Origin of the sequence: Acetobacter senegalensis (assembly GCF_001580995.1) — a bacterium.
Lineage (GTDB): Bacteria > Pseudomonadota > Alphaproteobacteria > Acetobacterales > Acetobacteraceae > Acetobacter > Acetobacter senegalensis.
Window position 1 is genome coordinate 1 of record NZ_LHZU01000131.1, and the last position, 57,671, is coordinate 57,671.

General features: G+C 59.1%; 45 protein-coding genes, 2 tRNA genes and 1 riboswitch (1 of these 48 running past the window's edge). Of the genes, 13 read left to right on the top strand and 34 right to left on the bottom strand.

What is annotated here, in order from left to right; translation table 11 throughout:
• From AD948_RS18525 to AD948_RS09140, 7 genes are all read right to left on the bottom strand, one after another.
• Positions 1-218, bottom strand: a 218-nt coding sequence (locus AD948_RS18525) for a hypothetical protein (RefSeq protein WP_211264466.1), incomplete at its 3' end; no start/stop codon positions are given.
• The gene (gene gcvP / locus AD948_RS09115; protein ID WP_082782384.1) at positions 178-3,096 is read right to left on the bottom strand and encodes an aminomethyl-transferring glycine dehydrogenase; all 2,919 of its coding nucleotides are present in this window, start codon (positions 3,094-3,096) and stop codon (positions 178-180) included. The genes gcvP and AD948_RS18525, both read right to left, overlap by 41 nt.
• 153 nt (positions 3,097-3,249) lie before the next feature.
• Complete coding sequence (gcvH, locus tag AD948_RS09120) at positions 3,250-3,615, bottom strand: glycine cleavage system protein GcvH (RefSeq protein WP_006557690.1); 366 nt, start codon at positions 3,613-3,615, stop codon at positions 3,250-3,252.
• A 50-nt stretch (positions 3,616-3,665) separates the two neighbouring features.
• A complete protein-coding gene (gene gcvT, locus AD948_RS09125) occupies positions 3,666-4,799 on the bottom strand; it encodes a glycine cleavage system aminomethyltransferase GcvT (protein ID WP_061471631.1) in 1,134 nt (377 codons plus the stop codon).
• 172 nt (positions 4,800-4,971) lie between these two features.
• A riboswitch (glycine riboswitch) is annotated at positions 4,972-5,061 on the bottom strand.
• 69 nt (positions 5,062-5,130) lie between these two features.
• Positions 5,131-6,003, bottom strand: coding sequence for a polyamine aminopropyltransferase (gene speE / locus AD948_RS09130; protein ID WP_061471583.1), 873 nt, complete (start codon positions 6,001-6,003; stop codon positions 5,131-5,133).
• Between the two features lie 97 nt (positions 6,004-6,100).
• On the bottom strand, positions 6,101-6,565 hold the full coding sequence (gene speD, locus AD948_RS09135) for an adenosylmethionine decarboxylase (protein ID WP_006557687.1): 465 nt from the start codon (positions 6,563-6,565) through the stop codon (positions 6,101-6,103).
• Between the two features lie 154 nt (positions 6,566-6,719).
• Complete coding sequence (locus AD948_RS09140) at positions 6,720-9,395, bottom strand: hypothetical protein (protein ID WP_169797405.1); 2,676 nt, start codon at positions 9,393-9,395, stop codon at positions 6,720-6,722.
• Positions 9,396-9,620: 225 nt separating this feature from the next.
• Between AD948_RS09140 and AD948_RS18185 the strand changes: the two genes are divergently transcribed.
• Both AD948_RS18185 and AD948_RS09150 read left to right on the top strand, forming a co-directional pair.
• Positions 9,621-9,791: a hypothetical protein gene (locus AD948_RS18185; protein ID WP_156479000.1), complete on the top strand. Its 171-nt coding sequence runs from the start codon at positions 9,621-9,623 to the stop codon at positions 9,789-9,791.
• A 141-nt stretch (positions 9,792-9,932) separates the two neighbouring features.
• Positions 9,933-10,853: a LysR family transcriptional regulator gene (locus tag AD948_RS09150; RefSeq protein ID WP_061471633.1), complete on the top strand. Its 921-nt coding sequence runs from the start codon at positions 9,933-9,935 to the stop codon at positions 10,851-10,853.
• Between the two features lie 284 nt (positions 10,854-11,137).
• Here AD948_RS09150 and AD948_RS09155 read toward each other — a convergent pair.
• The 4 genes from AD948_RS09155 to gyrA form a co-directional block, all read right to left on the bottom strand.
• Positions 11,138-11,213: transfer RNA gene (locus AD948_RS09155), tRNA-Lys, on the bottom strand.
• Between the two features lie 252 nt (positions 11,214-11,465).
• Positions 11,466-11,960 carry a peptidylprolyl isomerase gene (locus tag AD948_RS09160; protein WP_006557681.1) on the bottom strand — a complete coding sequence of 165 codons (495 nt, stop codon included), beginning with the start codon at positions 11,958-11,960 and terminating at the stop codon, positions 11,466-11,468.
• 47 nt (positions 11,961-12,007) lie between these two features.
• Complete coding sequence (coaD, locus tag AD948_RS09165; protein ID WP_006557680.1) at positions 12,008-12,538, bottom strand: pantetheine-phosphate adenylyltransferase; 531 nt, start codon at positions 12,536-12,538, stop codon at positions 12,008-12,010.
• A complete protein-coding gene (gyrA, locus tag AD948_RS09170; RefSeq protein ID WP_006557679.1) occupies positions 12,535-15,315 on the bottom strand; it encodes a DNA gyrase subunit A in 2,781 nt (926 codons plus the stop codon). Before gyrA ends, coaD begins: the two co-directional genes overlap by 4 nt.
• 269 nt (positions 15,316-15,584) lie before the next feature.
• On the opposite strand from gyrA, the gene AD948_RS09175 reads away from it, so the two are divergent.
• Positions 15,585-15,770: a YqaE/Pmp3 family membrane protein gene (locus AD948_RS09175; RefSeq protein ID WP_035381345.1), complete on the top strand. Its 186-nt coding sequence runs from the start codon at positions 15,585-15,587 to the stop codon at positions 15,768-15,770.
• Positions 15,771-16,004: 234 nt separating this feature from the next.
• Here the strand turns inward: AD948_RS09175 and AD948_RS09180 are convergent, their stop codons facing one another.
• The 4 genes from AD948_RS09180 to truB form a co-directional block, all read right to left on the bottom strand.
• The gene (locus AD948_RS09180; RefSeq protein ID WP_006557677.1) at positions 16,005-17,423 is read right to left on the bottom strand and encodes an NAD(P)H-dependent flavin oxidoreductase; all 1,419 of its coding nucleotides are present in this window, start codon (positions 17,421-17,423) and stop codon (positions 16,005-16,007) included.
• A gap of 59 nt (positions 17,424-17,482) precedes the next feature.
• The gene (gene pnp / locus AD948_RS09185; protein ID WP_035381302.1) at positions 17,483-19,642 is read right to left on the bottom strand and encodes a polyribonucleotide nucleotidyltransferase; all 2,160 of its coding nucleotides are present in this window, start codon (positions 19,640-19,642) and stop codon (positions 17,483-17,485) included.
• A 294-nt stretch (positions 19,643-19,936) separates the two neighbouring features.
• Positions 19,937-20,206 (bottom strand): 30S ribosomal protein S15, encoded by a 270-nt coding sequence (rpsO, locus tag AD948_RS09190; protein ID WP_006557675.1) that lies wholly within the window; start codon positions 20,204-20,206, stop codon positions 19,937-19,939.
• A gap of 27 nt (positions 20,207-20,233) precedes the next feature.
• Positions 20,234-21,148, bottom strand: a complete 915-nt coding sequence (truB, locus tag AD948_RS09195) for a tRNA pseudouridine(55) synthase TruB (RefSeq protein ID WP_035381347.1) — start codon at positions 21,146-21,148, stop codon at positions 20,234-20,236.
• Between the two features lie 294 nt (positions 21,149-21,442).
• On the opposite strand from truB, the gene AD948_RS09200 reads away from it, so the two are divergent.
• Genes AD948_RS09200 through AD948_RS09215 form a run of 4 tightly spaced genes read left to right on the top strand, consistent with a single transcriptional unit; the run spans position 21,443 to position 24,946 of the window.
• Entirely contained in the window at positions 21,443-22,612 is a 1,170-nt protein-coding gene (locus tag AD948_RS09200) for an ABC transporter permease (protein ID WP_035381349.1), read from the top strand.
• Position 22,613: 1 nt separating this feature from the next.
• Positions 22,614-23,396, top strand: a complete 783-nt coding sequence (locus tag AD948_RS09205) for an ABC transporter ATP-binding protein (RefSeq protein ID WP_006557672.1) — start codon at positions 22,614-22,616, stop codon at positions 23,394-23,396.
• A gap of 6 nt (positions 23,397-23,402) precedes the next feature.
• A complete protein-coding gene (locus tag AD948_RS09210; RefSeq protein ID WP_006557671.1) occupies positions 23,403-24,359 on the top strand; it encodes an MlaD family protein in 957 nt (318 codons plus the stop codon).
• The gene (locus AD948_RS09215; protein WP_039903505.1) at positions 24,356-24,946 is read left to right on the top strand and encodes a PqiC family protein; all 591 of its coding nucleotides are present in this window, start codon (positions 24,356-24,358) and stop codon (positions 24,944-24,946) included. Before AD948_RS09210 ends, AD948_RS09215 begins: the two co-directional genes overlap by 4 nt.
• 183 nt (positions 24,947-25,129) lie before the next feature.
• Here AD948_RS09215 and AD948_RS09220 read toward each other — a convergent pair whose 3' ends face one another.
• The 7 genes from AD948_RS09220 to AD948_RS09250 form a co-directional block, all read right to left on the bottom strand.
• A complete protein-coding gene (locus AD948_RS09220; RefSeq protein WP_061471591.1) occupies positions 25,130-26,626 on the bottom strand; it encodes a glycosyltransferase in 1,497 nt (498 codons plus the stop codon).
• Between the two features lie 75 nt (positions 26,627-26,701).
• Positions 26,702-28,024 carry a hypothetical protein gene (locus AD948_RS09225; protein WP_061471593.1) on the bottom strand — a complete coding sequence of 441 codons (1,323 nt, stop codon included), beginning with the start codon at positions 28,022-28,024 and terminating at the stop codon, positions 26,702-26,704.
• 100 nt (positions 28,025-28,124) lie between these two features.
• Positions 28,125-31,199, bottom strand: a complete 3,075-nt coding sequence (locus AD948_RS09230) for a glycosyltransferase (RefSeq protein ID WP_061471595.1) — start codon at positions 31,197-31,199, stop codon at positions 28,125-28,127.
• 47 nt (positions 31,200-31,246) lie between these two features.
• Positions 31,247-33,046 carry a tetratricopeptide repeat protein gene (locus AD948_RS09235; RefSeq protein ID WP_061471597.1) on the bottom strand — a complete coding sequence of 600 codons (1,800 nt, stop codon included), beginning with the start codon at positions 33,044-33,046 and terminating at the stop codon, positions 31,247-31,249.
• A gap of 45 nt (positions 33,047-33,091) precedes the next feature.
• A complete protein-coding gene (locus AD948_RS09240; protein ID WP_061471599.1) occupies positions 33,092-34,543 on the bottom strand; it encodes an HlyD family type I secretion periplasmic adaptor subunit in 1,452 nt (483 codons plus the stop codon).
• Positions 34,544-34,546: 3 nt separating this feature from the next.
• Complete coding sequence (locus AD948_RS09245) at positions 34,547-36,808, bottom strand: peptidase domain-containing ABC transporter (protein ID WP_082782385.1); 2,262 nt, start codon at positions 36,806-36,808, stop codon at positions 34,547-34,549.
• A gap of 139 nt (positions 36,809-36,947) precedes the next feature.
• Complete coding sequence (locus tag AD948_RS09250; protein WP_156479001.1) at positions 36,948-37,451, bottom strand: hypothetical protein; 504 nt, start codon at positions 37,449-37,451, stop codon at positions 36,948-36,950.
• 7 nt (positions 37,452-37,458) lie between these two features.
• On the opposite strand from AD948_RS09250, the gene metH reads away from it, so the two are divergent.
• From metH to purF, 5 genes are all read left to right on the top strand, one after another.
• Positions 37,459-40,965: a methionine synthase gene (metH, locus tag AD948_RS09255; RefSeq protein WP_061471637.1), complete on the top strand. Its 3,507-nt coding sequence runs from the start codon at positions 37,459-37,461 to the stop codon at positions 40,963-40,965.
• 72 nt (positions 40,966-41,037) lie between these two features.
• Complete coding sequence (locus tag AD948_RS09260) at positions 41,038-42,795, top strand: Na/Pi cotransporter family protein (protein ID WP_061471603.1); 1,758 nt, start codon at positions 41,038-41,040, stop codon at positions 42,793-42,795.
• On the top strand, positions 42,792-43,220 hold the full coding sequence (locus AD948_RS09265; protein WP_061471605.1) for a hypothetical protein: 429 nt from the start codon (positions 42,792-42,794) through the stop codon (positions 43,218-43,220). The genes AD948_RS09260 and AD948_RS09265 overlap by 4 nt, the downstream gene beginning before the upstream one ends.
• 46 nt (positions 43,221-43,266) lie before the next feature.
• On the top strand, positions 43,267-43,791 hold the full coding sequence (locus AD948_RS09270) for a CvpA family protein (protein ID WP_061471607.1): 525 nt from the start codon (positions 43,267-43,269) through the stop codon (positions 43,789-43,791).
• A gap of 48 nt (positions 43,792-43,839) precedes the next feature.
• Positions 43,840-45,321, top strand: a complete 1,482-nt coding sequence (gene purF, locus AD948_RS09275) for an amidophosphoribosyltransferase (protein ID WP_006557658.1) — start codon at positions 43,840-43,842, stop codon at positions 45,319-45,321.
• 164 nt (positions 45,322-45,485) lie between these two features.
• Here purF and AD948_RS09280 read toward each other — a convergent pair whose 3' ends face one another.
• The 3 genes from AD948_RS09280 to AD948_RS09290 are packed head-to-tail and all read right to left on the bottom strand — an operon-like array spanning position 45,486 to position 49,388.
• Positions 45,486-46,193 carry a PqiC family protein gene (locus AD948_RS09280; protein WP_061471609.1) on the bottom strand — a complete coding sequence of 236 codons (708 nt, stop codon included), beginning with the start codon at positions 46,191-46,193 and terminating at the stop codon, positions 45,486-45,488.
• A 4-nt stretch (positions 46,194-46,197) separates the two neighbouring features.
• The gene (locus AD948_RS09285) at positions 46,198-47,853 is read right to left on the bottom strand and encodes a PqiB family protein (protein ID WP_050942266.1); all 1,656 of its coding nucleotides are present in this window, start codon (positions 47,851-47,853) and stop codon (positions 46,198-46,200) included.
• 44 nt (positions 47,854-47,897) lie between these two features.
• Positions 47,898-49,388: a paraquat-inducible protein A gene (locus tag AD948_RS09290; protein ID WP_061471611.1), complete on the bottom strand. Its 1,491-nt coding sequence runs from the start codon at positions 49,386-49,388 to the stop codon at positions 47,898-47,900.
• A 172-nt stretch (positions 49,389-49,560) separates the two neighbouring features.
• Here AD948_RS09290 and AD948_RS09295 point away from each other — a divergent pair.
• Positions 49,561-49,636 (top strand) — tRNA-Thr (locus tag AD948_RS09295).
• A 1,509-nt stretch (positions 49,637-51,145) separates the two neighbouring features.
• Here the strand turns inward: AD948_RS09295 and AD948_RS09305 are convergent.
• The 9 genes from AD948_RS09305 to mtaB form a co-directional block, all read right to left on the bottom strand.
• Positions 51,146-52,837 (bottom strand): ArnT family glycosyltransferase, encoded by a 1,692-nt coding sequence (locus AD948_RS09305; RefSeq protein ID WP_061471615.1) that lies wholly within the window; start codon positions 52,835-52,837, stop codon positions 51,146-51,148.
• Positions 52,831-53,586 (bottom strand): glycosyltransferase family 2 protein, encoded by a 756-nt coding sequence (locus AD948_RS09310; RefSeq protein ID WP_006559158.1) that lies wholly within the window; start codon positions 53,584-53,586, stop codon positions 52,831-52,833. Before AD948_RS09310 ends, AD948_RS09305 begins: the two co-directional genes overlap by 7 nt.
• 27 nt (positions 53,587-53,613) lie before the next feature.
• Positions 53,614-54,108 (bottom strand): F0F1 ATP synthase subunit B, encoded by a 495-nt coding sequence (atpF, locus tag AD948_RS09315; protein WP_035377347.1) that lies wholly within the window; start codon positions 54,106-54,108, stop codon positions 53,614-53,616.
• Positions 54,109-54,141: 33 nt separating this feature from the next.
• Positions 54,142-54,732 (bottom strand): F0F1 ATP synthase subunit B family protein, encoded by a 591-nt coding sequence (locus AD948_RS09320; RefSeq protein WP_061471617.1) that lies wholly within the window; start codon positions 54,730-54,732, stop codon positions 54,142-54,144.
• A gap of 38 nt (positions 54,733-54,770) precedes the next feature.
• A complete protein-coding gene (locus AD948_RS09325) occupies positions 54,771-54,995 on the bottom strand; it encodes an ATP synthase subunit C family protein (RefSeq protein ID WP_003624142.1) in 225 nt (74 codons plus the stop codon).
• 52 nt (positions 54,996-55,047) lie between these two features.
• A complete protein-coding gene (locus AD948_RS09330; protein ID WP_035377334.1) occupies positions 55,048-55,797 on the bottom strand; it encodes a F0F1 ATP synthase subunit A in 750 nt (249 codons plus the stop codon).
• Between the two features lie 55 nt (positions 55,798-55,852).
• On the bottom strand, positions 55,853-56,152 hold the full coding sequence (locus AD948_RS09335) for an AtpZ/AtpI family protein (RefSeq protein ID WP_006559154.1): 300 nt from the start codon (positions 56,150-56,152) through the stop codon (positions 55,853-55,855).
• Positions 56,153-56,281: 129 nt separating this feature from the next.
• Complete coding sequence (gene ftsY, locus AD948_RS09340) at positions 56,282-57,208, bottom strand: signal recognition particle-docking protein FtsY (RefSeq protein ID WP_035377333.1); 927 nt, start codon at positions 57,206-57,208, stop codon at positions 56,282-56,284.
• A 1-nt stretch (position 57,209) separates the two neighbouring features.
• Positions 57,210-57,671: the 3' end of a tRNA (N(6)-L-threonylcarbamoyladenosine(37)-C(2))-methylthiotransferase MtaB gene (gene mtaB / locus AD948_RS09345; protein WP_061471620.1), read on the bottom strand. 783 nt of this gene lie beyond the right edge of the window; only the last 462 of its 1,245 coding nucleotides appear in the window; its start codon lies off the right edge, out of view; it ends in the stop codon at positions 57,210-57,212.

Genomic DNA, 57,671 nt, shown 5'->3' on the forward strand with positions numbered 1-57,671 from the left:
TTGGCAGGTTGGCAGGTTGGCAGGTTGGCAGGTTGGCAGGTAAGGGCTTTCAGATAGCCTTTGATTGCACCATATTTTTTCAAAAAAATTCCACAAAACCTCATAAACAAAAAGGGCGGAACCTGCTGGCTCCGCCCTTTTCTTTTGTCGTGGGTCTGCTGTGGCCGGGTGGCTTTCTTATTCCATCCATTCCGAAATATCGGGGCAGGAACAGACAAGATTCCGATCCCCATGGGCGTTATCAATCCGCCCCACAGGTGGCCAGTATTTGCTGGAACGGCTGACACCGGGCGGGAAGCAGGCGTCCTGACGGGTGTAGGCATGGTCCCACGGCTCTGCCGTGACATCGCTGGCGGTATGGGGCGCGTGGCGCAGGGGGGACTGCTCTGCCGTCAGCTTGCCCGCTTCAATGGCGCGCACTTCCTCACGAATGGCCAGCATGGCCTCACAGAAGCGGTCGAGTTCCGCTTTGCTTTCAGATTCCGTGGGTTCGATCATGAAGGTGCCCGCCACCGGGAAGCTGACCGTAGGCGCATGGAAGCCGTAATCCACCAGACGCTTGGCCATGTCATCCACCGTGACACCGGCTGCATCTTTCAAAGGGCGAAGGTCCAGAATGCATTCATGCGCCACGCGACCCTGCGCGCCCCGATACAGCACCGGGTAGGCTTCTATCAGACGGCTGACAATATAGTTGGCGTTCAGAATGGCTACCTGCGTGGCGCGTTTCAGCCCTTCATCCCCCATCAGGCGGATATAGGCCCAGGAGATTGGCAGAATGGAGGCCGAACCAAACGGCGCGGCGCTGACGGCCAGAGCCGTGCCTTCCGCCGCAGGGTTGCCGGGCAGGAACGGAGCCAGATGCGCCTTGACGCCAATTGGCCCCATGCCCGGACCACCGCCACCATGCGGAATACAGAACGTTTTGTGCAGATTGAAATGGCTGACATCGCCACCATAATCGCCGGGGCGGGCTAGGCCCACCTGCGCGTTCATGTTCGCGCCATCCACATACACCTGCCCTCCGGCCTGATGCACCAGGTCACAGATTTCACGCATGCTTTCTTCAAACACGCCGTGGGTGGACGGATAGGTGATCATCACGGCGGACAGATCAGCCGCGTGAGCGGTCACTTTTTCCCGCATGTCTTCCAGATCAATATTGCCACCGGCATCACACTTCACCACCACAACCTTCATGCCCGCCATCTGGGCGGAGGCCGGGTTGGTGCCGTGGGCGGAGGCCGGAATCAGGCACACTGTACGGTTGGTTTCCCCCCGCGCGCGGTGATAGGCGCTGATGGCCAGAAGCCCGGCATATTCACCCTGCGCGCCGGAATTGGGCTGGAAGGACACAGCATCATACCCGCTGATGGCGCACAGCCAGCGTTCCAGATCAGCAAACAGGGCCTGATACCCCCGCGTCTGATCTGCCGGGGCAAAAGGATGAATATCACTGAAACCGGGCCATGTGATGGGGATCATCTCCACGGTGGCGTTCAGCTTCATGGTGCAGGAGCCAAGCGGGATCATGGTGCGGTCAAGCGCCAGATCCTTATCAGCCAGACGGCGCAGATAGCGCAGCATGTCTGTTTCTGAACGGCAGGAACTGAACACCGGCTGCGTCAGGAAAGCAGACTGGCGGCTCAGGCTGGCGGGAATGGTGCTGGTGGCCGGAGCCAGCGCCTGCGCCATTTTGTCCACCCGGCCCTGTTCCGCACAGAAAGCGGACCATACGGCCAGAACAGTTTTGGGGGTGGAGGTTTCATCCAGACTGATACCGATACGCCCCTTGCCAGCATCACGCAGGTTAAGGCCAGCAGACCGGGCGCGAGCCAGAATATCCGCAGCACCATCGCCCACCTGAAGGGTGATGGTATCAAAAAACTGTTCGGTCTGGACTGTAACACCAAGCGCTTTCAGGCCAGCAGCCAGTGTGGTGGTCAGCCCATGAACCCGGCGGCCAATAGCGCGCAGCCCTTCCGGCCCGTGATAGACCGCATACATGCCCGCAATAACGGCCAGCAGCACCTGCGCCGTGCAGATGTTGGAGGTCGCTTTTTCACGCCGGATATGCTGTTCGCGCGTTTGCAGCGCCAGCCGGTAGGCAGAGCGGCCCTGACTATCAATGGACACCCCGACCAGACGGCCCGGCATGTTGCGCTTCCACGCATCCCGCGTGGCCATATAGGCCGCGTGCGGGCCACCAAACCCCATGGGCACGCCAAAACGCTGCGTGGAGCCAATGGCGATATCCGCCCCCAGTTCACCGGGAGAGGTCAGGACTGTCAGCGCCAACGGGTCTGCCGCCATGACGGCAATACCGCCCGCCGCATGCAGGGCCTCAATGGTTGCGCGTGGATCTTTGAGAGCACCGGAAGACCCCGGATACTGGAACAACGCACCAAAAACATCTGCTGCAACCAGATCTGTTTCCGGCGCGCCAATGACCAATGCAATGCCCAGCGGTTCCGCACGTGTTTTCAGAACGGCAATGGTCTGCGGGTGGCAGTCTGCGTCTACAAAAAAAGCTGTGGCCTTGGATTTTGACACCCGGTTCGCCATGGCCATGGCTTCCGCTGCGGCAGTGGCTTCATCCAGCAGGGACGCGTTGGCGATATCCAGCCCGGTCAGTTCGGAAATCATGGTCTGGAAGTTCAGCAGCGCTTCCAGACGGCCCTGGCTGATTTCCGGCTGATACGGCGTATAAGCCGTGTACCACGCCGGGTTTTCCAGAATATTGCGCTGAATGACGGCTGGCAGAACGGTGCCGTAATAGCCCTGCCCGATCAGCGATGTCATGACCTGATTCTGGTTGGCCAATGTGCGCAGATGGGCCAGAACCTCCACCTCGCTCCAGCCCTTGCCAATACCCATGGGTTGTGTGGCCCGAATGGCGGCGGGCAGCGTTTCCTGCATCAGCGCATCCAGCGAGGGCGCACCAACCGTTTTGAGCATAAGCGCCTGATCGTCCGCCGTGGGGCCGATATGGCGGGGCACAAAGGTATCTGCCTCCGGTTGCAGGCCTGCAAAAGCGGGCAGCGTATCAGCAGAACAGCCGGAGGAACGGTCCGGACCGGAAGCAAGGGTGAACATGCGGGGTATCCTGAAAAAGCGGGAAACAGGAAGAATGTTTCTGGCGGGCGTGGTGCTGTGGCTAACAAAAACCGGGCAGCACAACGCCCCTTTGGCAGGGTGCCGGGGCGTGAGGGCTGGAACAGTCCGCCCTCCACGCCCCGGCGGGCAGACTCAGGCGATCAATGCGGCGTAGGCGGCGGCATCCAGCAGGCCGGAAAGCTGATCCGGGTTGGTGATGCGGAATTTCAGAATCCAGCCTTCGCCTTCCGGGTCGGAGCTGACGCGGGCGGGGTCATCCGTCAGGGCGGCGTTGCCTTCCAGCACTTCGCCATCCACCGGGGCATAAATGTCTGAAGCCGCCTTGACGGATTCCACCACGGCTACGGACTCACCGGCTTTGACCTCGGTTCCGGCATCACGCACTTCAACAAACACCAGTTCGCCCAGTTCTTCGGCAGCGTGCTTGGTAATGCCCACCACGGCGGACTCACCTTCAACGCGCAGCCATTCATGTTCTTTGGTAAAATACAGTGTCATGCCTCAGCACTCCTTGAAAAAAGTCTTTTGAAACCGTTGAGAAAACAGAATTACCGTTTGAAGCGCGCAGGCACGAACGGCAGGGATGCCACAACCGCAGGCACGGCGCGGCCTCGCAGTTCGGCAAAAACGGGGCTTTTGGGGGCGGCGTAGGCGGTGGCCACATAGCCCATGGCCACCGGGGCTTCCACCGTGGGGCCAAAGGCGCCGGAGGTCACCTTGCCTATGCCATCAGCAAAAGCGGGATCAGAATAAAGGGGGGCACCGCCACGCACAGGGGCACGGCCTTCTGCCAGTAGCCCCACACGGCGACGGGCCACACCATTTTCAAGCTGGCCCAGAATGATGTCCGCGCCCGGAAAGCCCCCTTCCCGCGCACTGCCCTTACGGCGGGACTTTTGAATAGACCATTCAAGGGCTGCTTCAACTGGCGTGGTCGTCTCATCAATATCCGCGCCATACAGGCACATGCCGGCTTCAAGCCGCAGGCTGTCCCGCGCGCCGAGGCCTATGGGTTTAACGTTGGGCTGGGCCAGCAACTGGCGCGCCACGCGTGAGGCATCCAGCGCGGGCACGGAAATTTCAAACCCGTCCTCCCCGGTGTAGCCGGAGCGGGAAATCACGCAGCTTGCGCCATCTACATCCAGAGCGCGCACATCCATGAAGGCCATGGTTTTCACATCCGGCGCAAGCGCCGCCAGCGCCTGCTCGGCTTCCGGCCCCTGAAGCGCCAGCAGAGCGCGTTCTTCAAGCGGCTCTACCAGACAATCCACCAGTTCATCCTGCATGAGGGCAATATCGGCGGCCTTGCACGCGGCGTTGACCACCAGCAGCAGGGTATCATCCAGCCGCGCCACCATCAGGTCATCCAGAATGCCACCCTGGGCATTGGTGAACTGGGTGTAACGCTGCCGACCATTCTTGATGGCCACAATATCAGCCGGGACCAGACGTTCCAGCGCTTTGGCGGCGGCCTCCACACTGCCCGAGCGGGCACGCACCTTCACCTGCCCCATGTGCGAGACATCAAACAGGCCCGCATGGGTGCGCACATGGCGGTGCTCGGCCATGATGCCATCTGCATAATTCAGGGGCATGGCATAACCGGCAAACGGCACCATTTTGCCGCCTTGATCTTCATGCAGGGAAAAAAGAGGGGTGTGGAGGAGAGAATCAGTGCTCATGCACGCAGCCTTCCGCAAAAAGACTGGGGCACCTTGCGTATTCGGAAAACTGTGACCGATAAAAAGACAAAGTTCAGGGCCCCGGACCAGAGAATATCCGTCTGCCCCTTCTGTATCTTTGCCTGAGATCGCTATCCCGTCGGCGGGCGCGAAAGCGCCTCTCTCCAGAAGTTTATCGCGCAAGGTCCTTTTGCCTGAGAGTTTCCGGGGCGGTTGCTCCTTCGGCGCTGGCGCTAAGCCAGTCTCTCCCTCTGCGCGATAAAAACCGTGACATCATTGCGTTTTCAAGTCAATCACGGTTGTAGAGTCTGCGCGGGCCAAATGGCCCGTTTTATGCGTCTGCCTTGGGCAGATGTTTGGCAATGTAGGGCGGCAGATTGAAAGAGCCCACGTGAATTTCCGGCGTCCAGTACTGGGTGTTGCCCAGAATTCCAGCATCCTGCGCGCGGGTGCGCACACTGTTCACATCCTGCCCCACGGGGCTTTTGCCCTTGGAGGCAATGCCCAGTGTCATGAACCCGCCCACATAGGTGGGCACAGCCGCCACATAGGCAGACACATGCGGGAAGAACTTGGCACGGCGTTCGCTGGTTTCACGCAGTTCATCCGCCTGCATGAAGGGCACGCCGCACTGGTTCACAATCAGGCCTTCCGCCGTAAGGATACGGGCGCAATGCTGATAGAAGGAATCCGTAAACAGGACTTCACCCACGCCAATGGGGTCCGTGCTGTCCACAATGATCACATCAAAGGAAGCATCCGCCGCCTTTGCCACGTAATCAATGCCATCACCCACAATCACTTCCGCGCGCGGGTTGGTCCAGGCATCTCCGGCAATGCCGGGCAGGTGTTGTTTTGAAAGTTCAATGACCGCGCCGTCAATTTCCACCATCACGGCTTTTTCCACGCCGGGATGTTCCAGCACGCGGCGCAGCACACCGCCATCACCCGCGCCAATAATCAGCACATTGCGCGCAGCGCCGTGGGTGAACAACGGAACATGGGTGAGCATTTCCTGATAAACGAACTCATCCCGTTCCGTGATCTGCACCACGCCATCCAGCAGAAGCACGCGGCCGTGGGACTCGCTCTCAAAGACCACAATGTCCTGAAACGGGCTTTTGGTACGGGCCAGTTCCTTTGTGACGCGGAAGCGCTGGCCCCAGTTGTCATAAAGGGTTTCTTCAATCCACTGCTCAGTCATGTCTCTTTATCCCAAACAAAGAAAAGGGCCAGAACGCGGCCTGTTACGGCGTTATTCTGGCCCCCCTCAAACACACCATCAAAGACGGAAACGGACCTTAGATAGCCACGCGCCCACGGCGTTGCTCATCCACTTCCAGCCGCTTTGCCTGGAACAGGCGCTGCATGACCGGAATGGCAAGGTGCGGATCACATGCGCCGCACATGAAGATATCCACGGCCGCAAAATTGCGTTCTGGCCATGTGTGGATGGAAATATGGCTTTCCGCCAGCACAACCACGCCAGACACGCCGCCATTGGGCGTGAAGTGGTGGAAGTGGCTGTGCAGGATGGTTGCTCCCGCAGCCACGGCAGCCTCACACAATGTCCGGTCTATTTTTTCCGGATCATCCAGATTTGTGGCGTCCCACAGATCGACCAGCAGGTGTGTGCCTGCAAATTTCTCGCCGTCTTTTTCGACGAAGTAATCCTTACGATCATCGTCAGACGAGACCGGAACAGAAGATGCCTGGTTATTGCTCGGGAGTTCCGAGACCATCCCCAGTTGAGCAAGTGCGTTCATTGACGTACCCCCAAACCAGTAGACAGCCTGTTGGGCGAAATCGCCCCCTTGGGCCAAGAGCGGGTGTAACTACGGCCTATAGCCCCGCATGACAAGCATTATCTTGCATAAAAAACAGGTTTTTTCACATTGCCCGAAAACGAAGTGAAAGAAATCAATGTGATGCGGCGCTGCGGGGCATCTGCCGTAACAGAAGTGTAAACAACGCATCACGCTCGCGCCCCAGCGTACGGCCCGCCAGCCAGTCTTTCAGACGGTGCAGGGTTTCCCAGTCCCGCGCGGCGGCGGCATCGGTCGCCAGCCGGAAAGCAAGGGCCCGTTGCGCCTCTGTCAGCGCCCCATCCTGCGGCAGACCACGGCTGGCCAGACGCCCCACCACCAGCACGGCATCCGCCCAGCGGTGGTCCGCCTCATAAAGCTGTCCGCGCAGATCCAGCCCTGCGTCCGATTCGTCATGTGCCAGCAGGGCCTGTGCCTTTTCCGTCTCTCCGCGTGCCTGCGCCACGCGGGCGGCATCATACGCTTTGCGGGCTGCCAGATCATCCGGCATGAGCGGGGAGACCGCGTGATCCAGAGCCATCTGCGCCAGCGCCAGTTGATGCGCCTGCATGGCGGCCTGAGCCAACAGTTCTTCTCCCTCCGCCCGTGCCTGCGGGTCTGCCTGCATGGCAATGGCCTGACTGAAGGCCGTCGCGGCGGTATCTGCATGACCAGCCTCCAGCAGCAGGTGACCATACCCCAGCAGCAGCTTGGCTTTCTCCGCCCCATCGGGCACATGCGGCAGCCCCTGCGCCACCAGCGCGGTGCGCTGTGTGACCGAGAGTTCTTCCTCGCTGCCGGGCGGCAGGCCGAGGGAAGCGGACGCACCGTTGAACACCAGCCGATACAAAGCGGCCCGATAGGCCTCCGCCAGCGCGTCCTCCGGCACATCCGCGCTGGGTTGAAGCCCTTCCAGCACGCTCAGCGCCACTTTGGGCTCACCATTGCGGATGAGGGCCTGCGCAAGCCCCACGGCAGTAAGCGTGCGGATGTCAGCAGGCACGGGTGAAGCCCCGTTCTCGCCTTTCAGCAGTTTGCGGTACACGTCCGCCGCCATATCCGGCGCGATCAGATCCGCATCCTGCATCAGCCGCACAATTTCCGTGCGGGCAATGGCGGCGCGCTGAGCATCGTCCGATGCTGTCAGATTTTCCAGTGCAACGCGGGCTGTTTCCGTTTTTCCCTCCCGCGCCTGTAGCAGCGCGCGGGGAAGATCATACGCAGGGCCATCGGGCAGTGGCTCCATCGTCCTGACCGTGGCGGGGGTGCCATAGCGGGCGATGTAAAGCGCCATGGCTGGCGCAATCCGGTCCCGTAGCGGGGCGGGATAATGCTGCGCCTGCGCAAACCCTGCCGCCAGCAGAATGGCGGTGCGCTGGCTGTTCTGCCCGGCATACAGACCATACAGCCCCTGCCACAAATGGAACTCCGGCAGGCTGATCCACTCCGGCGCAGCCAGTGCCTGGGCGCCTTTCAGGTTGCCCGCAAGCAGGGCCGAAGCCGCACGCAGCGCTATTTCCGGCCGCAGGGTGGCTGACCCCGCAGCACTGGCTGATCCCGAATCCGGTGTGGTTTCTGGCATATCTGCCAGCAGCGCGGCGGCTTTCTGAAACGCTCCGGACGCAAAGGCCGCCTGCGCAGCGGCAAAAGTCGCCGCTTTTTTCTGCCGGGGCGACGCCTTGGCCAACGCCGCCAGTTTTTCCTCCCGCTCCGCTGCCAGAGTAGCGGGCGATGCCTCCTGCAAGCCGAACCACTGCCAATCCTTTTGGCGGGAGGCCTCTGTCACCGGTTCGGGCAAAGGGAGGCCCACTGGCACAGGATGCAGCGAGACAGCGTGCAGAACGGCCCCTTTGGCCGTGCCCTGCATCACGATCTGATCGGCATCGGCTTCCACCACCACACCTTCAAGTGTGGGCCTTACGGAATAACCAACCGCGTGCTGCGCCTGCGCCACGCCGCCTGAGGCCGTGCGGGATGTTGCAATCAGCAGCCGCGCGCCGGTAGCGGGGTCCGGCAATTCAAACTCATGCCCAGGCTGTTGCAACGGAAACAGCACATAACCGGGCGCAGGCTGCGCCGTAATTGTGTGCAGAGACGCAGCCCCCCCTCCCCCGCCAGAAGATGGCTTGCCCGCCAACGCGGCCCCCGTGGACGACAGCGTAACCGTAGAAGAAGGGGACGGAGAGGAGGAGCCTGCGGAAGCGGAAGTTGCGGCCCCAGTGGTAGTGGTAGTGGTAGCGGAAGCGGAAGTGGCAGCCGCAGTCGTAGCCGGAGCAGGAGCAGACGTGGAAGCGGCAGCCGACGCAGGAGGCGTACCGCCCCCTGCTGCGCCGGAAGGAGCCAGCGCCGTCTGCCCATCCTTTTTCTGTAAAGATGCAGGTTCCGGCGCTTGTAACTGCCAGCCTTCTTTCTGGCGCGAGAGCCGCAAGGCAGGGTGTTGCGGCAGAGGGATGCGCAACAGAGTGGCGTGATCCAGCACGGTGACTGTCAGGCCGGAAAACACACCTGTTCCGCCAGACGCACGCATCATGGCCGGTACAGGCTGGTCTGCCACCACAATAAAATCCGGGCCGGACCAGAACGCCGCAATGCCGGTTTGCGCATCAAAAGGCAGAAACAGTGCTGTCTGGGCGTTTTGGTCGCCTTTCTGGCCCAGAGCATCCTGCGTGACAGCCGCTACCGGAGCCCGCTGCAGCCCATCCACGCCTTCCGCTGTGGCAGGCGCTACCACCAACGCCTGAAGCAGCAGGCAAGAAACCATGATCCGGTCTGTTCTGTTCCGTCCCGTCACGAGGTTTCTGTTGCTCCCTGTCTGGTTTCGCCACGCCATGAATGGCGGGCAATAGCGCACACCCAGCGCCCCGGTGAGTGTGCCCTCTCTTTGCACTGATCGCCAAGGCTGACAAAGGAAAAGACAAACCGCGCAGGCTGCGGAACGCCGGGAACGGAGAGAACGTTAAAAAGCCTCATTACCGCTTTAGCCACATCAGATGGCTTTCTTGCTCTGGAGGATTCCATGAAGAAATTATCTGTTCCGGCGCTTCTTCTGCTTTTGCTGCCACTGGGCCTTGCTGGCTGTTATTCTGGCCCGCACCGCTATCATGACAGGGATGGTTACCGCCACGGGCGGCATGACCATGGGTATTACAATGATTACCGCGGCCGCCCACCCGGCTCGCGCTACTAAACCTCGGGCTTTTCAGCCCTTCTGGCGGCACACGCCACCACACTGGCAAAACCAGCACGGCACGAACAAACCATGATAGGGTGACGCCGCCAGCAGATTTCTGGCGCATTTACTGCCCTCCTAACCCCGTGCGTGGATTTTATGCTGGACCGCATTACAAGCATGCAGGTTTTCGTAAAGGTTGTGGCCACCGGCAATTTTACGGCTGCCGGGCGGGCGCTTTCCCTTTCCCAAACCATGGTGACAAAGCACATCACAGCGCTTGAGCGGCAGATGGGTGTAACCCTTTTCCATCGCAGTACGCGCAAATTATCGCTGACAGAAGCCGGACGGCTGTTTCTGGAAGGATGCCAGAAAATTCTGGCTGATCTGGATGAAGTGGAGCGGACCGTAACCGCCCAGCGGCGCGAACCACAGGGGCGGCTGCGGCTTAATGCCCCTGTTTCCCTTGCCATACGCTATGTTGCCCCTCTGCTGCCCGAATTTAACCGCCGACACCCATTGGTGACGGTGGAGCTCGGCCTGAATGACCGCGCAGTGGACCTGATTGAAGAAGGCTGGGACCTTACCCTGCGGATCAAGCACATGGCCCCCAGCAGCCTGCGCACACGCAAGCTCGCGCCCATACGCTGCGTGGTGTGTGCCTCCCCCGCCTATCTGGCGCAGGCCGGCACGCCGCAGCGCATTGAGGAACTGAGCCAGCACAAATGCCTGGGGTACACTTTGGGAGACCCCGGTAACCCGAGCCGCTGGAATTTCGGTGCGAAGGGAGAGCACGGGGTCTCTATTTCCGGCCCGCTCTGCGCCAACAATGGCGATGCCTTGCGTGAAGCAGCCGTTGCGGGGGAAGGGCTGATCTATCTTCCCGTTTTTGTGGTGAGCAATGAACTGCGTTCCGGCCAGTTGCAGGCCATAACGCTTGATGAGCCCCTGATGGAAGCCCCGCCCCTGCACGCTGTTTACGCCCCCGGCCAGACAACCCCGTTAAAGGTAAGGGCCATGATCGATTATCTGGTGGAATGCTACGGCCCCGTTCCCCCATGGGAACAGGATCTCCCCTGAGCCGTTCCCTAGGGGCAGACAGCGCTGGCCATCCGCCACACAGTCACTCTGGTTCTGTGATGAGGTGCATGGTTTTTTCCACACATTCTGCGCGCGCCGCACCACTCTCCGGGTGCAGGGATAGGGGCAGTGGGTAAATCTGTGGATAACGGGTACAGATTACGCAGCCCGATTCGGAGGTGAATCAGAAAAAGGCAATAAAAAAAACAGGTTATACGAATCCGGAGTCGAGTCCCGGTTTCTGTGGAAACTCTGCTTTATAACCCTTATCTTGTGGGGAAGAATGGTGAGCCGGGAGGGACTCGAACCCTCGACCATTCGATTAAAAGTCGAATGCTCTACCAACTGAGCTACCGGCTCACACCATCTTGCAGAATAGCAACACTCGGTTTGAAACAGGGTGCGCCCTCTGTTGGGACGCTGTCTAGACGGATCATTCCCCCCGTGTCAAGCGATGACATGCTTTTTCAAGCCCATAACGCGCAAAAGGGCTCCTGAAAACACCAACACCCCTTCTTGATGGCAGGCGCGGTCTCCCGAAATATCTCCCCCAACAAAAAAACGCGGCCCGTTGCGGGGCCGCGCTTTCTGTCTGGATAAATTCTGAAACAATCAGGCAGTTTCAGAAGAAGCCGGACGCATTTTGATAATCCGGTCGGGCTCACGCACCATGCCGGACGCGCCGCCACCGCGCTTGATTTTGTCGATGTTTTCCATGCCTTCAATCACGTCACCCACAATGGTGTACTGACCATCCAGATGCGGGGATGGTTCAAACATGATGAAGAACTGGCTGTTGGCGCTGTTGGGGTCAGACGTACGCGCCATGCCCAGAGTGCCGCGCAGGAACTTGGCGTCCCGCGTGAATTCCGCTTTCAGGTCCGGCAGCGGGCTGCCACCTGTGCCTGTGCCCGTGGGGTCACCAGCCTGCGCCATGAAGCCTTCAATCACACGATGGAAGGGAACGTTATCATAAAACCCTTCAGCAGAAAGGGTACGGATACGCTCGGCAGCCAGCGGTGCGATATCGGGACGCAGGCGGATGACCACGCGGCCTGCGGGGACATCCATGTAGATCAGGTCGTTTTTGTCTGTCTCGGTAGACATAGAGAATTCTCCTTAACTCTTTCCGGCAACCGGCGCCAACGCACCTGTTACCCCGCAGCCCGCGCCTTTAGCCGGGCGAGCAGACGTTCCTGTGTATATGGGGTGACAAACTCGGAAACGGCACCACCATAACCGGCAATTTCCTTCACAAGGCGGGAGGAAATGAACTGCGTGCGCTCGGACGCCATCAGAAACACGGTTTCTATGGTGGCATCCAGCCGCCGGTTTACGCCGGACATCTGGATTTCATAATCAAAATCCGTCAGCACCCGCAGACCGCGAAAAATAAGTGTGGCATCATGCGCACGCACCGCTTCCACCAGCAGGGAGTTGAAGGGCGTTACCTTCAGCTCGCCGCCTGTGCGCTCAGCTATGGCGGGAAGCTCATGCTCCACACACTCCACGCGCTCCGCCAGCGGCATGAGCGGGTTTTTGGCGGGGTTTTCCGCCACCCCGATCACCAGACGGTCCACCAACCGGGCGGCCCGTTCAATCACGTCCAGATGCCCGGTGGTGACGGGATCAAACGTCCCGGCATAAAAGCCAATGCGCCGGGCAGGGCGCACGCCTGTGATCACGCGCCTTCGCCCGGTGTTTCAGCGGCGTCCTCGCCCCCTTCTTCCTCACCATCATCCATGACGGGGAACACGCTCGTCACGCGCTCATCCTCATTCAGGCGGAACAGGGTCACACCGCTGGCCTGACGCGCCATGACGCGCACCTGATCGACCGGCACACGGATAAGACGGCCAGCGTCCGTCACCAGCATGACATCCGTGCCATCCAGAACCGGCAGCGTGGCCGCAACTTCCTTGCCGCGCTTGTTGGAGGAGAAGGTCATGTTGGTAATGCCCTGCCCGCCACGACCGCTGACACGGTAATCATACGCAGAAGACCGGCGGCCAAACCCGCCATCGCTCACCACCAGCAGAATTTCTTCGGCAGCTTCAAGCTCGGCAAAGCGTTCCGGCGTCAGCAGGGTTGTGCCGGAGGAGGCTTCTTCCTCATCCGTATCCACAACCGGCGTTTCGGCATCATCCTCGGTTTCGGCGGCGTTTTCTGCACGGCGTTTGGCATTGGCCATACGCAGATAAGCAGAACGTTCTTCCACCGTGGCTTCAACATGGTTCAGCACGGCAAGGCTGATCACCTTGTCGCCATCCGCCAGCCTGATGCCGCGCACACCGGAAGAGCCACGGCCTGCAAACACGCGCAATGTTTCATCCGTAATCTGGAAGCGGATGCAGCGTGCGCCACGGGTTGCCAGGAACACATCCTGCCCTTCACGGCAGGTAGCAACGCCAATCAGGCTATCGCCTTCATCCAGCTTCATGGCGATCAGGCCGGAGGAGCGGATGTTGCGGAAATCACTCAACCGGTTACGGCGCACGCCACCGCTGGCGGTCGCAAACACCAGATGCAAGGATTCCCACAGCTCCTCATCCTGCGGCAGCGGCAGAACGGCGGTAATGGTATCCGAACCCAGATCAGGTAGCAGATTGACCAGCGCACGGCCTTTGGCGGTGGGGCTGGCTTCTGGCAGACGCCAGATCTTTTCCCGATACGCCTTGCCGCCGGAGGAGAAGAACATCACCCACTGGTGCGTGTGGGCGTTGAAGGACCGCACCACAATATCATCCCCGCGGGTGCCTGCGCCGGTGCGGCCACGGCCACCACGGTTCTGGGCACGGAAGACATCAAGCGGCGTGCGTTTGATGAAGCCTTCCCGCGTGATGGTGACAACCATCTGGCCGGGTTCGATCAGGCTTTCATCATCCTGATCCCCTGCGTAATCAGAAATTTCGGTAGCGCGTGGGGTCGCAATTTCCGCCCGCGCCAGTATCAGTTCATCGCGCAGCACTTCCATGCGGCGGATGTGGCTGCCAATAATTTCAAGAAGCTCGTTGATCCGGGTAGCAACTTCGGAAAGTTCCTGCTGGATCTTTTCGCGTTCAAGGCCGGTCAGGCGTTGCAGGCGCAGTTCCAGAATACCACGGGCCTGCGCTTCAGTAAGACGGACCTTACCGTCTACAACCTGATTGCCTTCATCGTGGATAAGCGCCAGCAGGGGCTCGACATCTGCGGCATCCCAGCTTGCGGCCATCAGGGATTCACGGGCGGTTGCGGCATCAGGCGCTGCGCGGATCAGGGCGATCACGGCATCAATATTGGCGACGGCAATCACCAGCCCGACCAGAATATGCCCGCGATCCCGCGCCTTGTTCAGTTCAAACCGCGCCCGGCGCAGAATGACTTCTTCACGGAAGGAAACAAAGGCGGACAGAACATCCTTCAGCCCCATCAGGCGAGGCTTGCCGCCATCCAGCGCCAGCATGTTCACGCCAAAGGACGTCTGCAACTGGGTGTAACGGTAGAGGTGGTTCAGCACCACTTCCGGCGTGGCGTCCCGCTTGATTTCAATCACCACCCGCATGCCGGACCGGTCCGATTCATCGCGGATGTCTGATATGCCTTCAATCTGCTTGTTGCGCACCAGTTCGGCGATGCGCTCCTGCAGGGTGGCCTTGTTCACCTGATACGGAATTTCCGTGATCACAATGGCTTTGCGATCCTTGCGGATTTCCTCAACCTCGGCGCGGGCACGAATAATGATCGCGCCACGGCCGGTAGCAAACGCGCTGCGGATGCCTGAGCGCCCCAGAATGATGCCGCCTGTGGGGAAGTCCGGTCCCGGCACATGCTCCATCAACTCTTCAAGCTCCATATCGGGTTTTTCGATAAGAGCGAGGGTTGCATCAATCACTTCCGCCGGGTTGTGGGGCGGAATGTTGGTGGCCATACCCACGGCAATGCCGGTGGCGCCATTGATAAGCAGGTTGGGGAAAGCTGCGGGCAGAACGGTTGGTTCCTGCTCGCTTTCATCATAGTTGGGCTGGAAATCAACCGTATCGCGGTCAATGTCGTTCAGCAGGAAGGTGGCAGCCTTGGCCAGCCGCGCTTCCGTGTAACGCATGGCCGCCGGGCTATCCCCATCCACGGAACCAAAGTTCCCCTGCCCGTCAATCAGCTTGACGCGCATGGACCAGGACTGCGCCATACGGACCATGGCATCGTAAATGGAGGAGTCACCGTGCGGATGGTATTTACCCATCACGTCACCCACCGCACGGGCCGATTTGCGGTAGGGTTTATCGTGCGTGAAGCCACTTTCATGCATGGCGTACAGAATACGCCGATGCACCGGCTTCAGGCCGTCTCGCACATCAGGCAGGGCACGGCTGACAATCACCGACATCGCATACGCGAGGTAGGAGGAGCGCATCTCCTCCTCAATGGTGACAGGCAGAAGGTCAGAAGGCTCCGGCGATCCCGGCTGGTCAGAAATCTCGGTCAAGGTCCATCCGTCTTGTCATGCCGCGCGCCTGAGGGAATGAGGCGCGCCTGAAAACTGTTGTGCGCCGGGCCGCTGAACCGGGCAAAACCCGGCCTGTACAGCAGTCTGGCTGTGAGTGTTTCTCTTCTAGCACACAAAGGCGAACGCACATAGGGCTACCCCTGTCTCTCACGCGCCAAAGCACGCAATGGGGCTTGTTTTGCGGCAGCACAGCAGCCATCCTCCCCTTCAGGGCGTTCTTCTCGCCCACAAGACAAGGATGACCTCCCATGCGCCTTCTTCTGGCCCTGCTTTTACCATGGCTTCAGTTCTTCACCATCGGGCGTCCCTTCGCTGGCCTGATCTGTCTGGTGTTGCAGGTAACAATCATTGGCTGGATTCCGGCAGCCATCTGGTCCGTTTACGCTCTGAGCCAGTATAAGACCGACCAGAAAATTGCCCGGATGGGAAAGTAATAAGGCCGCTGCGGTTATATTCCGGATTAGTTTGACGCCCTCATGACTGCCCCTGCAATTCTTGCTGCCTCATCCAGCCTCCCGTCGCAAAACGGGCTGCCTCTTTGTTTGGTTAAGGAAAGCAAGCCCCCCTCGCCGCAGGCACAAAAAAGGACGCCGAAGCGTCCTTTTCTGCTGTTGTGGCCTCATAACAAAAGCCGCAACAGATGATCACTTTTGAAAAGCCTGCGGGGCTTAGCGCCCGGTGAGGATCTTTTCCACCAACTGACCGACGGTTGGCACAAACCCGTTGGAATAGAACGGGTCAGTTGCAAAGCGCCATGCGTTGGTGCCACCAAACATCAGGTTGTGATCTATGATGTCTTCCGCATCCGGGCCGTTGGCATGCGCCACGGTCTGGAGCGTCTTCTGAATACAGAAGGAGCGCGGATCAGCCTTGTGCCCGTTAGTGTAATTAGGGCCGCGCTGGCTCCAGTTGGAGAACTTACATTCAGACAGGCACCCCATGCAGGCCACCTGATCTGCCATGATTTCCCGCGCACGGTCTGGCGTGACAAAAATAAGCGTGGAATCCGGTGTGCGCATGGCTTCAACAAAGCCTTCTGCTTCCCACCCGCGAATACGCTCAAAATCTTCCGCCGCAACAAACACTTCACGCTTACGCGCGCCCACGCCGTAAGGCACCTGATGCGCGCCCAGCGGTTCAGGAGAAAACGCAACCTGCCGTTCAGACCGGCCACGCAGTTCCTGAAGGAAGCTGTTATTGACTGCTGAAGAATAGAAACCTGTGGGGGAGAAGCGGTTGAGGTACACGTCTCCCTTTTTCAGGGTCAGCAGCCGATCTTTCCACGCCTGCGGAATGGGGCTTTCCTTGGTCAGCAACGGACGTGTACCGAACTGAAAGACAATCGGGCCGAGTTCCGGATTATCAATCCAGTCTTCCCATTCTTCCAGCCACCACACGCCGCCCGCCATGATGATGGGCGTGTTATCCAGACCAAAAGAGCGCATGAGCTTGCGCAGAGCCGCAACCCGCGGATAGGGATCTTCCGGATTCAGTGGGTCTTCCGTGTTGGAGAGGCCGTTATGGCCGCCAGCCCGCCACGGATCTTCATACACCACGCCGCCCAGCAGATCAGACGCCTTGCTGTAGGCCCGCTTCCACAACGCATTGAAGGCACGTGCGGAAGACACGATGGGGTAGTAGTACACCCCATACGTGGCTGCAATTTCCGAGAGACGATACGGCATACCCGCGCCGCAGGTCAGGCCGTGAATCAGCCCTTTTGCGCCGTCAAGAACGCCGGTAATCACCCGTTCGGCCGAGCCCATTTCCCACAGGATATTGGCGTGGATACGGCCTTTGCCGCCTGCCATCTCGTGCGCGATGCGCGCCTGCGCAATCCCGCCCCGAATGGCGTAGTCTACCAGTTCTTCATGCCGTTCCCGCCGGGTGCGGCCATGATAGATCTGAGGCACGGGATTTCCGGCCTCATCATAACTGTCCGCATTGACGATCGAGACCGTACCGGCCCCGCCCGCCGCAGCCCATGCTCCGGCTGAAGCACCTGTGGATACGGAAACGCCCTTGCCGCCTTCAACCAGCGGCAGGACATCTGCGCCCCCCATGCGAACTGCGTTGATCGCCTTCATTGCTGTCCTATCGTTCTGCTTAATCAGCGCTGCTGTGCAAAGCACCCCTTGGGGGATGCTTATTCAGCATCCCGACGGGGAGCCCGCGCAGGCTTTGCGCCCACGGTTTCTGTGATATCGGCTCCGGTTTCTTGATCGACAACGCGCATGGACAGCTTAACTTTCCCGCGATCATCAAAGCCGATCACTTTGACCTTCACGGCATCGCCCTGCTTCACAACATCGGTGGTCTTGCCCACACGGCCCTGAGACAGTTCAGAGATGTGAACCAGCCCATCACGCGCGCCCAGGAAGTTCACGAACGCACCGAAATCAGCCGTCTTGACGACCTTGCCGTCATAAATGCGGCCCAGTTCCGGTTCAGCCACAATCCCGTTGATCCGTTCGATGGCCTTGTTGGCCTGATCGTCAGACATCGCAGCGATGGTGATCGTGCCATCATCTCCGATATCGACCTTCGCACCCGAATATTCAACGATCTCACGAATAACTTTACCGCCTGAACCAATCACATCACGGATTTTTTCGCGCGGCACGGTCAGGGTGGTGATCTTGGGGGCTGTGGAGGACACATCTGTCCGGCCTTCCGTCAGCGCCTTGCTCATTTCACCCAGAATGTGCAGGCGGCCATCACGGGCCTGACCCAGCGCAATCTTCATGATTTCCGGCGTGATGGACGTGATCTTGATGTCCATCTGCAGAGCGGTCACGCCCTGTTCGGTGCCCGCTACCTTGAAGTCCATGTCACCCAGGTGATCTTCATCACCCAGAATGTCAGACAGAACGGCAAAGTTCTTGCCTTCCTTGATCAGACCCATGGCAATGCCCGCCACCGGGCGCTTCAACGGCACACCGGCATCCATCAGCGCCAGTGAGCTACCGCACACCGTGGCCATGGAGGAAGAGCCGTTGCTTTCCGTGATTTCAGACACAACGCGCAGGGTGTACGGGAAATCCTTGCGGCTGGGCAGCAGCGGGTGAATGGCGCGCCATGCCAGCTTGCCATGCCCGATTTCACGACGGCCAGGAGACCCGATACGGCCACATTCCCCAACGGAGAAGGGAGGGAAGTTGTAGTGCAGCAGGAAGTTGGTGCGGTATTCGCCTTCCAGCGCGTCAATCACCTGTTCATCCTGTGCGGTGCCCAGTGTGGTGACAACCAGCGCCTGCGTTTCCCCACGAGTGAACAGGGAGGACCCGTGCGCACGCGGCAGAATGCCCACTTCAGACACGATGGGACGAACCGTTACCAGATCACGGCCATCAATACGCAGGCCGGTTTTCAGCACGGCGGTACGAACCACATCGGCTTCAAGGTCTTTCAGCATCGGCTTGGCAGCGTCAACGTCCAGTTCCTCGGCGGCCAGCTTTTCAAGGATGGCTTCCTTGGCAGCACCGATCTTTTCGTAGCGCGCCTGCTTCACCTTTTCCTTGTAGGCATCAGCAATCAGCTTGCGGCCAACCTTGTCCACACGGGTGCGGAGCTTCTGTTCTTCCTTGGAGGCTTCCGGCAGATCCCAAGGCGCTTTGGCAGCGTGTTCAGCCAGAGAGATGATGGCTTCAATCACCGGCTGGAAGGCTGTGTGACCAAAGGTAACGGCTTCCAGCATCACGTCTTCAGACAGTTCTGATGCTTCGGATTCCACCATCAGCACGCCTTCTTCCGTGCCAGCCACCACCAGATCAAGCGCAGCGTCCTTCATCTGCTCAAGGGTGGGGTTCAGAATGAACGCACCATCCTTGTAGCCAACGCGGGCTGCGGCAACCGGGCCAAAGAAGGGAATGCCAGACAGCGTCAGCGCTGCGGAACAGCCGATCAGCGCCGGAATGGAGGGATCATTCTCCATATCGTGCGTCAGCACCGTGGCGATAACCTGCACCTCGTTGCGGAACCCTTCGGGGAACAGCGGACGAATGGGGCGATCGATCAGGCGGGAGACCAGCGTTTCGTTTTCAGACGGACGGCCTTCACGCTTGAAGAAGCCACCGGGGATCTTGCCAGCAGCGTAGGCTTTTTCCTGATAGTTGACGGTCAGGGGGAAGAAGTCCTGACCGGCCTTGACGTTCTTGGCACCAACGGCGGTGCACAGCACAACGGTTTCACCATAGGTGACAACCACAGCGCCATCAGCCTGACGGGCGATCTTGCCGGTTTCCAGCACCAGCGGGCGACCAGCCCATTCAATTTCCTTACGATAATACTTAAAATCAATACTCATACTGTTCCAGCTTTCATTCCAGATCAAAAGCCACAGAACAGGCGGGAAAGAACCGAAGGGAGCGGACAGCGCCTCGGACGGCATGGAGACTGGCGGCTATACCACCCAGGCGCCATGTGGTCGGAAACGCCGTGGCCCGCCGGGATCAGACTCCCGCGCTCACAGCCTGTGGCGAACGTGTTTAGCATCCAGCCTAACGTGCTGACATGCAAGGGGTTACGGCAAAGCCGTGCCCCGAAGAGAACGCAAAGGGTGCCGCCTGACCAGCAGGCGGGCACCCTTTGCTTCGCACTCTTAGCGGCGCAGGCCCAGACGGGCGATCAGCGCTTCATAGCGTGCAACGCTCTTGCCGCGCAGGTAGTCCAGCAGGCTACGACGACGGCCAACGAGGATCAGCAGACCACGGCGGGAATGGAAATCCTTCGCGTGGGTTTTCAGATGCTCGGTGAGGTTATTGATCCGCTCGGTCAGAATCGCAACCTGGACTTCCGGGGAACCGGTATCGGTCGGGGTCGTCTGGTATTCGCTAATCAGCGCCGTGCGGCGTTCAGCAGTAATCGACATCACATGTCTCCATAAAAAAGATCAGGTTCACAGAATCCGCACGGGGCGCAGCAGCCCATCTTCCAGGCGGCAGATCCCCAGTACGCGCCCCCCTTCCATGGCCCGGACAGGCTCACCTTCTTCGGTCTGGGGAATGCGTCCCATCAGATCGACAAGGCTCAGCGCCTGCCCGTGCAGCAGGGAAGCAGCTTCATCAGCGGTCAGGGCCAGCGCCGGGATGTCGGCCAGCGCGGTCGCGACCGGACGCAGCAGCTCCGGTGAGGCATGCGCGTTGTCGTCGTTCGGGGCGATTTTGTCCAGTGTTATTGCGTCTGCCTCAGTAAAAGGCCCCACGCGCAGGCGCCTGAGCGCGATTATATGGCCAAGAGTGCCACAGGCCAGCGCCACATCACGCGCCAGCGCACGCATGTACACCCCTTTGCCGGATTCGACCTCAAAGATGGCCGTATCCTGATCCACCCGTTCGACCAGTTCAAACCGGTCCACCCGTGCCGGACGCGGCGGCAGTTCCGGCGGTCGGCCATCACGCGCCATGTCATAAGCGCGCTCCCCTGCCACCTTGAGGGCGGAGAACACGGGGGGCACCTGCATGATATCCCCTGTCAGGGCAGGCAGAGCGGCACGCAGTTCGTCATCCGTGGGGCGCACGTCAGAATGGCCGGTCACATTGCCATCCGCATCATCGCTGTCGCGCGATTCACCCAGCTTCAGGGTAAAACGGTAGATCTTGGTGCCATCCATCACGTAAGGCACGGTTTTGGTGGCTGTGCCAAACGCCAGAGGCAGAAGCCCGGTGGCCAGCGGGTCCAGCGTGCCGCCATGCCCCACTTTCTGGGCATCAAACAGCCTTTTGGCGCGCCCCACCACCTGCGTGGAGGTCATGCCTGTAGGTTTATCAACAATCAGCCAGCCGTTTATCGGCCTGCCCCGTCTGCGTCGCATGGGAACTCCCGTTTCAACAGGCGCTCTCCGGCCTTGCGGCTCAGAACAGGCACCATCACACCAAATTGCATCCGGTTTGCACAACCGGCAGAACCGCGCTGCATCTAACCGACAGCCGCGCCCGCGGCAATGGCGCACGGCCTGTTTGCCAGCCGTTTGCATGACCCAGCCCAGCCACCCAACACCCCATGGAAGGTGGGCGCCTGAAAATATCCAGACCATTTTAGCAGGCCAGCCGCGCGCGCGGGCAGGACTGGTCAGCCCTGTCATCGTGCCGTAATGTTGCCACACACCATGACTGATCATTCAAACGCATCATCCTCCTCCGCCAGCCAGACACCCCGGGCCGCACCCCATTGGGATCTGGACATGCACACAGGCACCCCCTGCCTGCATGTGCAGGGTGACTGGACGGTGCAGAATGGCGGAATGGCTCCCTTCCCCACCGATGGGCTGAACCAGACCCATCAGGGTCAGACGCTGCAAATAGACACCACTGGCCTGCAACAGTGGGATTCCGCGTTCATTACCTTCCTGTGGGATGTCAAACAGGCTGCGGGCCATGCCGGGCTGACGTTTGACCCCACACATCTGCCAGAACCTGCCCAACGCCTGCTGGCGCTGCTGCCAGAACAGCCAGCCGCCAAGCCCGCTGGCCCTGGCCCCAAACCACCACTGCTGGAACGGGTGGGGGATATCACCCTCAACACGCTGACAGAAACCGGCACCGTGGCCGAACTGGCGGAAGAAACCACCAAGGGCGCGCTGAAAACCGTAACCGGCAAAAGCGGGATGCGGCTGAAGGATCTGGCCACCGATATCTGGAATGCCGGGCCATCCGCGCTGCTGATTGTGGGTGTGGTGAATTTTCTGGTGGGCGCCATTCTGGCCTTTGTGGGGCTGGTGGAACTGCGCCGCTTTGCAGCCGAGATCTATGTGGCCAATCTGGTAGGCATTGCCTGCGCCCGTGAGATTTCAGCCATCATGACCGCCATCATCATGGCGGGGCGCACCGGCGGCGCGTATGCGGCCCGCATCTCCACCATGCTGGGTAATGAGGAAATTGACGCGCTACAGGTGTTTGGCATTCCGGTGTCTACCTACATTCTGCTGCCGTCCATCCTCTCGCTCGCGCTGATGATGCCGCTTTTGTATCTGTATGGCACGCTGATCGCCATTCTGGGCGGGTTTGTAGTGGCCATGAGCATGATGAGCGTATCCGCCATTGGCTACTGGACCACCACGTTTGATGGTGTGGCCCTGCATGAATTTGTGTTCGGCTTTGTCAAATCCTTCTTTTTCGCCAGCTTTATTGCGCTGGCGGCCTGCCGTGTGGGCCTGAAGGCCGGACGGAGTGCGGCAGATGTGGGCATTGCCGCCACCCGTGCGGTGGTGATCGGCATTGTGGGGATTATCGCCATGGATGCGGTTTTCGCAGTTATCGCGAACGCACTGGACATTTGACATGACCGAGCCAGACACCCTGATTTCCGTGCGCGATCTGACCATTGCCTTTGGCCCCAAGGTTATTCAGCAGAACGTTTCCTTTGATCTTAAACGCGGTTCCATTTTTGCCGTGATGGGCGGTTCAGGCTGCGGCAAGAGCACGCTGCTGAAAAGCATGATCGGCCTTTTGCGCCCCACCTCCGGCCAGATTCTGGTGGGTGGGGAAGATTACTGGGCACAGAACGAAAAGCGCCGCACGGAGCTGAACCATCGCTATGGCGTGCTGTTTCAGAGCGCCGCGCTGTGGAGCTCCATGACGGTGGGGGAAAACGTGGCCCTGCCCATGGAAATGTTCACAGACCTGACGCCAGAGGTGATCCGGCGGCTGGTGGAGCTCAAACTGGGCTTTGTGGGCATGGAGCAGGCCATTGACCTGATGCCATCTGAAATTTCCGGCGGCATGCGCAAACGGGCCGGGCTGGCCCGCGCCATTGCGCTGGAGCCTGACATCCTGTTTTTTGATGAACCCTCCGCCGGGCTGGACCCCATTACCTCCGCCCGGCTGGATGATCTGATCCTGACCCTGCGGGATGGGCTTGGCGCGACAATTGTGATTGTCAGCCACGAACTGCCCAGCCTGTTCAAGATTGCGGATGACGGCATCTTTCTGGATGCCCGCACTCACACCCCCATTGCCCGTGGGTCTCCGCGGGATCTGCGCGACCACAACACCATTCCTGAAGTGGTGGCATTCATGAACCGTAAGGCGGACATCGCTCCTGCCTCTGAGACAAAGGGCTGAAGCAGCATGGCTGAAGGCACAAACCGGAAAACCCTGATCGGCGCGTTTGTGATAGGCGGCGGCTTACTGGGGCTGGCCATCATCATGCTGTTCGGGCACATGCGCTTTTTCACCCCCTCGCGGGAGGCCGCAGTGGTGTTTCAGAACTCCATCACGGGTCTGGCCGTGGGCGCACCCGTCAACTTCCGTGGTGTGAAGGTGGGGTCTGTCAAAAGCATCACGCTGCGTTTTGATCCGCTGGACCACAAAGCCTACATTCCCGTTGTACTGACCCTTGAGCCGGACCAGATCCATGTGGTGCGCGATGTACCGGGGGACACCAAGGTGCGGGTGCAGGACATGATTGCCAACGGCCTGCGCGCAGAACTGAACCTGCAAAGCTTTGTAACCGGGCAATCCAACATCGAACTGGATTTTGACAAGTCCGCCCCTGCTGTTTTGCACCCGCGCATTACGGATCTGCCGGAAATTCCCGCTCGTCTGTCCACCATGGAAAAGCTGAAGGACACGCTGGGCCAGCTTCCCGTGAAGGATATTGCGCACCACGCGGATGATACGCTGCGCTCCATCCAGTCCCTCAGTGACAAGCTGAACGATGATCTGCCGCCGTTGATCGCCAGCATGAAAGTCACGACCGACCGCTCACATGACACGGTGCAGGCTGCCACGCAGGCGATCCGCGACCTTCAGAGCAAGCTGGATATCACGCTCTCCAAAATGGACACGCTGCTGGAAACCGGCACCACACAGCTAAGCGGGCGTGGGGCAGATATTCACGCCACCATGGTGTCTGCCACCAAAGCGCTGGACAGCCTGCAGGGCATTATCTCTCCGCGCTCGGCTGATCGGGCCAATCTGGACGCTGCCCTGCGGGATATTGCGACCGCCGCCGCCTCCCTGCGTGGCTTTGCCAGTGATGTTGAACGCAACCCGCAACTTCTGCTGATGGGACGCCGTCCATGATGTTTTCCGCCCGCCGTCTGGCCTTTACCGCCCTTACAGCCTGCGCCCTGCTTTCAGCCTGTGCCTCGCCCCCGTTGCGGCTTTACACCCTTGGCATGCCCTCTGATCAGGAAGTGCGGCAGCCGCACCTGTCCTCCCGCGCCACCACCATTCAGATCAGCCGCGTGGTGATTCCGGATTATCTGGATTCTCAGGACATGGTGCTGCGCAATGGGGAAGAAATTGTGCGCAGCCCGAAATCCCGTTGGGCGACACGCCTTTCCCTTGGCATGACGGACCTGATTACCAACGAGATTGCTAACTCCCACCCCAATGAACTGATTACGGATCAGCCGTTGGTGGACGTGGCCACGCTGCGGGTGCAGGTCAACATTTCCCGCTTTGATGTGGATGCCAACGGGCAGGCCGTGCTGGATGCAAACTGGGCTGTTCTGCCGCAGGACCCCAACAAGCCGCTGATTCGTGACCGTGCACATCTGACCGCATCCGGCTCAGTCGCCACGGATTCGGATGTGGCTGCATTGATGCGCCACATGACCCTTCAGTTGGCAGACCGGGTGAACATGTCCATCCCGCCGCATATCTGAGAGGTCGCTCGAAAGGCCTCCCCCTGCCTGTTGCCTATGTGCGAGGATGTATAGCGGAAGGGAGCCCGTCCGCCCGGATGCCTCCAGCGGGACATGGCACGACTGGAATATGAGGAGACCTTTCGGCCCGACGACAAGAGAAGCCTGCCAGCCTGCGAACCCAAAGGGTCGCAGGGGAGATTGTCACACAGAAGGACGGCGTTTTTTCCGAACGGATGGAGAGGACTTAGCCACCACTGCGGTCTTTGCCGCAACCTTGGCTGGCGCGACCTTTTTTACCGCAACACGGGCACGAGCAGGCGCTTTGACCGGAGTTGCAGGCGGGGCAGCGCCATTGGTTTTAGCCACCGTTTTTCTGGCCCTGCGGGGTTTTGACGCAGACGCCTGTACAACCGCAGCGTCTTTTTCCTGATCTTTCGTCTGAACCTGTTTATCCAGAACCTGCTCTGTCGTGGAATGGTCCTTGATCAGGCGCGCAATCAGTTTTTCATAATCCGCCAGATAGGACGCCATACAGAGCGAGCGTTCGGCTTCCTGCCGCACCGCAGCGCGAAGACGCTTGGCCAGCGGCTTGTTGGTCAGAAGCTCAAGAATGGCGTCAGCAATCCGCTCTGGCTCCGTGAACGGGGCAAGAAGGCCTGTTTCACCATCCGTAATGAATTCTTCAACCGGCGCCGTGGCGCTCCCCACCAATGCGCACCCCATGGCCATGGCCTCCCGCAGAGACCATGAGGCTACAAAGGGGTAGGTCAGATATACATGCGCATCTGAACGCTGCAATAAGGCACGGAATGTTTCGTAAGAAACCTTGCCCACAAAATGAATGCGGGAGAGATCAAGCCTGCCCTTCAGTTCCTCAAGCATGATTTCGCGCCAGCAACCGGACGGCAGGCGCGCGCCGTAGCTGACGCCATCTCCGCCCACCACCACCACCTGCGCGTCGGGCTGTTCATCCAGAACCCGCGGCAGAGCGCGCATGAATTCGTGGAACCCACGGTAGGGTTCCAGATCACGCGCAACATATGTCACCAGCTTATGCTTGGGGGTAATGCGTACATCCCCCACTTTTAGCGTTTTCTTGGCTGCTTTCGGGTCTGGGCGGCACATTTCAAGGTCCACCCCTTCCCGCAGGACGGTAATGTTGTCCTGCGCCCAGCCCGGATAGGTACTTTTCTGAAATTCCGTGGGGGTCTGCCCATAGCCGGGATTGGTCAGGGCCAGCAGATTGACCGTATTCTTGGCCCGCACCAAGGGAATGACCTCCGGAGCCATGGGAAATTCCGGGTCAAAATCCACATCAAAGCCGGGCTCCGTGTGGTAATAGAATTCAAAATACCCAAGAACAGGCACGTTTGGGTACACGTCCTGAATGTTCAGCAGTTCTCCCCATCCGTGGTGGCCCAGAATAATGTCAGGCACAAAACCCAGAGTTTTCAGGGTCTGGGCAGCCTTGGCAACGGCATCCGCCCGCATGAGCCCCATATCCAGATCGCGCACACCGGGATGGGCCCTGTCCGTTGCCATGCGCGGCACGCGGTAACGCACACGGCGCACACCGGGAATGACGTTCGCATTGTCTTCACTGATAAAAACAATCTCGTTCCCGCCCTGCCGCACAAGGTGGCGCACAAGATGCAGATACTGGCCCGGAAAATTCTGGTGGATGAAAAGATACTTCAAAACGCCGCCTGTGTTCTGTCTTTCGGCTTCTGCAAAGAAGAAGGCCCGGCCTGAAAAGACCGAGCCATTCCTGCTTTAACGGCGTGATCCGGGCTTGCGGCCCCGACCCGCGCCCCGTGGAGCTGTAGCCCGACCAGCCTTGGATGTTGCCAGTTTGGCGCGCGCACTCTGGCGAGGATTGCCAGACCGAGCAGCCGGGGCTGGCTTTTCAGTTACGCTGGCCTTACGGCCACGGGATGCCTTGACCGGCGCAGCGGCAGCAGGCTCAGCCCCTTTGGTCTTGAGCGGCTTGCGGCCACCACGACGCCGACGCGGAGCTTCCTGCTCCTCTGGTGCACTTTCTTCTTCAATGAAGAGATCAAATTCTTCTGGTTCAGCGTCTTCCAGCTCTTCCAGTTCCTCAATCTCTTCAAGTTCTTCCAGGGCTTCTACTTCTTCTTCGAGCAGAGCAGCCAGATCTTCCGCTGCGGCCTTGGCGGCAGCCTTGTCTGTCTTGCCGCCTTTGCGACGGCCACCGCGCCCTGCGCCACCCCGCGGCAGGATTTCCAGCAGGAAGGCTTCAAGCGGTGCAAGTGTTTCGGATTCTACCGGTTCGCCGTTTTCTACCGGGCCAACCTTGGTACCATCCGTAAAGGTGGCGGTAACACGGCAGATGAATTTCTTGGCGGCATCGCCCTTCAGGCGGACGCACAGACCCAGAATAGGCAGCGCCATGCCACGGCTGCCACAATACTGGCCACCATCCACCCACGGGGACAGCCAGCCTTTGCCCAGAACGGCCTGATATTCAATATCGGACGGCTCGATGAGTTCAGCAGGCGCCACGCCAAACCCTTCAATCCACGCATGGCTGCCGGGTTCGCCCATCCATTCGCCAAGCCGCACGGCCACATCGCCACGGCGCTGGATGTGTGCGCCCACTTCGGGCTTCTGACCTGCTGCGACGGAGGTGGATTCAGAAGCCGAGGCCGCACCCTGCGCCCGTGGCGCAACGGCAGGAGCCTGCAAGCCCGCACCACTGGCGGCAGCGGCCGGAGCGGGAGCATCAGCCTGCGCGCTCAACTGCACCACCTGCAGACGTGGCGCTTCATGCGGGGAATTGAGTTCCTGATAAATGGTGATCATGACCTGCGCCGGGCCACGCCGTACACGCACAAGGGCCGCACCATTCTGCGCACCCAGCCAGCCATCCTCTTCGAACGTCACAATTTCCACAGCGCCCGGTGTTTTGAGGGGGGGCTGGGAAATACGCACGCCCGGCAGGCCTGCTGCAGTTGGGGGCTGCTGGCCTGGAGTGTGAAAAACACAGAACAAACCAGTCTGAAGCGTCATCAGATGGCCTGATACCTTAAGGTCTGAAATACGCTGCTGGGCAGGCGCCTGGTTAGTCTGTGACATAAACCCTCTTTCAACATGACACTGTTGGCACAAGTGTAAATCAAAAAACTATGAACAGGTAAAGAAACACGGGCTCAAAGTCTAATAATTTGCGTCTTCCCTACGCAGTAAAATCCATTTTGATCAAAATGTCATTCAGGGCAGCCCCGGAAAGAGCGGGATCAATCACTTTTCCCCGTCCGCTGGCCCGCACGCGCTCCGCTGGCGCCCCCAGATCAAACACGATGGCAGGCAGCCCTGCCTTCCAGGCGAGACTGAGTGTAAAACACCAGGTTTCTGGCCAGATGGATGGCAGAAAAGCCGCCTGCGCCTGCACGGAGGCAATAAGGGAGAGAGCGTCTTTCTCCTGATACTCTCCGGTTATGAAAACTCGCCCGGTTTTCATAAGTGTGGCGTCATCAGGGGTATGTCCGACAATAACAAACTCCAGCGGCAGATCACGCAAGGCTGCATCCAGCGCCGCCTCATGCAGCACGCCGTACCCTTTTTCCCAGCCGATGCCACCAATAACGCACAACCGGAGGCGCGGTGCGTTCTGCGCGGGGCCATGCCCCAGCACACCACTGCCGACCGGAGGCAATGCACTATGTTTTTCTGCAAAAATCGGTGCATTACCTGCGTCTGGAAGCATGGTGCGTGGTTTTTCCAATGCCTTGACCTGGAACGTCACCGTGGGAAAATGCCGCGCCATCCGCTTTGCCGTATCATGGGATGGCACATACACCGCCCGCGCCTCTTCCAGCACCCGTGCAGAACGCGCCAGATAAGCAGGAATATCCAGCTCTTCCGTTATATTTCTGCCCGCCAGCGCCACGCATTGCTGACACCCCGCCACATCGGGCTCGCCGCAATAGGTTCCCTGTGGTCCCAGCAGCGAAATTCGCTGACAGAACCACATGTAATCATGCACATGCACAGTGTGCGGGCACCCGAGCGCGTCTGCAAGTTTGTAAATCTCTGACGTGTATCCCTCCAGATGATGGAGCGCGACCAAAGCCACCCCTTCCGCCCGCAGAAGGCGGGTCAGAACAGCCCATTCATCCGGCAACCGGAACCGCAGGGAGGGCCACGCATCTGCGGATGCCGCAGCATCCTCCAGCACACAGCCATAGTGTGCGGGCCTGAGCACCAGCGCGCGGACCCCTTTTTTCTGAAAGCCTGCGGCCTGCTCCTGCACAACGCGCTCTACGCCACCGCCATGCTGGTGCGTAACCAGCAGAACAGCCCTGGCTTTCCCCCCTTTTCGCGCGCTCTGGCTACGAAAGCGCACCAGATCCAGACGTCGCCGCGCCTCAAAAAGCGGGTCCTGAGCCATCCAGCGGGCAATAAACGCATGATATCCGGGATGCAGACGCTCCAGAAGAGCTGCGTTGCGCTGCATCAGCGCGGCACGCGTTCCGCCAAAAGAAGCCGACCCTACATGCGCCACAAATGCACCGGGAGCCGCCATATGCTTCCAGCCCAAGGCGCGGGCCCGCATACAGAAATCATTTTCCTCCCCATACCCTTGGGCAAAAACATCTTCCCGCAACAGCCCCGTCTGCCTCAGACAATCATGCCGCACATACATGCAGAACCCGTTGGCCGTCGGGATTTCAACCGCCTGCCCGGCGTTGGCCGCATGGGCCTCCAGCATGAGAGTTTTCGTTTCCTCATCATCAGGAACACGGTTTTTCTTATCCGGCGATGGATAGGACAGAATACTGGCGTCATTTGAAAACGGTGTGACCGTGCCTGTATCGGGGGCTGCATAGGCAACATGGCGCAGTTCCTCCACCCAGCCTTCGGCCACCAGGGTGTCACTGTTCAGAACAATGACGTCACACCCGGAAATTTTTTGCAGCCCAGTATTCACCGCAGCCGGGAAACCACGGTTTCTTTCTTGGCGCACCAGTTGAAACCCGTGCTGTCGGGTAAAAATGTCTACTGCTTCCACCAGATCCGGCTCGGGCGAGGCATCATCCACTACCACAACACGGATTTTTTTCCCCGCAACAGTCTCCTGCACACTTTGCAGGCAGGCCAACGTCACACCCCTGTTCCGAAAAACCGGAATAATAACCGCCACAGGTTTGCGCCCGGCGGATTTGTCTGGCTGGGCCACGACTGTATCCACAACAGGCAAAGGCAAAAACAAAGAAGGAGCAGAAGCGATTTTTCGGTTTTTGCTTTTGATGGGAGCCGCGGGCAGCACACCATTCAGCATCTGGGCGGTCTGATAGGCCGAACGCCATTCAAGCCTCGCTTCCAACGGACTGCCCGCAAGTTCCTGTCCATTGGGACCAGCCACCCGCACCGGCCCTTCTGGCAGCATCTCCCATGGCACAAAAATGCGCCGATACCGTGCCAGAGGTTGATCGGAACTGACAGACTGACTGAACATTTCTGCTGTCACCCGCAGCAGGGCCTTATCCGTCTGCGAATGGCAGAGTGTCAGGCTTGGGGCGCAATCCGCATTATAGGGATGCCAGCACCAGCCTTCCAGTCCCTCCGCCCCAGCGGAAACCATACCTTCACAGCTAAAAAAATCTTTTATAGAAAAGGGACTTCCCAACACGGTCGGCACACCTGCACACCGGACATCCAACAGATGTGCCTGTTGCCAGCCTTGCGGGAAAGACCAGCCCCCCTGCTTTCTCACAGCCCGAACAGGCACGCCATCCAGCCGGAATTCGGGCTTATCAGGCACATGCGGACCAGCAAGTTTCAGCAGCCCATCCTTGTCGAGAAAACCCCAGAGCGCCACACCATTCAGACGACAGACAGACGCCGTCAGTTTCTGGCTTTCAGGCGTTGCGGCAAAACAGGAGAGAAGCTTCGCCAACGCGCGCAGAGCCCCTCCACCATCCCCACTCGCCTGACGAAATGTGGTGAGCAGAACCGAGCCTTCCCGAAAGTCGAACCGCTGCAGCAGCGTTTCCAGAAGGAGAATGGCACCGGGCACATCGCCCACGGCATGGCGGGCAAGAGCCAACGCAAACATGACATGAGGATTATCCGCCGCCTGACGATTAGCGCGCTCCAGCCAGTCCCACGCAGCATCCTGCTGCCCATTTTCCCACGCGGCATTCCCTCGCCGGAAAGAATCCTGCGCCTGCGCACTGGCTAAGGCCGTCCGCTCTTCTTTGGTCAGGGTTTCATCCTGCCAGAACAGCATGTTTTGCAACAGTGTCATGATACATCCAGTCTTGGCACTGTCACATCATCACACACTAAGATGCCTTATCCCTCTACCGGGGCCTGTTCTGCCTTCCGCACGGCATTGAGCGCCGAGAGTTCTGCGCTGGCCTGAATGACATTCTGGGCTTCGGCCTTGCGGTACCACACGCTGGCCTCCTCAAGATCCCTCTCTCCACCCAGTCCGTTGGCCAGATAACGGCCCATCATCAACTGTGCAGCGGGGTTTCCATGCTCTGCCGCCTTCTGAAACCATTCACGCGCCAAAGCCCGGTTTTCAGGAATATCATGGCCACCGCCATACAGCGCCCCCACGGAGAACATGGCCGAAACCTGCCCTGCCTCAGCCGCTTTTTTATAAAATGCAAGCGCTGCACCATGATCGCGTGGACCGCCAATTCCCTGCACCAGCAAATCGGCATAAGCAGCCTCGGCTTCCGCCATGCCTGCTTCGGCCGCTTTTTGAATCCAGGCTCGCCCTTCCTCAGGGTTCTGCTCGGTTCCCTGGCCTTTCAGCAGCATGCGCCCGTACCAGAACTGCGCATTGACAACCTTATCCGCCGCCTTACGCAACCATTGCAGGGCTTCTTCTTCGTTCCGTTCCGTTCCCACGCCCTGCGCCAGACAGACACCGAAATTGAATGCAGCCAGCAGATCACCCTTCTCCGCACTGGCGCGGTAAGCCTTCATGACATCTTCGCTGATCTCGGCAGACATCTGCCCGCGCAGAGCAAGATTGCCCAGATCAGCCACGGCCTCTTTGTTGCCTTGCTCGGCCGCTTTGCGGAACCACTGTTCTGCGGCTTCGGGATCTTTGGGAACGCCCACTCCGGCCTGATACAATGTGCCCAGAGTATGACTGGAGGCCGCATGCCCTAGGTCTGACGCAAAACGATACCAGGAAATGGCTTCCGCATAATTGGGAGGCAGATCCCCGCCCCGCCCGTACAGATCTCCAAGAATGGCGGCGGCTTCCGCATCCCCGGCCAAGGCAGCCCGGCGCAACCAGGTCTCACCCCGGCCCGCATTCCGGTCCACACCACGCCCGGCCATCAGGCCCAACCCGTATTTGGCCTGTGCGCCACGGACCTTCTTTTCGGCGGCCTGCTCATAATAGTGCATGGCGACGGCATCATCCTGAGGCACGCCGGTTCCGCGTTCGCTCATCACACCCAGCAGATAAAGGGCCGTCCCAAGCCCCTTATCTGCCGCCAGTTTTAATTCCTTGGCTGCCGCAGCGTAGTCATCGTGCGTTTTGGCCCCTGCCAGTGCCGCCAGCCCCAGCCCGAGATGCCCTTGCGCACACCCTTCCGCCGCCGCTTTCTGGTACCAACGCAACCCTTCTGCGGCATTCCGGATTGTCTCAGGCCCAGCGCTAAGCACATACCCGTAGAGAGCCTGTCCGTCCGCATTCCCCTGTTCCGCCGCAATCTTGGCCCACTGGGCCGCCTTGACGAAATCTGGATCAGGTTTTTGATCTGGTGGAGGGCGAACCTCATCAAAAACAGAAGGCCCCTGTGCGCTGCCCTCTTCTGCCTCTGGCGGCAAACCATGCAGATACAACGTGGCGAGAACAAAGGCGGCTTTTGCCCAGCCTTTGTGGGCGGCCCGACGTGTCCAGCGCACTCCTTCCACCAGATTGGGAGGGACACCCATACCGTTCAGATACGCCTGCCCCACCAGAAACTGGGCTTCTGTCACCCCTTCCCGCGCCAGAACGGAAAGATCGGCAAAGCCCTGTGTGGCGGTGTCGGGGTCCTCCATCAGGACCTTGGCATCGGCAAGACGCACTTCCACGGGAGACGGCCCCCGCCTGAAGAGCCGCCTGATCAGACCACCGAGCATGTCATCAGTCCTCTACTATCCTCTGAACACGACGCAAAACCCGGATCAGGGTTCACGCATGCCGTCTGTCATCAACGGCATGACGCTGTTCAGCAGATATTGCATGATTGTCCGCTTCCCAACCCGGATATCCGCCGTAACTGGCATGCCCGGCTGAGGGTGGAAGAAGCTGGGCACCCCATGCAGGGTATAACGATCCACCCGCAGCCGGACACGATAAAACGCCTTTGTACTGCTGTCTGGCGTCACACCTGGGTCCTGCTGGCTGCTGCTCTGATCAGAGACAAAGGAATCCGCACTGATGGTCCGTACCGTAGCCTCTCCCCCCCCATATTGCTGGAACGGGAAGGTTGCGAACTTAATAAGCGCCTTATCCCCCAGCCGGACAAAGCCGGCATCCTTGCCGGACATCACGGATTCAATCTCTAGTCCTTTGCCAAGCGGCACCAATGTCATGATCTGCTGCCCTTGAGTCAGCACTGATCCGACAGACACTTTGGCAAGACTGAGCACCACGGCGTCTTCGTCCGCTTTCAGCGTGACCATGCTGTTGTGCAGAACAGCTTTCTGATATGCGCCCTTGGCTTCCGCTAGGTGATGCTGAGCCAGAACCAGATCTTTGTAGACCTCGGCTTTCCAGTTCTGGACATAGCTCTCTTTTTCAGAAACCTGAGCTGCCAGCTTGTTACGGGTAGAACCCGCCTGCTGTTGCGCGCCAATCTGCGAGCGCTCAATTTCCATCAGGGAACTCTGTGCTCCTAACGTGGAAAGCTTGCTTCCCACCTGGTCTTTCTGCAACTGCATGCGCATTTTATGCACATCTGCCGCCACTTTTGCCTGTGACGCATACATGGCCGCACTCGCCAGATAGCCTTGCAGATCATTCTGCAAGCTCGCGATCTGCTTGTCATAATTCTGAATTTTGGCGTCGTATTCCGCCTTACGCCTCAGAAAAGCTTCTCCCTGCTGAGCAGAAGCCGGGTTCTGTGGATCAACGTGATATGTCTCACCCTTGGCCTCAGCAAGAAGTCGATCCACCTCAGCCTGATACTGCTCGTTCTGGGTGCGCATATTATCGATATCCGCTCCACTAGAGGTCGGATCAAGGTGGGCCAGCACATCGCCCTTATGAACAAAATCCCCTGCACGCACGTCAATGGAACGGACAATCGACGTATCCAGAGGCTGCACAACCAAGGTCTGGTCCGTAGAAACCATGCGCCCCTGCGTGGAGACAACCCGATCAAGCGGGAAGACAGTCATAACCGTAACAGAGGACAGAACCAGCGCACCAATAACCCAAGTAATATACTGAGCGGACGCAGTAGGCGGCATATTGACCAAAGCCGCAGTCGGGGAATGAAACTCCAGCAGCGCAGGCGGCATATCCCCCTGCGCATAGGGATCATCAGCCTGGCGCAGAAAATCGGGGCTTTTGTCTTCCCCGTTATCCGGATCGGAAGTCTGGCCTGCGGGAATGATGTCCTTCTCGCTCATGGCTTATTCTCCTTCCGCGATCAGGGATGACGGATTGTCCGCAGGCGTCTGCCGCCCTTCTGTATGCCGGTTCTGCTGCATCCAAAGCGTCCGATAAATATCGCACCGCTCCAGCAAAAGGTCATGCGGCGCAATATCCACAACAGACCCCTTATCCATCACGCAGATCTGGTCACAGTTCACAAGGGAAGACAGACGATGGGACACAATCACCATGGTACGCCCCTTACCAATCCGCTCCAGATTGGCATTCACCAAGGCTTCACTTTCCGGGTCCAGAGCCGATGTCGCCTCATCCAGAATCATCAGCTTGGGGTCCGTAATCACGGCACGTGCAATGGCCAGACGCTGCCGCTGACCACCGGAAATATTGGTAGAGCCTTCTTCAATGAACGTGTCATAGCCCGCAGGCATCCGCTCAATAAACTCTTCCGCGCCGGCAAGCCGCGCCGCCCGCACCACATCATCAATTGTAAAACCAGGGCGTCCCGCTGTGATATTGTCGTAAATACTACCACGAAACAGGAAGTTGTCCTGCAACACCACCCCAAAGGAGCGTCGCAGATGGGTCAGATTGATCTCACGCAGATCAATCCCATCCAGCTTCAGATAACCCGTATAGGACCGACTCACCCCCTGCAACAGACGGGTAATGGTAGACTTCCCTGAACCACTTCGCCCAACCAGCCCAAGCATAGTCCCTGCCGGAATTTCAAAATTCACGTTTTTCAACGCTAGTGTGGTAGCACCGGGGTAGGAGAAATTAACGCCATCAAAAGAAAGGGCCCCTTTGATACGTGGACGCATTCCTGTTGTGAGCGCCTTGGTTTCCGTTGGCTGATTAAGAACGGATGCAGCTTCTCCTAGTGAGGTAGTGACTTCTGTAAAATCATCCATAAGCTTGGCAAGCCCAACCAACGGAGAAGCAACACGTCCGCCCAACATCATAAAAGCGACCAACCCCCCAACACCAACTGATGATGGGCTAACCAAGGCCAAATAGGCCCCTACAAGTATAATCCCGCGACTAATGAACATATCCAACGGCATCACAAGGGTTTGTGGCCAGTTGGACATTCTACCTACAGCTAGTTTCCATTTAACAACCTGTGCCGTAACCTCATCCCATATGTGCTTGCGTGTGTTTTCAAGAGCTAACGTTTTCAGCGTCCGAATACCCGCAACGGTTTCATACAAAATCGCACCACGATCCCGCTCTGCCTCGACCTGTTTCCCCATAATTTTAGAAAGCGGTCCAATAAAAATCACAACGATCAGACCAATCAAACCGGCGGCGGCAACGGTCATCCATGCCAAAGTGGAACTTAAAAAAAACAGAAACGGCAAGACAACTAAGAGCGTGAACATGTCCAGAAAGGTCGTCATCAATCGCCCTGTCAGGAAGTCACGCACCTTGTAGATCGCCAAAACGCGCCCCAGAATATTCCCTGCCTGCTGGCGCTCAAAATATTCCAAAGGAAGCGCCACAAGGCGGCTGAACAGATGCAGTGAAAGGCGCGAGTCAATCCGCGTTGTCAGAATCATCGAGAGCTCTCGCCGCCCGTAAGACAGCAAGATTTCGTAAACAGAAAACACAATGATGATGCCGCTGATCGAAATCAGCGTAGACATTGAGCGATAACTCACCACCCGATCTACCACCTGCATGACAATCAGGGGGGGAAAGATCTGCAGGATACTCAGTGTCATGGAGGCGATGGCGATATCGCGGAGAGACTTTTTCTCCCGCAGCACCATCTTGGCCAGCCATGTGAAATTGATGGGGGCGTCAGCTTCGGACTCATCACGACGCCGCTTGATAAGAAGGATATCCCCCGTCCAGATCTGGCTCAGGCGCAGTTCATCAACGGGGACGGGCGCAGCACCCTCACCCTTCAGGGGGTCACGCAGCCAGACCACGCCTTTGTCGGGTGATGCATTGACCATGAGAGCGGCGGAGCCATCGCGGAACATCAGGACGATGGGCGGCGAATTGGTCATCTTGACCAAATAGCGCCACTTGATCCGCATCCCTTTGGCGACAGCGCCACATTCTTCCAGCCACCGGACGAGCGTGGCGGGAGACGGGCTTTCTTCTTCCGGGTCTGCGGCAAAATCCCGTACATCAAGCTCAAGGCCATGATAATGGGCGGCTGCCAGAACAGCGCGCAGACGGATCATCGCCGGGCTCAGACGAGAGGCTTTCGCGCCTTCTGAATCTGAAGAGGAGCCGGCAACCTCAGGCACATGGTCAGTCTGATTCACGCACAACCCTTTTAACAAAACCTAACTCTGTTACCGAACAAAGCCTGTAATAAAGCCGCCGGACAAGCCCTTATGGCAGGGAGTTCGCCTTCTCTCAAAGTCTTTCTGTATCTTTGCCGCCTCTTTAGTTTGAGTTTTTTCAGGAATGGCAGAAAAAACCGCCTGAAATGGGCAGAAGTCCATACAGCCCTGTGAGAAGAGAATCTGCGCAAAGAGCAGAAACAAGCAATCTCTTCTCCGATGCCGGGCAAACAATATTTACGCTGCTGAAAAACGGACATTCTCCGCGCGCCCGTTCCTGCACAAGGCGAAGCAGCATGCGCCCCATCCCCTGCGCTGGCAGGCAGCAGGAACAGCCCGCCCCATGGGAGAAAGACGGAGTAGCCGTACCCTCCCACGATCGCGTCACCAACCAGCCTGCCTGCAGATCGTCAGAGGGAGGGTGAGCCACAAAAAGTGCCAGAGCCTCCGCTCGCGGCACGGCCTTACACTCCTGTGGTGTCAGCACTCGCAGAAGAATGCGAGCATCGCCTTTCCCTTTCCAGAATGCGGGATGAGTGGACATATTGGCCTGTGTCTGGAATAAGGTTGGCCCTTCCCCGTCGCGCTCCGGCAGGGGCTCCTCCCCATTTTTTTGTTTCATGGATGCCATGTCTTCTCGTCTTCCGCTTCTTGATGCTCTGCGTGATCAGGTTCTGCTCTGCGATGGGGGGATGGGCTCACGCATCCAGATGCTTGATCTGGACCTGACGCGTGATTACTGGGGGCAGGAGAACTGCACCGAAATTCTGACCCTTTCACGCCCTGAACTGATCCGGGAAATCCACCGTGGCTATTATGAAGCCGGGGCGGATATGGTCGAGACCAATACCTTTGGTGGGTCTCCCATTACTCTGGGTGAATTCGGGCTGACAGACAAGGCTCGTGAAATCAACCGCACCTCCGCCATTCTGGCGCGGGAGGCCGCGGACAGCTTTGCCGATGGGCGCGCACGCTACGTCATAGGGTCCGTGGGGCCGGGCACCAAACTGCCCTCTCTGGGCAATATTGATTACGATACGCTGGAAGCCGCCCTGACCGAGCAGGGCCGAGGCCTGATTGAAGGCGGCGTGGACGCCATCCTGATCGAAACCTGCCAGGACACGCTACAGATCAAGGCCGCCGTCAATGGCATGAAAATTGCCCGCGCGGAAATGGGCGCCACCACCCCCATTTTTGTGCAGGTGACAGTCGAGACAACCGGCACCCTGCTGGTAGGGCCGGATATTGCGGCAGCCACCACCGTAATCCACAGCCTGGATGTGGACCTGATGGGCCTGAACTGCGCCACCGGCCCGCAGGAAATGGCCGAGCATGTTCGCTGGCTCAGCGAGAACTGGCCGCGCCTGATTTCCGTGCAGCCCAATGCCGGCCTGCCTGAACTGGTGGACGGCCAGACCCGTTACCCGCTTTCTCCCGAAGAAATGGCGGTGTGGGTCGAGCGCTTTATTGTGGAAGACGGCCTGAACCTGATTGGCGGTTGTTGCGGAACCTCCACCCCCCATATTGCCGCGCTGGACGCCATGCTGCGGCGCCGGGCCGAAAGCACGGGCAAACACCGCCCGGCCCCGGTTGCGCGCACATCAGTCTGGGTGCCCTCCGTGGCCAGCCTGTACACACAGGTGCCCCTGCGGCAGGAGAACGCCTATTTCTCCATTGGCGAGCGCTGCAACGCCAACGGCTCCAAGAAATGGCGCGAACTTCAGGAAGCGCATGACTGGGATGGCTGCGTCGCTCTGGGCCGGGAGCAAGCCAAGGAAGGCTCCAACGCGCTGGATATCTGCACCGCTTTTGTCGGCCGCAATGAACGGGCCGAGATGGATGAAGTGATCAAGCGCTTCACGTCCTCCGTCAATGCGCCACTGGTGATCGATTCCACGGAAACCCCGGTGATTGAGGCTGCCCTCAAGCTGCATGGGGGCAAACCCATCATCAACTCCATCAACTTTGAGGATGGAGAAGGCCCGGCGGCTGACCGCCTGACACTTGCCCGCAAATTTGGCGCGGCCGTGGTGGCGCTGACCATTGATGAAGAAGGCATGGCCCGCCGCCCGGAAGACAAGCTGCGCATTGCCACCCGCCTGATAGAATTTGCCTGCGACACATACGGTCTGCCGCAGTCTGATCTGATGATTGACCCGCTGACCTTCACCATTGCCACCGGTGCGGAAGATGACCGCAAACTGGGGCAGTGGACGCTGGAAGGCATCAAGATGATCCGGGACGCCTTCCCGGATGTGCAGATTGTGCTTGGGCTCTCCAACATCTCCTTCGGGCTGAACCCGGCGGCACGCGCCGTACTGAACTCGGTCTATCTGGACCATGCCGTGCGTGCGGGCATGACAGCCGCCATTGTGCATGTCTCCAAAATCCGACCGCTGCACATGATCGCACCGGAAGAGGTGAAGGTTGCGGAAGACCTGATCTTTGACCGCCGCACCGCAGATTATGACCCGCTACAGAAGCTGCTGGAGTTGTTTGCAGACCGCAAGGCATCGGAAGCCGTCAAGCGCAAACGGGCTGAAACAGTCGAAGAACGGCTGAAAGACCGCATTGTGGACGGCGACCGCAAGGGACTGGAAACAGACCTTGAAGAAGCCATGGCCAAGATGCCGCCGCTTGAGATCATCAACACCGTTCTACTGGATGGCATGAAGGTGGTGGGCGAACTGTTTGGCGCTGGCAAGATGCAGCTTCCGTTTGTGCTGCAATCTGCCGAGACCATGAAAGCCGCCGTGGCATGGCTGGAACCGCACATGGAGCGGATAGAAGGCCAGCAGCGCGGCACCATTGTGCTGGCCACCGTAAAAGGCGACGTGCATGATATCGGCAAGAATCTGGTCGATATCATCCTGACCAACAACGGCTACAAGGTTGTCAATCTGGGCATCAAGGTGCCGGTGGCGGACATGATTGAGGCCGCGAAGAAAGAAAAGGCCCATGCCATTGGCATGTCTGGCCTGCTGGTGAAATCCACCGTCATCATGCGCGAGAACCTTGAGGAAATCAGCCGTGAAGGGCTGGATGTGCCGGTTCTGCTGGGTGGTGCCGCGCTGACCCGTAACTATGTGGAAGAAGACTGTGTGGCGGCCTACAGCCCCACGGGGCGCGTGGCCTACGCGCGGGATGCCTTTGATGGCCTGACCCTGATGGACCAGATCACGCAGAACGGTTTTGACGATTATCTGGCCGCCATCAGCAAACGCCGGGCAGGCAAGGCCACCCGGAAGAATGCCCGCACGCCAGAGCAGGCCGAAACCCGTGGCTACACCCCCATAGACCCCGCCGTGGCCCGTACCCGCCGCGCGCGCATGACAGCGGATGAACCCCGCCTGAAACCGCCCTTCTGGGGCAGCAAGGTGATTGAAGCACCCACGGAAGCGGTTATTCCCTTCCTGAATGAGCGCTCCCTGTATCAGTTCCAGTGGGGGTTCCGGAAACAGGGCCGCTCTCTGGATGATTTCATGGTGTGGGCCAAGCAGGAACTGCGCCCCATCCTGCGCCGCATGCTGGATCTGACGGCCAAGGAGAACATCCTCCGCCCGCAGGCAGCCTACGGCTACTGGAAAGCTGCTGGTGACGGGAACGACCTGATCCTGTTTGAAGAAGACGGCGTGACGGAAGCCGCCCGCTTCACCCTGCCCCGCCAGCCGCGTGAAGATGGCGAATGCATTGCCGATTTTGTGCGCGATGTATCCGACCCAGAACGTGATGTGGTGGCCCTGCAGGTGGTGACAGTCGGACAGAAAGCGTCTGACATCGCGCGCGACTGGTTTGAAGAAAACCGGTATCAGGATTACCTGTACCTGCACGGCCTCTCCGTGGAAGTGGCGGAAGCCATGGCGGAATACACCCATAAGCGCATCCGCGCGGAACTGGGCTTTTCAAGCGAAGATTCGCGTGATCTGGATGCCCTGCTGCAGCAGGGCTATCGGGGTTCGCGCTATTCCTTCGGGTATCCGGCCTGCCCGCGGCTGGAAGACCAGCACCCCATTCTGGGCCTGCTGGGCGCAGAGCGAATTGGCGTCTCCCTGACGGATGGCGACCAGCTTCACCCTGAACAATCCACCTCCGCGCTTGTTATCCTGAACAAACACGCAAAATACTTTACCATCTGACCTCCCCGGCCCGGGGCTTCCACTGTTTTCTCCGGGCCATGGCCCGTCTGAACCGCAAAGGAGCCTCACCCGTTGGAACTGCTCACGCTTATTGATCTTGCCGGAAGCGTCGCCCTGCTGCTGTGGGGTGTGCATATGGTGCAGACAGGCGTGCAGCGGGCCTGTGGCGCGCGGCTGAACAGCCTGCTTGCCCGCATGTTGGGCAACCGGTTTCAGGCGTTCCTTACGGGGCTGGGCATTACGGCCATCCTCCAGTCGTCCACCGCAACAGGGCTGATGATCACGGGCCTTGCCGCGCGCGGGCAGCTTGATCTGGCACCGGCGCTGGCCGTGATGCTGGGGGCCAATGTCGGCACCACGCTGATTGTTCAGCTCCTCTCCTTTGATGTGTCGTCCATCGCGCCAGCCTTTGTGCTCACAGGGGTGATTCTCTTCCGCCGCAGTCAGGGGGCATGGCGGGATTCCGGGCGGGTGTTCATCGGGCTGGGCCTTATCCTGCTCTCCCTCCGCCAGTTCCTGATGCTGCTCAGCCCCTACACGCACAAGCCGGAACTTACGGCGGTGCTGGCGTCCATGAACTCGCATGATCTGGCCGCCATTCTGCTGGGTGCGGCAATCACCTGGATCAGCCATTCTTCCGTCGCCACCGTCATGCTGGTGACCACCTTTGCCACCAGCGGCACCATTCCGCTTGAAACCGCACTGGCGCTGGTGCTGGGCGCCAACATTGGCACCTCCATCAACCCGGTGATGGAAGGCAGCCGCACGGACCCCACGGCGCGCCGCATTTCCATGGGCAACCTGCTGGTGCGCTGCGTTGGGGCACTGGTGCTGGTGCCGGCTCTGCCCTTTATCAGCGCGCTTATGGCACGGCTGGAGCCGGATGCCGCCCGGCAGGTGGCAGACTTCCACACCCTGTTCAATGTCGGGCTGGCCGTGATGATGATGCCCGCCCTGACCCAGTATGCGCGCCTCATGCTGCGGCTTATTCCCACCCCGCAGGAAAGCCAGCAGTCTTCCCCCGGCAAGCCGCTGTATCTGGACCGCCTGCTGCTGGACAAAGCTCCTCAACTGGCCATTGGCAGCGCCACACGGGAGGCCATGCGGCTGTGTGACCTGCTGGGGGCGATGCTCAGCGCCATGAAAGACGGTCTGCGCACAACAGACCCGAACAAAGCCGGGGCGGCCAGACCGCTGGGCAACGCCATGGAAGATCTGGGTGCGGCCATCCGCTCCTATCTGGCGGGGCTTGACCCAGACACGGCCAGCCAGCCCGAAATGGAACGTGCGGAGGATATTCTGGCCTTCTGCACCCAGATGCTGCACGCGGAAGATATTGTGGAACGCAGCATTGTGCCCATGGTGCAGAAAATGGCCCGGCAGCGAATCGTCCTGCCGCCCGATCTGCTGCGCCCTGTGCTGAGCATGACGCAGCAGTTGAGCCACAACCTGAACATCTGCGCCACGGTGCTGCTTGGACGGCAGACGCAGGAGAACAACCCGCTTTCCGGCCAGAAAGACTTTTTCCGCGATGTGGAAATTGAAGCCACTGCCGCTTATTTTGAACGGCTGAGAAACCAGTCAACCGAGCCGGGGTCTGCGCTGGAGCAGGGAGATGCGGCCTTGGTAGGGGAAACCGCCACCTATCAGCTTACATTGCTGCGGGACCTGCGCCGCGTGAACACGCATATCGTCGCCGCAGCCTCCTACCCACTGGTGACAGAAGACGAACAGCTTTTTCTGGGTAAGGAAGCACCAAACGCGCCCGCACCCTCCGCCGGGGCCCCCTCAAGCCTTGCTCCCACCCTCAAAGCAGACACGGAGAGTTGACCGGCGGCCATTCTCCTGCCCATCATGAGGAAATGCTGAACGCCCCCTCCACACCCGTGCTGTCCCCTGCCTCCTCCGGCTCCTCGCCCAGCCCGCGGGAAGACGCACCGAAGGCACCCCGCCCCTATGCCCAGCAGGACATGGTGGCGCTGTGCAATGGGGCGGGAACGCATGCTGTTGCCTGCACGGCCGCCTTCATTGCGGAAAACCGGGAGGATATTCTCTCGGAAAGTGCCGCTTTTCTAGAGAGCCTGACCGCTATCTGGGAGTTGCAGGGGCTGGAGCCAACCGAAATCTGGACCGAGATTCTGCGGCGGATTGAAGTGAGTGATCTGTTCCTGCGCCTCAACCAGCCGCCGCACCGCAAAAAGCGTGATGGCAAACTGACGCGCCCCTGGCGTGTTTCCACCAGCAAGCTACCCTGAACTCGGGGCGTGACATTCCGCGCACGCATGGCATAAGGCCCCTGTTATGGCGCCCATAGACATCCTCTCCCTTGTGCTGGTGGGGTTATCCACCCTGCATGGCTTCTGGCGCGGCTTTACCCGGCAGGCTCTGGGGCTGGGGGGCTGGATTGTGGCCATCCTTCTGGCCTGCCGTTATTATGGGGCGGTCATTCCCCTTACCCGGCCCTATATCAGCAATCATCTGGCGGCTGATCTGGCCGCCTTCGGCATCCTGCTGCTGGCGCTGCTGATTGTGGCGGCCCTTCTCTCCAGCGCTCTTGTGCGCCTGGTGCAGGTCACGGCCCTGAACGGGCTGGACCGCACATTGGGGGCCGGGTTTGGTATTCTGCGCGGGGTGCTTCTGGTGGTTCTGCTGTTTCTGGCCGCCCAATGGCTTTTACTGCCAGAAGACATGCAGACCCTTGAACAGAACGGCAAGCTGACCCCTTACATTCGGCTGGGCGCAGCCTATATCCAGCCCTACCTGCCTGATTTCGGCACGAAGGGGGTTGCGCCAACGCGCTCCACAGGTCATGACGCCACCCTGTAGACCCCATACCGGCCTGTTTTGGCTCTCTTGCGGAGGCCCTGCGCACCCATGCACGCCCACGACGCCCCCTGTGTTTCTTCTCCTGTTGACGCTCCCTGTCCGGATGATGACCATTTTCATGAAGAATGTGCTGTTTTTGGCGTCTGGAACGCCAAGGATGCCGCAGCCCTGACAGCTCTGGGCCTTCATGCCCTCCAGCACCGCGGACAGGAAGCCGCGGGGATTGTGTCTTACGATACGCAGTTTCACTCCCACCGCGGCCTTGGTCTGGTGGGCGATGTGTTCAATGACCCCCGCGTAATGGCCACCCTGAAAGGGGACCGCGCCATTGGCCACAACCGGTATGCCACCACCGGGGCCACGCTGCTGCGCAACGTGCAGCCCCTGTTTGCGGAATTTGCCTTTGGCGGGCTGGCCGTGGCGCATAACGGCAACCTCACCAATTCGGAAACCCTGCGCAAGGAGCTTATCCGCCGCGGCTGCCTCTTCCAGTCCACCATGGATACGGAAGTGTTTGTGCATCTGATTGCCACCTCGCTTTACGCCACGGTGGAAGATCGGCTGATTGATGCGCTCAAGCGCGTAACGGGTGCCTATTCTCTGGTTGTGCTCCACAAGGATGCCCTGATGGGCGTGCGTGACCCCATGGGTGTGCGTCCGCTGGTGCTGGGCCGCCTGCCGGGTGAAGATGGCTCGGAAGGAAGCTGGGTTCTGGCCTCTGAAACCTGTGGGCTGGATATTATCGGCGCAGAATATGTCCGCGATGTTGAAGCGGGCGAGTTGGTGATTATCGACAAGAAAGGCGTGCGGTCCCTGCGCCCGTTTGGCGAGACCAAGCCGCATTTCTGCGTGTTTGAATATATCTACTTCGCCCGGCCGGATTCCGTGCTGGAAGGGCTGCCGGTCTATGCCGTACGCAAGCAGATTGGCCGCGAACTGGCACTGGAAAGCGGCGTGGACGCCGATATTGTGGTGCCGGTGCCGGATTCGGGCGTGCCTTCCGCCATGGGCTATGCAGAAGCCAGCGGTATTCCCTTCGAGCTGGGCATTATCCGCAACCATTACGTGGGCCGCACCTTTATTGAACCCACAGACCAGATCCGTAATCTGGGCGTGAAAATGAAGCACTCCACCAACCGGCCTGCGCTGGATGGCAAGCGGGTGATTCTGGTGGACGACTCCATTGTGCGCGGCACAACCTCCCGCAAGATTGTGGACATGGTCCGCGCCGCCGGAGCCAAGGAAGTGCACATGCGCATTTCCTCCCCGCCCACCAGACATTCCTGCTTCTATGGCATTGATACGCCTGAACGCAGCCATCTGCTGGCCGCCCAGTATGATCTGGCCAAAATGGCGGAACTGATTGGCGTGGACAGCTTGGCCTTCATCTCACTGGACGGGCTGTACCGCGCCATGGGGCATGAAAGCCGGGAAGCCTACCGTGAACGCTATTGCGATGCGTGCTTCACGGGCGACTACCCGATTCCACTGATTGATCATGATCAGGAATTTGGCGCAGGCACGGCCTGAACGCCATTTTCCCTCCCATAAGAAAAAACGGCGGCCCATCAAAGGCCGCCGTTTTTTATGGAGAAAACATTATCGCTTGTATCGTCGTTCCAAACGCGCTCCGCACATACGTGCCGTCAGCAGCCCCTGGAAACGGCGTTTGAGCCTTTTACACGCAGCCTTACTTAACGCTGGCTTGCCGCAGGGCCAGTATGGCTCCTGCCAGCCTCTGAACCGGAAGTAGCAGAGGGTGCAGGAGGCATCATACGGAGTTGAGTGGCTGCAATATCAGCCACCTGCCCCAGAAGCTGGCTAAGCGCCTGCACCAGCGGCATGGTGCCTGTTACGCTGTCTCCCTGCACCTGAATCCGTTGCAGATAAAGCTGCGCATTGCCGCTGGGCGCACCCGCCACAGCGGGCTGCACGGACAGAGAGGCTTCAATTTCCGCTTTGCCGGAAGGCCCTTGTGAAAACCGGGTTACGGAGAGGTCCACATAGGCATCAGGTTCCGTGGCGGCGGCATCATTTTCCGCGAACACGGCAGACCCCGGCAGACGTTGCGCAAGATCTCCGGCCAGCGTGCGGCTGATCTGGCCCCCAAGGGAATCGCCCCACGCATCGGCAGATGCCACGGTCAGCTTGTAGCCGGTATCCTGCGTGACAATCCTGTCCCGATCGAGCCCGGACGCAATGCTCGGCTGGCGCACCTCAACATAGCGAGGGCCACCCGGCATGGGCTGCCCCGGCACCACAGAGAGGGTGTACAGCGTCGGGTTGCCGCTTGAGCAGGCTGTGAGCGTGGTTGCCATAACCCCGAGCCCCACGGCCCCCAGCAGCACACTGCGGCGGGAGGAGAGAGCCTGCATGGGCTGCGCAAGAGATGATTTTGTCATGGCGTTACCGTCCGGAGATCAGGGCAGTAGGATGGTTGGTCAGGAAGTCTGACAGGAAGCGAAGCGAGCGTGCGGCCTGACCGAGCTGAAGGACCATTTTTTGCAGGGAGCGATGGAAATCACTGTTCCCGCCATAGCTTGCCAGCAGGCGGTTGGCGTTCTGCAGGGTCTGATCAAGCTGGTTGGTCATTTCTGGCAGACGTTGCATCAGCGGGCCCATGCCACTGCGCATCTGCGCGCTCATGGCCTGAAGGTTCTTCATGGACTCTTTCAGACTGGTAAGAGACTGCTTCACATCCGGGCTGGTCAGGGTCTGATCCGCATGGGCCAGCAGGTTGTTGGCATTCACGCCAATCTGCTCAAACGGCATGGCCGAGAGACGCGACGCCACGGTGGAGAGAGACTCCATGATGCCATCCATCCCGCCGGGCTGACTTGGAATAACCAGAGACGGCCCTTCCATGCTGGTGGTGGCCGGGCTGGGGTTCTTCACAAAATTCAGCGAGATCATGCTCTCGCCTGTCAGCAGGCTCACGCTGTCCGTTGAGGCGCGCAGACCATTGGCCACCAGTGTCTTGAACATGTCTGTCAAAGCGCCGTGGTGGATGTCCTCCGCCGCCAGAACACGCTCCGGCTGAATTTCCATACCAATGCGCACCCGCGGGTGACCGGCTTTCTCGTCCAGATCAAGCTTCACGCTCGTCACGTTGCCGATCTGGATGCCAAACATGGCCACCTGACTGCCCGGAGCCAGCCCCTTGACGGAGGAGGTGACATAAGTGGCCAGCGGCACGCGTTCATGATAGCCCGCGCTGTCCGCATCTGCCTTGCTGTCATACAGCTTGAACACTGTATCCGCTGGCGCTTCATCTTTCTGGCCATGGTTTTCATCGTGCGGCAGGCCAAAGGCCACACCACCTGAGAACAGCGCCTGCAAGGACTGCAACTGAACCTTCAGGCCACCAGCGCCGAACCCAACCTGCACGCCGGAAACGTTCCAGAAACGGGTATCCGTATAAAGATAGTGATCATACGGTTCCCGCACGAAAAGCTGGATCAGGATAGGCCCGCGCCCGCCGGGTGGCATGGTGTAGCCCAGCACTTCCCCCACATCCACATCACGGAAGAAGACCGGAGCCCCCTGCCCGATGGACCCGATGGACGGCGCAATAAGTGTATAGGTGCGGCCCGGCTGATCTGAACGAACCCCCGGAGGCGCTTCCAGCCCCTGAAAGCTGGTCATGCGCCGCGCATTGCCCACATCCTGACCTTCAAGGCCGGGGTCAAAGGCAATATAGGCGCCAGACATCAGCGTTTCCAACCCGGTGACACTGGCCCCGTTGATACGTGGCCGCACCACCCAGAAGCGTGCTTTGTCCGTCAGCATGTTGCTGGTGCCCGCGTTCATGCGGATACGCACCAGCACGTGGCGCAGATCATCCGTCAGGGAAATGCCCTGCACGGTGCCCAGCACCACAGCCTTGTTCTTGACCTGCGTCTGCCCGCTGGTCAGGCCATCCGCCGTATCAAACATGACGGTAATTTCCGGCCCATTATTGGCAAAGCTGCGCCAGACCAGAAAACCGGCAATCAGCACGGAAATGACCGGAATGATCCAGATGATGGAAAACCGGATACGACGCACCACGGCATCTGGCATGATGCCATCGTTATCCTGAGGAGACTGATGAGAGTTCTGTCCGTTCACGCCCTGTCCGGCTCCATATTACCCAAATACGCCACCGCGTGGTTCCGCCCTCCGGCCTGATCGGGCAGATCAGATCCGGTGCGGTCCTGCGGGCTGGCAGACTGTACGGCCTTCTTTTTTTCAACCGCGTCCCACATAAGCCTGGGGTCAAATGTGTGAACGGCAAAAATTGTCAGCACCACAACGGCGGCAAAACACACCATGCCGCCATTTGCCGTAATGCTGGCCATGTGGCTGAACCGTACAACCGCCACAAGAATAGACACCATGAACACATCAATCATCGACCAGCGGCCAACAATGTCAATAATTCGGTAAAGTTTGGACCGCAGCACAAGGCCCCTGGTTGAATGCCGGTGTGTCGCCACCACCATGACAATCAGCCCGATCACCTTGAGCACCGGCACCGTCACACTGGCGAACAACACCAGAAGCGAGAGCGGGATCATGCCATCGGTCCACAGCTCTATTGCGCCTTCTACAATGGTATGGCCGGTGCCTGCCCCCATCCGTATCACGGTCATGACCGGATAGATATTGGCGGGCAGATAGAACACAATGGCAGAAACCAGCAACGCCACCGTGCGGGAGAGGCTATCACGCTTGCGCTTGCGCACCACATGCCCACAACGGGGGCAGAAACCAACGGGCTGGGTCGCACTGACGGGATGATCAAACTCCAGCACCACCCCGCAGGCCAGGCAAGAAACACGGCTGTCAGACGGTGCAAGCGCCCCTTCCTCGGCCGAGACAGCCTGCAGCCGCAGGCGCTTGCCGTCCATGGTGCGCATGCACGGATCAATCTTGCGCTGTTGCCAGATCAGTTCCGTATCCAGCGTGGCATCCGTTGCGGCCATGGTGACCATAAGAGACGCCACCAGATAGACAGCCGCGCCCACTTCCACAAACGCCAGATCCACCAGCTTGGTGTAGGCCACAAACACACCCAGAATATAAACTTCCACCATGGACCACGGGCGCAGCACCTCATACCATTTCAGCAAATGGGGCACCCAGGATGGCAGAGTGGGGCGCAGGGCCGCCGTCAGGATCATGCCCATCATGGCAATCACCACGCCGGGGGCCAGAATGGTGACAATGGCCACCAGCACACCGACCTCGCCCCATCCTTCATGCAGAAGTTCTATGGGGCCGGTAATGATATCCACCGTACGTTGCCGCCCGTACAGATCCAGCATCATGAGCGTGGAAAACAGCATGGCCAGATACAGGGCGGCTGAACTGATGCAAAATGCCAGCGGCGTGGCTATGGGGGCTGTGCGATTGCGCCGGTCAAGGGACTGATTGCACCGCAGGCAGCGCGCCTGTGTGCCGGGTTTGAGCGGCGGCAGCTTCTGGAACAGCCCGCAGCACGGACATTCCACCACACCATGCACAAGATGAACGTGCCGGGTTTCATCCACAGGGGAGTCCTGCACAGGCGTAACCGCCTCCCGCAGCAGGGCTGTAAAATGTGACACGTTCATAACAGTCACCTTAGAACGAAAAAACGCGCCACGTAATAGCCAGAACACCAGATTGCAGCCATGCGGCCCCTACAGGAACGCAGCGTTCAGGCAATGGTCCTGCCATTTTTCCTGTTTTCCCCGTTGCGTTTCCCCAGACGCTATGATACCCAGCCGTTCGAAAATAAAATATGCCCGCTTAGCTCAGTTGGTAGAGCACGTCATTCGTAATGATGGGGCCGGTGGTTCGAATCCGCCAGCGGGCACCATGTTTTCCTTCGATTTTTGTCAGTTTTGGCAAAGGACTGAAGTTATAGTCTTCGCTTTCGGCTTTGCGCCTGGCGTAGCATCCAAATTTCCCACAAATTTATCGCTTCCTGCTGTGTCAGCTTGTTTTCACACGGCCAAAAACTGTGTCTGAAATCTGGGTATGGTCAGGTTCAGGCGTTCACGGTCGCAATAGAGTTTTGGGCCTTCCTTCTGCCAGCCTGTCAGCCTGTCAGCCAGAAATCACGCCTCGTTCTACTGCGAGAAAGACGCATAAGGCGGCTGAGAGCGCCACGACACTCACTATATTAAGCGCCACAGGAAGCATCGATATTAACCGGCATGATTTTGCGGCTCATCCCGGTGCCACCGCTGCCACCCTTCACGACTGCACCGCATTACACGCGCGCGCTGTGAGCCTATAAAGGGCTTTGGTCCGCCGTCTTAAGTCACCTCTTTTTGCCATCGGGTGACATGGTTATCTGTCTGTGCCAAATCTGCCCCTGAAGCCACGAATTTTGTCACAGAATACTATTTGGGCTCGGCAGAATGCCGGATAGCGGGAGTGGTCTGGCAGGCAAGCGTGTAGAACGCGCCGATACTGCCAGCTTCACTCTCGCCCCTATGGTGTCTGCCAGCGCAAAACCGCATTCTGCGCCCGGTAGCACTCATTTGACTGCCCTCGGCAGGCGCGTGTGCACCAGCATCACTACAGCCGGTGATGCCAACGTTAGATTATGGAAGGACGATACAGAATGAAGATACTGGCAATCGGAACCTGCGCTCTGTTTGCAGTCGCCTTCCTCCTTGTTGCCGTGACCATAGCCCTCGCCCCGGAACCTTCTGGCGCCTGCACGCTCGGGATCTGTTTCTAAAAGGCTATTTGGCTTCGGAAGATGCTTTGAGGCCTCTGTCAGGTCGGCTCGCTGGGTCTTTTGCGGGCTGAAAAGGATGTTTTTCCCCTGATGGGCGGCGCAGTCCGTGCCCCGCGCATTTCAGGCCTCACATACCGCCCCTCCTGCCATCACAAGGACTGCTTTTTCAGGCGGTTTCTATCTCAAGCAGTCTCTCATCCCGCTTTAAACAACGGGAAACGGCACAAACGATGGTGTTTGTTTTTTTATGGGGCTGCTACGCCCATCAGGGCACCACTAACGCAATCGTTGCTGGCCCATGTGAGAGGCTCTCAGAGCCGCGCAGGCTCTCTCATACTTTTTTCGGACGACACCTTACCTTGGTCTTCGGGCGTATTTCGTCCGTTACAAACGGTGCAGAGATCCTGTGAACCATGCAGCAGCAGCCATGTCAGCCGCCTTGGCTATGGCCAGACTCACCACAAACCCAAGAGCGGTCATTCCTGCAACACTGATCATGACACCCTCCTTTCCTTCACTTCAGGGTCTTAATGAGTCTGCGAGGGTACGGTTCCCTCAGGCATGGCTGACAGACGATAAGAGCATGGAAAGCGGCGGTAGGGGCTGGCCCCAAGACTGGGCAGAAAGCCTGACGCTTTAGGGCGTTTCTTTGGCGGAAAGGCTGTAAAGGCTGATGGTTAGGTGATGCCCATTGGAATAATTCAGGCCAGACACCGCACCATGGGAGACAACCGCACTCCGGGCATCGCCCAAAGCCGCCATAAAGGCTGCGCGATCACGTTCATCAACCAGCGCCACCGTGCAGGCCCGATTGGCCAGCATCATGGTGGCAGCCTGTTGGGCCCCCACAAGTTTGACCTTGCCACCAAGCAGAAACACCAGACTGGGCTCGGAGAAGGAAACAGACGCCACATCCGTTGTGGGGCACGGTTGATATTGATGCACCAGACTGGTCAGCCGCGGGGCCAGCCAGATGCTGTGCAACCGGGGCACAACAACGAGAAACAACCCCGTATAGAGCAGCAACGCGCAGACCGCGCTGGTCAGAAGGGCCTTCCGCAGCTCAGACCGCCAGATCAGCGCAGCGGAAAGACCCACCAGAGGCAGGCAGCCACCGGCCAGCACCAGAGCAGCGGGCGATAGGGTATGTTCAAGTGTCCAGAGCAGAATTGGCCCGGCGACGGAAAGTGCCACGCCCACCAGCACCCATGCACAACCATAAACCGCCAGCAACACACGGCCCCACAGCGCCTTTGGCCAGCCTGTCCAGACTGATGCGCCACGCGTCAGCATACCCGCTGTCAGAATGGCGATGGCGGGATAGGTTGGCAGCACATAGTGGGGCAGTTTGGTGGCGATCGCTTCAAACACCAGCCAATGTGGCACAATCCAACATAACAGATAACGGACTGTGCTGAGATGGCGGTTCTGCCAGATGGCGGGCAATACCGCCGCCACAAAGAAAGATCCCGGCCAGAAAGCAATAAGGAAAACCAGCAGGTGATACCCCGGCGGCAAGCCGTGGGCCTGCTGACCAGAAGAAACCTTGCCCAGAAAATTGGTGCCCACTGCATTGCGGAAAAACTCGCCGTGGCTCACCACACCAATGGCCACGCACCACGGCAACAGCAGAGCCAGAGAGATCAGCCACCCCCATGAGGGACGCAGGCGCCGCCACAGACTCAGGTTCCGCTCCACCCAAGCCAGAGCAAGCGGCGTGCCCAGCGAGGGAATGAGAATAACCGGGCCTTTGAGCATCAGCCCGCAGCCAATAGCCGCCCAGAATAGAACAGAGGTCTGCCAAGGCGTCGGACGCTGGCTTTCACGATCACAGAAGGCACGCAGCAGGGCTGTCTGGGCCAACAGAACCGTGAGCAGCAGGCAGGAATCAATGGTGCCCATGCGGTTTTCGGCCGTCACCAGCACCGATGTCATGAGCAGGACCGCCGCCCCGACCCCAGCGGGCGCACCGAACAGTACGGACCCCATCCAAGCGGTCAGCACCACGGAGGCTGTCATCGCCAGAAGTGAGGGGACCCGATACGGCCAGACCGCACGATCATGCAGGGTGCCAGAGGCCGCTACCGCCGCAGCCTCCAACCAATAGATACCTGCGGGCTGGAGGTAGCGCGGCTTGTCCTGAAAACGGACATCAACAAAATTGCCGCTTTCCAGCATTTGCGCCGTCGCTTCCATATAGCGCGGCTCATCACGGTCAAACGGGGGAGTAGAGGCACGCCCGGGCAGAAAAATCAGAAACGCGAACAGACCCAGCAGCGCCAGCGCCCGCCCCGAAAGGCGTTGAGCGCCCGAGCGAAATGTCAGCATTCACGAACCGATTTTGGTAACCTGGTACGGTTGCGCAGCCATATCACACCCAGCAGATCACGGATGCCGACAAGGGCGCGGTTGAAATTGGTATATTTGGACTGACCATGCAGCCGGGGCCGATGCGTGACCGGATGACACACCAGCGGCACACCGTAAGACCCGAACAGCGCCGGAAGAAACCGATGCAGACCTTCAAACTGGGGCAGACGCAGAAAAGCGTCACGCTGAAACAGCTTGATAGGGGCCCCGGTATCCGGGCAATCATCCCGCAGAAGACGACGACGCAGGCCGTTGGCGAAGCGGGTCGCGAACCGGCGGGACCAACCATCCTTGCGGCGGGTTCTCACCCCTACCACCAGAGGCGGCGTGCCGTTGGCGGAACGGGCCAACCGCAACAGGGCTTCCAGTTCACGCGGATCATCCTGCCCATCCCCATCAATAGTGGCGATCCATTCCCCCCGCGCGGCGGTAATGCCTGTGCGCAGGGCAGCGGATTTTCCACACCGATGGTCATGAGACAACACACGCAGATTGGGTAGACAGTCCGCGCGCATGCGTTGAAGAACGGCAACCGTGTCATCACGGCTCCCATCATCAACAAACACAATTTCTGAGGGGGGAAGGCTCTGGCAGGCTTCCGCCAGTTCCTTACACACAAAAGGCAGGTTATCGCGTTCATCAAGAACAGCGATAACAATGCTCAAAACCGGGGCGGCATCACCCCGGAAAGAAGAAGGCGCGTTCAAACCTGATCAATCAGCACGGGGCTGAACTCAGGCCGCCTGGCGCGCCAGAGCGGCCGGCAGATTTTCAATGGCCTGATCGACCAGTGTTTCAGCCTTCTGTGCATCCAGAGACTGGCTGATAACGCTACGGCTCGCTTCAACCGCAACATCAATAGCAGCCTGACGCACTTCTTTAACAGCTTCCCGCTCAACAGCGGCAATGCGGTCACGTGCCATCTGTTCGTGACGTTTCACAGCTTCTTCAGCTTCAGCACGGGCTTTTTCTGCCGCATCGGCTGCATGCTTGCGAGACTGTTCAACAACCGTTCTGGCTTCAACCAGAGCCTGCTCACGCTCACGCGTGGCATCTTCCAGCATCTGCTCGGCTTCACGCCGCAGACGGGCTGCTTCATCCAGTTCTTCACGGATCCGGGCAGCACGGCTGTCAAGAATCGCCGTAATAGGCGCCCACAGCTTGCGACCGAAAAAGACAAAGAAGAGAACGAAGGAAACGGCGAACCAGAAACCTGCTTCGTGAAAAATGCCATTCATGATGAATATTCCTCTCGAAGCTGGTCAGAGCGTCCGGTGCGCGGAAGCACCTTCAACCTTCTGCGCCACCAAAGCGGCAGCGGCAGCGGAACCGGTCAGGCGGGTTACAAGCGCCTGGGTGGTATCAGCCGCGATATCCTTCAGTGCAGCAAAAGCCCGCACCTTTTCGGCAGCAACACGCTGTTCCGCATCAGAAATTTCTGATGCAAGGCGTGCATTGATTTCTTGCATTTTCTGCTCGGAGGCACGCTGTTCTTCATCCAGCGCCTTCTGCAGATTGGCCTGTGCTTCAGCCAGAGCATCCTTACGGGCCTGCTGAAGTTCGGCAACTGCCTTGTCCGCATCCTGTTTGGCGGCGCGCGCAACTTCGAGATCACTCGAAATACGTGTGCTCCGGTCTTCCAGAACGCGACCCACGCGGGGCAGCATGACCCGGCTGAGCACCAGGTAAAAACCCAGAAAGATCACCGCACCCCAGATTACCTGACCGGTAACCAGGGGATTGTGAAAATCAAGCTGAGGCATCCCTGCGGCGTAGGCACCAGGTGCCGCCATGGCCAGAAGAGACACGCCGGATACCGCAGCGAGCAAACCGGCACGAACAGTCTTCATCATGACACCCACAGGAACTTCTCCCTTTTTCCTGCCGTTTATCAGACGAAGAGGATCAGGAACGCGATCAGCAGAGCGAACAGCGCGATAGCTTCTGTCAGCGCGAAGCCCAGCATGCCCAGACCGAACACGTGCGGGCGAGATGCGGGGTTACGAGCAATGCTGCTCACCAGCGTTGAAAAGATGTTGCCGAGGCCGATACCAACGCCGGCGAGGGCGATCACGGCGATACCTGCACCGATTTCCCGGGCTGCAGCGATGTCCATATCAGTCACTTCCTTGTTTCAAGTACAGTTCAAACGAAACGGGCAAAGCAGCTCAGTGAGCCACGGCCTCCCGCAGGTAGATGCACGTCAGGATGGCAAACACATAGGCCTGCAGCACACCAACAAGCAACTCAAGAGCCACCAGCGCCATGTTAATGGCAATGGGCCCGATCGCAAACACATCACCCACCACGCCAAAACCGGCGAGCATGATGACAAAGCTTGCGAAAATATCAAACATGACATGCCCGGCGACCATGTTGGCAAACAGTCGGATGGACAGGCTCACGGGGCGAGAGAGAAAGGACAGGATTTCAATCGGGATCAGCAGCGGCGCGAGCGCCATGCTGGCACCAGCCGGCATGAAGTGCGCAAAGAAGCGGAAACCCTGCACCTTGAGGGACACAATCACCGTCAGCACAAAAACCATCAGTGCCAACCCGAGGGTTACGGCAATGTGGCTGGTGAAGGTGAAGGAGAAAGGCAGCAGGCCGATATAGTTCCCGGCCAGAATGAAGAAGAACAGCGTGAAGATGAACGGGAAGAAGGCAGCACCTTCAGGCCCGATTGTATCAACCGCCATATTCCGGATGAATTCGTAGCAGACTTCCGCTGCGGCCTGAAAACGACCAGGCACCACGGCAGCCGGACGCATGCCGAAATACAGGAACGCCAGAACCAGGCAAACCGCCAGAAGCATGTAAAGGGGAGACTGACTGAAGCGCAGTGCCTCACCAAGCCCGCCAAGAACGGGACGAAGCTCGAACTGACCAAGTACGTCGATACCGGAACCGCCCGCCAAAACCGTTCTCCTACTCCACTGCGCCCGGACTGCGCCGGACTTTCAGCCTTCTGTTTCAGGCCTGGGGTGGTTTGACCAACCGCCAGACATTCAGCACTCCTGCGCTCCCGCCCAGCAGCGCGAAGAAGATCAGGAAGATGGCACGGGTATGGAACCAACGGTCCAGCCCCCAACCAATAGCAACCCCTACAATCAGGGCGGAGATCATTTCCGTCCCTGCACGCAGGGCCAACGCGGGAAGGGATTGTTCATCCCGTTCAGCCGCAGTGGCTTTTTCGTCTTTTTCATTCAGCCCGGACCGGCGTTCCGCCGCTTCAAGCCGCTTGGCAAAAGACTCGTCGCTTTCTTCACCCATTCTTCGCACCTCCAGAGGGGTGCAGGCGCTTGCTAACGGGGCAGCTATTGCCTGTCAAGGAAGCATCACCAGCACTCACGGGAAAATCCATCACTTCGTGCAAAAAAGCGGCATTTCTGACACTTTTTTTCAGGCCTCCGGCAGCCCGACCAGACCTCTTGCATAATCCTGCGCGGAAAACGGGCGCAGATCCTCCGCCTGTTCCCCTACCCCCACAGCATGCACGGGCAGGCCAAAACTATCTGCCAGCGCCACCACAATGCCACCACGGGCCGACCCATCCAGCTTGGTGACAACAAGGCCCGTCACATTCACCAGTTCACGGAACACGCGCACCTGTTCCATGGCGTTCTGACCTGTTGTGGCATCCAGAACCAGCAGAACCGTGTGGGGTGCGGTTTCATCAAACTTGCGCATAACGCGGATAACTTTGGCAAGTTCCTCCATCAGCGCGCCCTTGTTGTGCAACCGCCCTGCCGTATCAATAAACAGCAGATCGGCCCCCTCGGCCTTGCCGCGCTTCAGGGCTTCAAACGCCAGCCCTGCCGCATCACAATTTGGTGGCCCTGCAATAACGGGGCAGCCCGTGCGCTCCCCCCATACCTGCAACTGCTCAACAGCGGCGGCGCGGAAGGTGTCTCCGGCCACCATCATCACTTTTTTTCCTTCCTGGGTAAAAAAGCGGGCCATTTTGCCAATGGTGGTGGTTTTGCCGGTGCCATTTACGCCCACCACCAGCACAACATGCGGTTTGTGGGCCGGGTCTGGTTCAAAAGGAACAGCTACAGGTTCCAGAATCTGGGCAATTTCCTCAGCAAGGGCAGAGCGAATCTCTTCATCCGTCACTTCTGTGCCAAAGCGTGAACTGCGGAAGGATTCAATAATCCGCTCCGCCACGTTCGGTCCCAGATCAGCCGTAATCAGCAGTTCTTCCAGTTCCTCCAGCGCTTCTTCATCAAGCTTGCGCTTGGTGAAAACCGAGGTAAGCCCCCCGCCCAGCTTCTGCGTAGAGCGGGAAAGCCCCTGCTTGAGGCGTGAAAAAAAACCTAGCGCCATCTCAAACCCTTTCCGCCAGCAGGCCGGTTTCATCCACCGTGGTGGCCCGCAGGCTGATAATCTCGCCAACCTCTGCTTCGCCCTGTGCCAGACGCACCGGAGCAAACTGCTCGCTGTGGCCGGATGTGGGCGTTTCCATCAACACCCGCAATTCCTGCCCGACAAGCCTCTCAAAATACCGCTGGGCCGATTCTGCCCCTACCGCGCGCAGTTGCGCGGCGCGGGCCTTGCGTTCGGGCACGGGCACAGCCCGCATCCGCGCCGCCGGTGTGCCGGGGCGCTCGCTATAGGGGAACACATGCAGATACGGCACGCCCTGCTGCGCCAGAAACGCGCGTGTTTCCTCAAACAAAGTGGCATCTTCGGTCGGGAATCCGGCAATCACGTCCGCGCCTATCCCAATATCCGGGCGCAGGGCGCGGGCGCGGGCAATCACCCTGGCCGCATCTTCCGCCAGATGCCG

What these genes read in the sequence shown, in the direction of transcription:
- gcvP (WP_082782384.1), bottom strand. Translation starts at nt 3,096, where the DNA reads ATGTTCACCCTTGCTTCCGGTCCGGACCGTTCCTCCGGCTGTTCTGCT.
- gcvH (WP_006557690.1), bottom strand. Translation starts at nt 3,615, where the DNA reads ATGACACTGTATTTTACCAAAGAACATGAATGGCTGCGCGTTGAAGGT.
- gcvT (WP_061471631.1), bottom strand. Translation starts at nt 4,799, where the DNA reads ATGAGCACTGATTCTCTCCTCCACACCCCTCTTTTTTCCCTGCATGAA.
- speE (WP_061471583.1), bottom strand. Translation starts at nt 6,003, where the DNA reads ATGACTGAGCAGTGGATTGAAGAAACCCTTTATGACAACTGGGGCCAG.
- speD (WP_006557687.1), bottom strand. Translation starts at nt 6,565, where the DNA reads ATGAACGCACTTGCTCAACTGGGGATGGTCTCGGAACTCCCGAGCAAT.
- AD948_RS18185 (WP_156479000.1), top strand. Translation starts at nt 9,621, where the DNA reads ATGAAGAAATTATCTGTTCCGGCGCTTCTTCTGCTTTTGCTGCCACTG.
- AD948_RS09150 (WP_061471633.1), top strand. Translation starts at nt 9,933, where the DNA reads ATGCTGGACCGCATTACAAGCATGCAGGTTTTCGTAAAGGTTGTGGCC.
- AD948_RS09160 (WP_006557681.1), bottom strand. Translation starts at nt 11,960, where the DNA reads ATGTCTACCGAGACAGACAAAAACGACCTGATCTACATGGATGTCCCC.
- AD948_RS09175 (WP_035381345.1), top strand. Translation starts at nt 15,585, where the DNA reads ATGCGCCTTCTTCTGGCCCTGCTTTTACCATGGCTTCAGTTCTTCACC.
- AD948_RS09180 (WP_006557677.1), bottom strand. Translation starts at nt 17,423, where the DNA reads ATGAAGGCGATCAACGCAGTTCGCATGGGGGGCGCAGATGTCCTGCCG.
- pnp (WP_035381302.1), bottom strand. Translation starts at nt 19,642, where the DNA reads ATGAGTATTGATTTTAAGTATTATCGTAAGGAAATTGAATGGGCTGGT.
- rpsO (WP_006557675.1), bottom strand. Translation starts at nt 20,206, where the DNA reads ATGTCGATTACTGCTGAACGCCGCACGGCGCTGATTAGCGAATACCAG.
- truB (WP_035381347.1), bottom strand. Translation starts at nt 21,148, where the DNA reads ATGCGACGCAGACGGGGCAGGCCGATAAACGGCTGGCTGATTGTTGAT.
- AD948_RS09200 (WP_035381349.1), top strand. Translation starts at nt 21,443, where the DNA reads ATGACTGATCATTCAAACGCATCATCCTCCTCCGCCAGCCAGACACCC.
- AD948_RS09205 (WP_006557672.1), top strand. Translation starts at nt 22,614, where the DNA reads ATGACCGAGCCAGACACCCTGATTTCCGTGCGCGATCTGACCATTGCC.
- AD948_RS09210 (WP_006557671.1), top strand. Translation starts at nt 23,403, where the DNA reads ATGGCTGAAGGCACAAACCGGAAAACCCTGATCGGCGCGTTTGTGATA.
- AD948_RS09215 (WP_039903505.1), top strand. Translation starts at nt 24,356, where the DNA reads ATGATGTTTTCCGCCCGCCGTCTGGCCTTTACCGCCCTTACAGCCTGC.
- AD948_RS09225 (WP_061471593.1), bottom strand. Translation starts at nt 28,024, where the DNA reads ATGTCACAGACTAACCAGGCGCCTGCCCAGCAGCGTATTTCAGACCTT.
- AD948_RS09230 (WP_061471595.1), bottom strand. Translation starts at nt 31,199, where the DNA reads ATGACACTGTTGCAAAACATGCTGTTCTGGCAGGATGAAACCCTGACC.
- AD948_RS09235 (WP_061471597.1), bottom strand. Translation starts at nt 33,046, where the DNA reads ATGCTCGGTGGTCTGATCAGGCGGCTCTTCAGGCGGGGGCCGTCTCCC.
- AD948_RS09240 (WP_061471599.1), bottom strand. Translation starts at nt 34,543, where the DNA reads ATGAGCGAGAAGGACATCATTCCCGCAGGCCAGACTTCCGATCCGGAT.
- AD948_RS09250 (WP_156479001.1), bottom strand. Translation starts at nt 37,451, where the DNA reads ATGAAACAAAAAAATGGGGAGGAGCCCCTGCCGGAGCGCGACGGGGAA.
- metH (WP_061471637.1), top strand. Translation starts at nt 37,459, where the DNA reads ATGTCTTCTCGTCTTCCGCTTCTTGATGCTCTGCGTGATCAGGTTCTG.
- AD948_RS09270 (WP_061471607.1), top strand. Translation starts at nt 43,267, where the DNA reads ATGGCGCCCATAGACATCCTCTCCCTTGTGCTGGTGGGGTTATCCACC.
- purF (WP_006557658.1), top strand. Translation starts at nt 43,840, where the DNA reads ATGCACGCCCACGACGCCCCCTGTGTTTCTTCTCCTGTTGACGCTCCC.
- AD948_RS09280 (WP_061471609.1), bottom strand. Translation starts at nt 46,193, where the DNA reads ATGACAAAATCATCTCTTGCGCAGCCCATGCAGGCTCTCTCCTCCCGC.
- AD948_RS09285 (WP_050942266.1), bottom strand. Translation starts at nt 47,853, where the DNA reads ATGCCAGATGCCGTGGTGCGTCGTATCCGGTTTTCCATCATCTGGATC.
- AD948_RS09290 (WP_061471611.1), bottom strand. Translation starts at nt 49,388, where the DNA reads ATGAACGTGTCACATTTTACAGCCCTGCTGCGGGAGGCGGTTACGCCT.
- AD948_RS09305 (WP_061471615.1), bottom strand. Translation starts at nt 52,837, where the DNA reads ATGCTGACATTTCGCTCGGGCGCTCAACGCCTTTCGGGGCGGGCGCTG.
- AD948_RS09320 (WP_061471617.1), bottom strand. Translation starts at nt 54,732, where the DNA reads ATGATGAAGACTGTTCGTGCCGGTTTGCTCGCTGCGGTATCCGGCGTG.
- AD948_RS09325 (WP_003624142.1), bottom strand. Translation starts at nt 54,995, where the DNA reads ATGGACATCGCTGCAGCCCGGGAAATCGGTGCAGGTATCGCCGTGATC.
- AD948_RS09335 (WP_006559154.1), bottom strand. Translation starts at nt 56,152, where the DNA reads ATGGGTGAAGAAAGCGACGAGTCTTTTGCCAAGCGGCTTGAAGCGGCG.
- ftsY (WP_035377333.1), bottom strand. Translation starts at nt 57,208, where the DNA reads ATGGCGCTAGGTTTTTTTTCACGCCTCAAGCAGGGGCTTTCCCGCTCT.